General features: G+C 73.7%; 43 protein-coding genes (1 of these 43 running past the window's edge). 12 read left to right on the forward strand and 31 right to left on the reverse strand.

What is annotated here, in order from left to right; translation table 11 throughout:
- A protein-coding gene (gene arsB, locus ACH9D3_RS04650; RefSeq protein WP_396410039.1) for an ACR3 family arsenite efflux transporter crosses the window boundary here: on the reverse strand, positions 1-5 show its beginning. It extends 1,087 nt beyond the left edge of the window; 5 of the gene's 1,092 nt are visible here — the first part of the coding sequence; the start codon lies at positions 3-5; its stop codon lies beyond the left edge, outside the window.
- 84 nt (positions 6-89) lie between these two features.
- Between arsB and ACH9D3_RS04655 the strand changes: the two genes are divergently transcribed.
- From ACH9D3_RS04655 to disA, 3 genes are all read left to right on the forward strand, one after another.
- The gene (locus tag ACH9D3_RS04655; RefSeq protein WP_396410040.1) at positions 90-482 is read left to right on the forward strand and encodes a metalloregulator ArsR/SmtB family transcription factor; all 393 of its coding nucleotides are present in this window, start codon (positions 90-92) and stop codon (positions 480-482) included.
- An 88-nt stretch (positions 483-570) separates the two neighbouring features.
- Positions 571-1,998 (forward strand): DNA repair protein RadA, encoded by a 1,428-nt coding sequence (gene radA, locus ACH9D3_RS04660; RefSeq protein ID WP_396399538.1) that lies wholly within the window; start codon positions 571-573, stop codon positions 1,996-1,998.
- A 7-nt stretch (positions 1,999-2,005) separates the two neighbouring features.
- Positions 2,006-3,082 carry a DNA integrity scanning diadenylate cyclase DisA gene (gene disA / locus ACH9D3_RS04665; protein ID WP_396399539.1) on the forward strand — a complete coding sequence of 359 codons (1,077 nt, stop codon included), beginning with the start codon at positions 2,006-2,008 and terminating at the stop codon, positions 3,080-3,082.
- A gap of 16 nt (positions 3,083-3,098) precedes the next feature.
- Here the strand turns inward: disA and ACH9D3_RS04670 are convergent, their stop codons facing one another.
- Positions 3,099-3,833 carry a hypothetical protein gene (locus ACH9D3_RS04670; protein WP_396410041.1) on the reverse strand — a complete coding sequence of 245 codons (735 nt, stop codon included), beginning with the start codon at positions 3,831-3,833 and terminating at the stop codon, positions 3,099-3,101.
- Between the two features lie 24 nt (positions 3,834-3,857).
- Here ACH9D3_RS04670 and ACH9D3_RS04675 point away from each other — a divergent pair, with 24 nt between their 5' ends.
- On the forward strand, positions 3,858-4,823 hold the full coding sequence (locus ACH9D3_RS04675; protein ID WP_396410042.1) for an A/G-specific adenine glycosylase: 966 nt from the start codon (positions 3,858-3,860) through the stop codon (positions 4,821-4,823).
- Here the strand turns inward: ACH9D3_RS04675 and ACH9D3_RS04680 are convergent.
- From ACH9D3_RS04680 to dacB, 20 genes are all read right to left on the reverse strand, one after another.
- Positions 4,807-5,334 (reverse strand): amino-acid N-acetyltransferase, encoded by a 528-nt coding sequence (locus tag ACH9D3_RS04680; RefSeq protein WP_396399542.1) that lies wholly within the window; start codon positions 5,332-5,334, stop codon positions 4,807-4,809. The genes ACH9D3_RS04675 and ACH9D3_RS04680 overlap by 17 nt on opposite strands.
- Positions 5,335-5,465: 131 nt before the next feature.
- Positions 5,466-8,030, reverse strand: a complete 2,565-nt coding sequence (locus ACH9D3_RS04685) for an AAA family ATPase (protein WP_396410043.1) — start codon at positions 8,028-8,030, stop codon at positions 5,466-5,468.
- Positions 8,031-8,422: 392 nt separating this feature from the next.
- Positions 8,423-8,767 carry a histone-like nucleoid-structuring protein Lsr2 gene (locus ACH9D3_RS04690; protein WP_396399544.1) on the reverse strand — a complete coding sequence of 115 codons (345 nt, stop codon included), beginning with the start codon at positions 8,765-8,767 and terminating at the stop codon, positions 8,423-8,425.
- Between the two features lie 264 nt (positions 8,768-9,031).
- Positions 9,032-9,247 carry a hypothetical protein gene (locus ACH9D3_RS04695; protein WP_396399545.1) on the reverse strand — a complete coding sequence of 72 codons (216 nt, stop codon included), beginning with the start codon at positions 9,245-9,247 and terminating at the stop codon, positions 9,032-9,034.
- Positions 9,248-9,315: 68 nt separating this feature from the next.
- Positions 9,316-10,839 (reverse strand): lysine--tRNA ligase, encoded by a 1,524-nt coding sequence (gene lysS / locus ACH9D3_RS04700; RefSeq protein ID WP_396410044.1) that lies wholly within the window; start codon positions 10,837-10,839, stop codon positions 9,316-9,318.
- Positions 10,840-10,896: 57 nt separating this feature from the next.
- A complete protein-coding gene (gene panC, locus ACH9D3_RS04705; RefSeq protein ID WP_396410045.1) occupies positions 10,897-11,757 on the reverse strand; it encodes a pantoate--beta-alanine ligase in 861 nt (286 codons plus the stop codon).
- Positions 11,754-12,692, reverse strand: a complete 939-nt coding sequence (locus ACH9D3_RS04710) for a Rossmann-like and DUF2520 domain-containing protein (protein WP_396399549.1) — start codon at positions 12,690-12,692, stop codon at positions 11,754-11,756. The genes panC and ACH9D3_RS04710 overlap by 4 nt, the downstream gene beginning before the upstream one ends.
- A gap of 19 nt (positions 12,693-12,711) precedes the next feature.
- Positions 12,712-14,271 carry a PH domain-containing protein gene (locus ACH9D3_RS04715; RefSeq protein WP_396410046.1) on the reverse strand — a complete coding sequence of 520 codons (1,560 nt, stop codon included), beginning with the start codon at positions 14,269-14,271 and terminating at the stop codon, positions 12,712-12,714.
- Complete coding sequence (locus ACH9D3_RS04720) at positions 14,268-14,780, reverse strand: PH domain-containing protein (protein WP_396410062.1); 513 nt, start codon at positions 14,778-14,780, stop codon at positions 14,268-14,270. The genes ACH9D3_RS04715 and ACH9D3_RS04720 overlap by 4 nt, the downstream gene beginning before the upstream one ends.
- Before the next feature lie 10 nt (positions 14,781-14,790).
- Positions 14,791-15,360: a DUF3180 domain-containing protein gene (locus ACH9D3_RS04725; protein WP_396399552.1), complete on the reverse strand. Its 570-nt coding sequence runs from the start codon at positions 15,358-15,360 to the stop codon at positions 14,791-14,793.
- Positions 15,361-15,371: 11 nt separating this feature from the next.
- Entirely contained in the window at positions 15,372-15,902 is a 531-nt protein-coding gene (gene folK, locus ACH9D3_RS04730) for a 2-amino-4-hydroxy-6-hydroxymethyldihydropteridine diphosphokinase (RefSeq protein WP_396410047.1), read from the reverse strand.
- 1 nt (position 15,903) lies between these two features.
- Positions 15,904-16,365, reverse strand: a complete 462-nt coding sequence (folB, locus tag ACH9D3_RS04735; protein ID WP_396399554.1) for a dihydroneopterin aldolase — start codon at positions 16,363-16,365, stop codon at positions 15,904-15,906.
- Positions 16,362-17,309: a dihydropteroate synthase gene (folP, locus tag ACH9D3_RS04740; protein ID WP_396410048.1), complete on the reverse strand. Its 948-nt coding sequence runs from the start codon at positions 17,307-17,309 to the stop codon at positions 16,362-16,364. The genes folB and folP overlap by 4 nt, the downstream gene beginning before the upstream one ends.
- 4 nt (positions 17,310-17,313) lie before the next feature.
- Complete coding sequence (folE, locus tag ACH9D3_RS04745; RefSeq protein WP_396410063.1) at positions 17,314-17,895, reverse strand: GTP cyclohydrolase I FolE; 582 nt, start codon at positions 17,893-17,895, stop codon at positions 17,314-17,316.
- 177 nt (positions 17,896-18,072) lie between these two features.
- Positions 18,073-20,181: an ATP-dependent zinc metalloprotease FtsH gene (ftsH, locus tag ACH9D3_RS04750; RefSeq protein WP_396399556.1), complete on the reverse strand. Its 2,109-nt coding sequence runs from the start codon at positions 20,179-20,181 to the stop codon at positions 18,073-18,075.
- A 226-nt stretch (positions 20,182-20,407) separates the two neighbouring features.
- Positions 20,408-20,959 carry a hypoxanthine phosphoribosyltransferase gene (gene hpt / locus ACH9D3_RS04755; protein ID WP_396399557.1) on the reverse strand — a complete coding sequence of 184 codons (552 nt, stop codon included), beginning with the start codon at positions 20,957-20,959 and terminating at the stop codon, positions 20,408-20,410.
- Between the two features lie 22 nt (positions 20,960-20,981).
- Positions 20,982-22,073 carry a tRNA lysidine(34) synthetase TilS gene (gene tilS / locus ACH9D3_RS04760; RefSeq protein ID WP_396410049.1) on the reverse strand — a complete coding sequence of 364 codons (1,092 nt, stop codon included), beginning with the start codon at positions 22,071-22,073 and terminating at the stop codon, positions 20,982-20,984.
- Entirely contained in the window at positions 22,070-22,549 is a 480-nt protein-coding gene (locus ACH9D3_RS04765) for a DNA-binding protein (RefSeq protein WP_396399559.1), read from the reverse strand. Before ACH9D3_RS04765 ends, tilS begins: the two co-directional genes overlap by 4 nt.
- A gap of 161 nt (positions 22,550-22,710) precedes the next feature.
- Positions 22,711-23,856 (reverse strand): zinc-dependent metalloprotease, encoded by a 1,146-nt coding sequence (locus ACH9D3_RS04770; protein WP_396399560.1) that lies wholly within the window; start codon positions 23,854-23,856, stop codon positions 22,711-22,713.
- A gap of 45 nt (positions 23,857-23,901) precedes the next feature.
- Positions 23,902-25,365 (reverse strand): D-alanyl-D-alanine carboxypeptidase/D-alanyl-D-alanine endopeptidase, encoded by a 1,464-nt coding sequence (dacB, locus tag ACH9D3_RS04775; RefSeq protein ID WP_396410050.1) that lies wholly within the window; start codon positions 25,363-25,365, stop codon positions 23,902-23,904.
- 169 nt (positions 25,366-25,534) lie between these two features.
- Here dacB and ACH9D3_RS04780 point away from each other — a divergent pair, with 169 nt between their 5' ends.
- From ACH9D3_RS04780 to ACH9D3_RS04795, 4 genes are all read left to right on the forward strand, one after another.
- Positions 25,535-26,062 carry an inorganic diphosphatase gene (locus tag ACH9D3_RS04780; protein WP_396410051.1) on the forward strand — a complete coding sequence of 176 codons (528 nt, stop codon included), beginning with the start codon at positions 25,535-25,537 and terminating at the stop codon, positions 26,060-26,062.
- A 215-nt stretch (positions 26,063-26,277) separates the two neighbouring features.
- The gene (locus ACH9D3_RS04785) at positions 26,278-29,907 is read left to right on the forward strand and encodes a TM0106 family RecB-like putative nuclease (protein WP_396410052.1); all 3,630 of its coding nucleotides are present in this window, start codon (positions 26,278-26,280) and stop codon (positions 29,905-29,907) included.
- On the forward strand, positions 29,904-30,566 hold the full coding sequence (locus ACH9D3_RS04790; protein WP_396410053.1) for a hypothetical protein: 663 nt from the start codon (positions 29,904-29,906) through the stop codon (positions 30,564-30,566). Before ACH9D3_RS04785 ends, ACH9D3_RS04790 begins: the two co-directional genes overlap by 4 nt.
- Positions 30,567-30,618: 52 nt before the next feature.
- Entirely contained in the window at positions 30,619-31,290 is a 672-nt protein-coding gene (locus ACH9D3_RS04795) for a hypothetical protein (RefSeq protein ID WP_396410054.1), read from the forward strand.
- Here ACH9D3_RS04795 and ACH9D3_RS04800 read toward each other — a convergent pair.
- From ACH9D3_RS04800 to serS, 6 genes are all read right to left on the reverse strand, one after another.
- Positions 31,248-32,228: a glycine betaine ABC transporter substrate-binding protein gene (locus tag ACH9D3_RS04800; RefSeq protein WP_396399567.1), complete on the reverse strand. Its 981-nt coding sequence runs from the start codon at positions 32,226-32,228 to the stop codon at positions 31,248-31,250. The genes ACH9D3_RS04795 and ACH9D3_RS04800 overlap by 43 nt on opposite strands.
- Positions 32,225-33,055 (reverse strand): ABC transporter permease, encoded by an 831-nt coding sequence (locus ACH9D3_RS04805; protein ID WP_396399568.1) that lies wholly within the window; start codon positions 33,053-33,055, stop codon positions 32,225-32,227. Before ACH9D3_RS04805 ends, ACH9D3_RS04800 begins: the two co-directional genes overlap by 4 nt.
- On the reverse strand, positions 33,052-34,281 hold the full coding sequence (locus tag ACH9D3_RS04810) for an ATP-binding cassette domain-containing protein (RefSeq protein ID WP_396410055.1): 1,230 nt from the start codon (positions 34,279-34,281) through the stop codon (positions 33,052-33,054). The genes ACH9D3_RS04805 and ACH9D3_RS04810 overlap by 4 nt, the downstream gene beginning before the upstream one ends.
- 4 nt (positions 34,282-34,285) lie before the next feature.
- Complete coding sequence (locus tag ACH9D3_RS04815) at positions 34,286-34,927, reverse strand: ABC transporter permease (RefSeq protein WP_396399570.1); 642 nt, start codon at positions 34,925-34,927, stop codon at positions 34,286-34,288.
- Positions 34,928-35,094: 167 nt separating this feature from the next.
- Positions 35,095-36,096, reverse strand: a complete 1,002-nt coding sequence (locus ACH9D3_RS04820) for an HAD family hydrolase (protein ID WP_396399571.1) — start codon at positions 36,094-36,096, stop codon at positions 35,095-35,097.
- A 74-nt stretch (positions 36,097-36,170) separates the two neighbouring features.
- Positions 36,171-37,475, reverse strand: coding sequence for a serine--tRNA ligase (serS, locus tag ACH9D3_RS04825; protein ID WP_396410056.1), 1,305 nt, complete (start codon positions 37,473-37,475; stop codon positions 36,171-36,173).
- A gap of 161 nt (positions 37,476-37,636) precedes the next feature.
- On the opposite strand from serS, the gene ACH9D3_RS04830 reads away from it, so the two are divergent.
- Positions 37,637-38,578, forward strand: coding sequence for a diacylglycerol kinase family protein (locus tag ACH9D3_RS04830; RefSeq protein WP_396410057.1), 942 nt, complete (start codon positions 37,637-37,639; stop codon positions 38,576-38,578).
- A gap of 35 nt (positions 38,579-38,613) precedes the next feature.
- On the opposite strand, the gene ACH9D3_RS04835 is transcribed toward ACH9D3_RS04830, so the two are convergent.
- From ACH9D3_RS04835 to ACH9D3_RS04845, 3 genes are all read right to left on the reverse strand, one after another.
- Complete coding sequence (locus tag ACH9D3_RS04835; RefSeq protein WP_396399574.1) at positions 38,614-38,937, reverse strand: hypothetical protein; 324 nt, start codon at positions 38,935-38,937, stop codon at positions 38,614-38,616.
- A 143-nt stretch (positions 38,938-39,080) separates the two neighbouring features.
- The gene (pheA, locus tag ACH9D3_RS04840) at positions 39,081-40,082 is read right to left on the reverse strand and encodes a prephenate dehydratase (RefSeq protein ID WP_396410058.1); all 1,002 of its coding nucleotides are present in this window, start codon (positions 40,080-40,082) and stop codon (positions 39,081-39,083) included.
- Positions 40,079-40,414, reverse strand: coding sequence for a rhodanese-like domain-containing protein (locus ACH9D3_RS04845; protein WP_396361654.1), 336 nt, complete (start codon positions 40,412-40,414; stop codon positions 40,079-40,081). The genes pheA and ACH9D3_RS04845 overlap by 4 nt, the downstream gene beginning before the upstream one ends.
- A gap of 205 nt (positions 40,415-40,619) precedes the next feature.
- On the opposite strand from ACH9D3_RS04845, the gene ACH9D3_RS04850 reads away from it, so the two are divergent.
- The 3 genes from ACH9D3_RS04850 (at position 40,620) to ACH9D3_RS04860 (ending at position 45,570) form a co-directional block, all read left to right on the forward strand.
- Positions 40,620-42,095: an APC family permease gene (locus ACH9D3_RS04850; protein ID WP_396399577.1), complete on the forward strand. Its 1,476-nt coding sequence runs from the start codon at positions 40,620-40,622 to the stop codon at positions 42,093-42,095.
- A gap of 69 nt (positions 42,096-42,164) precedes the next feature.
- A complete protein-coding gene (locus ACH9D3_RS04855; protein WP_396410059.1) occupies positions 42,165-43,706 on the forward strand; it encodes a PucR family transcriptional regulator ligand-binding domain-containing protein in 1,542 nt (513 codons plus the stop codon).
- 325 nt (positions 43,707-44,031) lie between these two features.
- Positions 44,032-45,570: an NAD-dependent succinate-semialdehyde dehydrogenase gene (locus ACH9D3_RS04860; protein ID WP_396410060.1), complete on the forward strand. Its 1,539-nt coding sequence runs from the start codon at positions 44,032-44,034 to the stop codon at positions 45,568-45,570.
- The last annotated feature ends 72 nt before the right edge of the window (positions 45,571-45,642 follow it).

The raw sequence follows: 45,642 nt of genomic DNA on the forward strand, positions 1-45,642 counted from the left end.
CTCATGGGCGGAGGGACCCTTCGTATCGACGGACATCTATTCCGCACAGTACGTGTCACATCGACGGGCGTCAATGTAGGATGGGGGGCATGACTCCCGCACCCGGACCGCAGGCCACCGCCGTCGACGAGTGCGCACCGGACGCCGCGGGCGGACCGGGCACACCGGCCACGGAGTGCTGCTCGCTCTCCGGCGGCCCCATGGGTCCCGACGACGCCCAACGCGTGGCGGCGCTGCTCAAGGCCCTCTCCGACCCGACCCGTCTGCGCCTGCTCTCCCACGTCGCCGCGCAGGGCTGCGAGGCCGTGTGCGCGTGCGACCTCACCGAGGAGCTGGGCATCAGCCAGCCCACGGTGAGCCACCACATGAAGAAGCTCGTCGACGCCGGACTGCTCACCCGCGAGCAGCGCGGCAAGTGGGCGCACTACTCCGTGGTGCCCTCCGCCTTCGTGGAGCTGCGGTCCTTCCTCGAGCTGGGCTGAGCCCCCGACCGGGGCCTGACCCGGAGGCGGGACCCCGGGCCCCCACCGGGTGCTTGGGCCGTCCGACCCGGCGGCTAGCCTGGACGCCATGAGCACCCGCACCCGCCGCAACTCCCCCGCCTACCGCTGCACCGAGTGCGGCTGGAGCACGGCCAAGTGGGTGGGCCGCTGCGGGGAGTGCCAGGCGTGGGGCACGGTCGAGGAGATCGGCGAGCACAGGGCACGCACCACGGCCGCCCGGTCGATCGCCGAGCCCGCCCGCCCGATCGCCCAGGTGGACGCCACCGTGGCGGCCTCCGCACCCACCGGAGTGCCCGAGCTGGACCGGGTCCTCGGCGGCGGGCTCGTCCCCGGTGCGGTCGTCCTGATGGCGGGCGAGCCCGGGGTCGGGAAGTCGACGCTGCTGCTCGACGTCGCCGCCCGCTTCGCGGAGGGCACCGGCACGGACACCCGCGACGTCCTCTACGTGACGGGTGAGGAGTCCGCGGCGCAGGTCAGGCTGCGCGCGGACCGGATCGACGCCGTGGCGCCCACCCTGTACCTCACCGCGGAGACCGACCTCGCCACCGCGCTGGGGCACATCGAGAAGATCTCCCCGCGCCTGCTCGTGGTCGACTCCGTGCAGACGATGGCCAGCGCCGAGGTCGAGGGCTCCGCGGGCGGGGTCACGCAGGTCCGCGAGGTCGCCGCCTCGCTGATCGCCGTGGCCAAGAAGCGCAACATGACCACGCTGCTCGTGGGCCACGTGACCAAGGACGGCTCCATCGCGGGGCCCCGGCTGCTCGAGCACCTCGTGGACGTCGTGTGCCAGTTCGAGGGCGAGAAGCACTCCCGGATCCGGCTGCTGCGTGCGGTGAAGAACCGCTACGGACCCACGGACGAGGTCGGCTGCTTCGACCTGACCGAGACCGGGATCACGAGCGTCGAGGACCCCTCGGGCCTGTTCGTCTCCCGCACGGCCATGCCGGTCTCCGGCACGTGCCTCACGGTCACCCTGGAGGGCCGCAGGCCGCTCCTGGCGGAGGTGCAGGCGCTGCTGGACCGCTCCTCGACCGCCCAGCCCCGGCGGGCCACCGCCGGCCTGGAGTCCTCGCGCGTGGCCATGCTGCTCGCCGTCCTGCAGCGGCGGGCCGGTGTGAACCTGGCCGGGCTGGACTGCTACGTCTCCACCGTCGGTGGCGTGAAGCTCACCGAGCCGTCCACCGACCTCGCCGTGGCCATGGCGCTGGCCTCCGCCGCGCAGGACCGGCCCCTGCCGCAGCGCCTGGTGTGCTTCGGGGAGGTGGGTCTCGCCGGGGAGGTGCGGCCCGTCCCGGGCATCGGGCGCCGCATCCAGGAGGTCGCCCGGCTGGGCTTCACGCACGCGGTGGTGCCCGCGAGCTCCACCGGGCCCGGCCCAGTCCCGGCGGGCTTCACCGTCCGGGAGGTGACCACCATCAACGACGCCATGGAGCTGCTCTTCCCCCGGTCCGCCGCCGCTCCGGGGCAGAGGCGGGCGACCGCCGCGGCCGTATGATGTGACCGTGGCGAAGACCCCTGAGAACGCACTGCGCAAGACGCTGGCCCGGATCGCGCCCGGCACCGAGCTGCGCACCGGTCTCGAGCGGATCCTGCGCGGGCGCACCGGCGGCCTGCTGGTCCTCGGCTTCGACCGCTCCGTGGAGGCCATCTGCTCCGGGGGCTTCGACATCGACACCGACTTCTCCGCGCCCAAGCTGCGGGAGCTCGCCAAGATGGACGGCGCCATCATCTGCGACCGGGACGCCACCCGCATCCTCAAGGCCGGGGTCCAGCTGGTGCCCGACGCCTCGATCGACACCACGGAGTCCGGCACGCGGCACCGGTCCGCGGAGCGCACCGCCAAGGAGACCGGGGTGCCGGTGATCTCCGTGAGCCAGTCGATGAGCGTCATCACGATCTACGTCGGCGAGACCCGCTACGCGATCGAGGGCTCCCAGTCGATCATGGCCCGCGCCAACCAGGCGCTGCAGACGCTGGAGCACTACAGCCACCGCATGGAACAGGTCCTGGGCAGCCTCTCCTCGCTGGAGATCGAGGCGTCGGTGACCGTGCGCGACGTCGCCCTGACCCTCCAGCGCATGGAGATGGTGCGGCGGATCTCCTCCGAGATCGGCTGGTACGTCCTCGAGCTGGGCGTGGACGGCCGGCTCATCGCCCTGCAGCTCGAGGAGCTGACCGCGGGCACGGGGCCCGGGCCCGACGTGGTGCTGCGCGACTACCTGCCCGACGGCACCCCCGTGGAGCACATCGGGGAGGGTCTCGAGCGCCTCGCCGAGCTCACCCCCGCGGAACTCATCGACCTGCAGCGGATCGCCGTGTCGGTGGGCCTGGTCGAGGGCCAGGGGAGCCTCGAGACGGACCTGCACCCGCACGGCTACCGGCTGCTGGAGGGCATCAAGTCGATGCCGCGGGCGGTCGCCAACCGGCTCGTGCGCCGGTTCGACGGCCTGCAGTCCCTCATGGCCGCCAACCTCGAGGACCTCAAGGCGGTCGAGGGCATCGGCGAGCAGCGGGCCCGGACGGTGCGCGAGTCGCTCTCGCGCATGGCCGAGACCAGTCTGCTCGAGCGCTTCATGTGAGTCCCGTCCGGGCCGCTCACTCCAGGACGAACGGGGTGGGCTCCGCGGTGCGCTCCCCGAGGGACGTCTCGAGGCGGTAGTAGCCGGGCTGGGCCTCGCCCCCCGCCTCCGTGCATCCCTCCGCGGTGCGCAGACGGTTCCACGTCAGCCGTGCGGTCTCCTCCTGCCCGGGCTCGAGGGTCACCTCCGCGTCCTCGGAGACCGCCTGGCAGTGCCTGCTGTCGAAGACGGTGTCCGACCCGGAGGTCACCTCGTAGACCATCTGGGAGGTGCCCGCGTTGACGCGGCAGGGCTCCTCCCCCGTGTTCTCGAGGGTCAGCACCAGGACGGGTTCCACGCCCTCGGCGTAGCTCTCCTGGTCCGTGGACGCCCGCACGGCGAGGGCCGGGCCGCAGTCCTCGACGGGCCCGGCCGTGCCGGCCGCGGGCACGGAGGCGGACGCGTTCTCGTCCGGACGCGCCGTGAAGTCCGCGAAGGGCTCCTGCGAGGCCGCGGCGGCGGAAGCCGTGGCCACGTCCGGGGCGGGCGCCTCGTCGGCCTCGCCGGAGCCCAGCATGCCCGCGACGGCGGCGACCAGTCCCACCGCCACGAGCACGAGCAGCACGCCCGCCGCGAGGGCGGCCACGATCCGGCGTCGCCGGTACACCTCGGGGCTCTCGCGCCGGGGGCCGGAGCCGCGGGACGGTCGTCCGTCGTCGCGACCGCTGCCCGGCCGTCCGTGGGGGGTGCTCCCGGAGCCCTTCTGCGCCATGACCCCAAGGCTACAATGCAGGCGATGAGCTCCTTGCACACCGCCCCGGACCCCGATCTCCCGCGCCTCCACGAGGCCGTGACCGCGTGGTTCGACGACGCCGCCCGGGACCTCCCGTGGCGGGATCCCGGCTGCTCCCCGTGGGGGGTCGTGGTCAGCGAGTTCATGCTCCAGCAGACACCCGTGGGGCGCGTGCTGCCCGTGTGGCGGTCGTGGATGCAGCGCTGGCCGCGTCCCGCCGATCTCGCGGCCGCGAGCACCGGGGAGGCCGTGCGCGCGTGGGGCCGGCTGGGCTACCCCCGCAGGGCCCTGCGGCTGCACGCGACCGCCGTCGAGATCACCCGGACCCACGGGGGCCGGGTGCCCGCGGCGCACGACCAGCTGCTGGCCCTGCCCGGCGTGGGCGCCTACACGGCCGCGGCGATCGCGGTGTTCGCCTTCGGGGACCGGCAGACCGTGGTCGACACGAACATCCGGCGCGTGCACGCCCGGGTGGTCGCGGGGCGGGCCCTGCCGTCCCGGTCGCTGACGGCCGCGGAGACGCGGCTGGCCGAGGAGCTGATGCCCGCCGACGACGACCTGGCCGTGCGGTGGAACAAGGCGGTGATGGAGCTCGGCGCGCTGGTCTGCACGGCCCGCTCCCCGCGGTGCGGGCAGTGCCCGGTGCAGGACGCGTGCGCGTGGGTCGCGGCGGGCCGCCCCGAGCCCGCCGAGGCCCCCAGGGGACAGAGCTGGCACGGCACGGACCGTCAGGTCCGCGGCGCGATCATGGCGGTGCTCCGGTCCGGTGCCGCACCGGTGCCGGCCCGGCACCTGACGGGTCCCGTGGACGTCGCGACGGGCGCCGGACTGCCGCCGGAGGTCCTGCGGGACCTCGACGCCCTGCACGGACTCGGCGCGCCGGAGGACCAGCGCCTGCGGGCCCTCGACGGGCTGCTGCGGGACGGGCTGGCCGTGGCCGGGCCCGCCGGGGTCAGTCTTCCGGGGTGAGTTCGAGCAGCATCCGGGTGTTGCCGAGGGTGTTGGGCTTCACCCGGGCCAGGTCGAGGTACTCGGCCACGCCCTCGTCGTGCGAGCGCAGCAGCTCGGCGAAGACGTCCGGGTCGAGCTGGCTCTGGTTGGGCATGACCTCGAAGCCGTGCCGGCTGAAGAACTCGACCTCGAAGGTCAGGCAGAAGACGCGGGAGACCCCCACCGCGCGGGCCCGCTCGACCAGACCGGCCAGCAGCGTGCGCCCCACCCCGCGGCCCCGCCACGCGTCCGAGGTGGCCAGGGTCCGGACCTCGCCCAGGTCCTCCCACATGACGTGCAGGGCGCCGCACCCGATCAGGCCCGACGACTCCTCGCCGACCGCCTCCACCACGAGGAACTCCTGGATGCCCTCGTAGTAGGCGACCGTGTCCTTGTTGATCAGCACCCCGGCCCGGGCCAGCGGGGCCACGAGGTCCTTGATGCCGGGGACGTCGGAGGTACGGGCGGGTCGCAGGCGCAGGTCGGTCACGCCGCAAGTGTACGCTTGCGAACTCGCTCGCCCGGCCGCGATCACCCCCCAGGTCCGTCCCCACTTGGGTGGACGCCGAAGGGCCCGCCGCGCAGGTGCGCGGCGGGCCCTTCGGCGTGCGTCGGGAGGAGTCAGTCCTCGCCGCGGCTCTCCCCGTCCCCGCGGGAGACGTCGACGTCCTCGAAGCCGCTCATGGGGTCGACCATGCCGTCACCGGTGAGGTCGGACATCGGGGTGGAGGAGAAGACGAGGCGCTCCTCGTCCCCCTCCCCGTCGCTGTCCACGAAGATCTTCTCGCCGGTGCCGATCTCCCCGAACAGGATCTTCTCGGAGAGCTGGTCCTCGATCTCGCGCTGGATGGTGCGGCGCAGCGGCCGGGCACCCATGGACGGGTCGTAGCCCTTGCGGCTGACCCACCGCTTCGCGGAGTCGGTGAGCTCGATCGACATCCCCTGGTCGCGCAGCCGCTCCTGCAGCCGGGCCACGAACAGGTCCACGATCTGCACGATCTCGGTCTCGGTGAGCTGCGGGAACACGATGATCTCGTCCACGCGGTTGAGGAACTCGGGCCGGAAGTGCTCCTTGAGCTCGTCCTGGACCTTCGCCTGCATCCGCTCGTAGTTGGACGCGGGGTCCACGCCGGTCTGGAAGCCGACGGGCACGGCGCGGGAGATGTCCTTGGTGCCCAGGTTCGTGGTCATGATGATCACGGTGTTCTTGAAGTCCACCACCCGGCCCTGCGAGTCGGTCAGGCGACCGTCCTCCAGGATCTGCAGCAGCGAGTTGAACAGGTCCGAGTGCGCCTTCTCGACCTCGTCGAAGAGCACCACCGAGAACGGCTTGCGGCGCACCTTCTCGGTGAGCTGGCCGCCCTCCTCGTAGCCCACGTAGCCGGGAGGGGCACCGAAGAGCCGGGAGACGGTGTGCTTCTCCTGGTACTCGGACATGTCCAGGGTGATGAGGGCGTCCTCGTCCCCGAACAGGAACTCCGCCAGTGCCTTCGCGAGCTCGGTCTTGCCCACGCCCGTGGGGCCGGCGAAGATGAACGACCCGCCCGGGCGCTTGGGGTCCTTCAGGCCCGCACGCGTGCGCCGCATCGACCGGGAGAGCGCCTTGATGGCGTCGTCCTGCCCGATGATCCGCTTGTGCAGCTCGTCCTCCATGTGCAGGAGACGACCCGTCTCCTCCTCGGTGAGCTTGTAGACGGGCACTCCGGTGGAGGCGGAGAGCACGTCGGAGATCACCTCGGGGGTCACCTCGGCCAGCTCGTCGCCGCCGTCGCGCCAGGCGCGGTCCTTCTCGTCGCGCTCGACGATCAGCTTCTGCTCCGTGTCGCGCAGCGAGGCGGCCTTCTCGTAGTCCTGCCCGTCGATCGCCGCCTCCTTGAGCCGCTTGACCTCGGTGATGCGGTCGTCGAGCTCCTTGATCTCCGGCGGGGCGGTCATCCGCTTGATGCGCAGGCGCGCGCCGGCCTCGTCGATCAGGTCGATCGCCTTGTCCGGCAGGAAGCGGTCGGAGATGTACCGGGCGGCGAGGTGCACCGACGCCTCGAGCGCCTCGTCCGAGATGGAGACGCGGTGGTGCGCCTCGTACTTGTCGCGCAACCCCTTGAGGATCTCCACGGCGTGGGCCTCGGAGGGCTCGTCCACCTGGATCGGCTGGAAGCGGCGCTCGAGGGCCGCGTCCTTCTCGATGTGCTTGCGGTACTCGTCGAGGGTCGTGGCGCCGATGGTCTGCAGCTCGCCCCGAGCCAGCATGGGCTTCAGGATGGAGGCGGCGTCGATCGCGCCCTCGGCCGCACCGGCGCCCACGAGGGTGTGGATCTCGTCGATGAACAGGATGATGTCCCCGCGGGTGCGGATCTCCTTGAGCACCTTCTTCAGGCGCTCCTCGAAGTCGCCGCGGTAGCGGGAGCCCGCCACGAGCGAGCCGAGGTCAAGGGTGTAGAGGTGCTTGTCCTTGAGGGTCTCGGGGACGTCCCCGCGCACGATCTGCTGCGCGAGGCCCTCGACGACGGCGGTCTTGCCGACGCCCGGCTCGCCGATCAGCACCGGGTTGTTCTTGGTGCGCCGGGAGAGGATCTGCATCACGCGCTCCATCTCGCGGAAGCGCCCGATGACCGGGTCCAGCTTGCCCTCGCGGGCGGCCGCCGTGAGGTTGCGGCCGAACTGGTCCAGCACGGCCGAGCCCGCGGGCGTGCCCTCGGACTGACCGGCCGAGCGCACGCCGGCGCCCTCCTTCTCCGGGGTGCCCCCGCCCTGGTAGCCGGAGATCAGCTCCAGCACGGTGGAGCGCACCTTCTGGGGCTCGGCCCCGAGCTTGGTCAGCACCTGCGCCGCCACGCCCTCGCCGGCACGGATGATGCCCAGCAGGATGTGCTCGGTGCCGATGTAGTTGTGGCCGAGCTGCAGGGCTTCGCGCAGGGAGAGCTCGAGGACCTTCTTGGCCCGGGGGGTGAAGGGGATGTGCCCGGACGGGGCCTGCTGGCCCGGTCCGATGATGTCCTGGACCTGCTCGCGGGCGCCGGTGAGGGTGATGCCCATCGAGTCGAGGGCCTTCGCGGCCACTCCCTCGCCCTCGTGGATCAGCCCGAGCAGCAGGTGCTCCGTGCCGATGTAGTTGTGGTTGAGCATCCTGGCCTCTTCCTGGGCCAGCACCACGACCCGGCGGGCGCGGTCGGTGAAGCGTTCGAACATGGATACTCCTCAGTCGGTGTCTGCACTCGATGCTACGCACCCGGGAGGGCGATCGGGCGGCTGTTCGCCACCGGCGAGACCACCGGACCGGCCGGTGCCGGCCGCCTCCGGGACGACGGGCGGAATGCGCCGGGCCGGTGCCACCATTCGCACCGGCGCCGGCAAAAGCGCAGACCACCCGTGGATCGGACGGAATTCCGCGCCGGAGCCTTCTCCGGCCCGCAGACGCCCACCGGGATCGATAGTGTGCCGTGCGGACGGAATACGGGCCGTGCGCGGTCAATACCGCGGCACCCGCGACGGCCGGTTCCCTCCCCGGCCGGGTAAACGGAAAAGGAAGGACCGGCGAACCGGTCCCTCCTTTTGTTCTCCCGTGCGCAGGGCGCGAATTCTCACTGGTGCGCGTCGTAGTACGCCTTCTGCACGTCCTGGTGGATGCGGCCGCGGTCGGAGACCGGGTGGCCGTTCTCCCGGGCCCACTGCCGGATGGCGGCGGTGTCCGGGTTGGACTTCCCGGTGGGGCGGGCTCCGCCGGACTTGCCCGGCTTCGGCGTCTGCTTCCCCTGGGCGCGCCGCGCCTTGGCGATGAAGGGCCGCACGGCGTCGCGCAGCTTCCCGGCGTTCTCCTCGGAGAGATCGATCTCGTACTGCGCGCCGTCGAGGCCGAAGCGCACGGTCTCCTCGGCGGGTCCGCCGTCGAGGTCGTCCTCGAGAATGATCTTCACGGTCTGTGCCATAGCTGGAACTCTCCTCCGCCTCTCGGCGCTCGTCTTTCCCCGGACACGCCGAGAAGGCTCGTCCGGAGGTGGTGCTTTTCCCCGTGCCGGACCGGCTGATCGAAATCGTGAATTCCGACCGTCCCCGGGAACTCCTGATCCCGGCGTCGACGAGTTTATCCTACAATTCCGGAACGGAATTCAACAGCTCGGGAAAACGGCGAAACCGGGCGCCAATTCGAATTCATCGGAAAGCGTGACACGCGGTGAGCGGAAAGAACGGTCTCAGCGTTTCGGCCCGCGGTCCCGGCGCCCGGGGTGGCCGAACGGGAGGTCCTCGCCGTCGCGCCGCTTGAGCTCCTCGTACCAGCGCTCGGCGTCCTCCTGCGAGCGGGACTCGACGGCGCGCTCCGTGCGGTCGCCACGGAAGATCCAGCGGAGGATGAAGTAGAAGATGATGCCGATGCTGATCGAGGGCAGCAGGACGGCGATGTATTCCATGGGTGCGATCCTTCCCGGGAGATCTGGACGGAGGCTGGGACGGTGGCGGGCCGCGGCGCGGCCCGGGTTCAGTCCTGCTCCGGCTTCATGAGGGGGAACAGGATGGTCTCCCGGATCCCCAGGTCGGTGAAGAGCATGATGAGCCGGTCCAGGCCCAGGCCCAGGCCGCCCATGGGCGGGGCGCCGTGCTCGAGGGCGCGCAGGAAGTCCTCGTCCAGCCGCATGGCCTCGCGGTCCCCGGCCGCGGCCCGGTGCGACTGCTCGGTGAGGCGCTCGCGCTGGACCACGGGGTCGATCAGCTCGGAGAACGCCGTGCCGCGCTCCATGCCCCCGATGATCAGGTCCCACGCCTCGATCAGACCGTGCTCGGAGCGGTGCTGACGGGCGAGGGGCTGGGCGGAGGGCGGGTAGTCGCACACGAAGGTCGGCTGGACCAGGGTGGGCTCGACGATCTCGCCGAACAGTTCGAGCACGTACTTCTCCGCGTCCCACGACGGGCCCACGGGCACCTCGTGCTCCTCGGCGATCCGGTGCAGGGTCTCCACCGGCGTGTCCGGGGTGATCCGCTGCCCCACGGCATCGGAGAGGGCGGGGTAGACGGACAGCCAGCGCCACTCCCCGCGCAGGTCGATGGTGCCCTTCTCGGTCTCGATCGTGTCGACGCCCAGGGCGTCGGCGCACGCGAGGATGATCTCCTGGATCCGCTCGGCCATCGTGAACTGGTCGGCGTAGGCCTCGTAGGCCTCGAGGGTGGTGAACTCGGGGCTGTGCGAGGAGTCGACGCCCTCGTTGCGGAAGACCCGGCCGATCTCGAAGACCCGTTCGATGCCGCCGACCACGGCGCGCTTGAGGTAGAGCTCCGTGGCGATGCGCAGGGTCATGTCCTGGTCGAAGGCGTTGAGGTGGGTCTCGAAGGGCCTGGCCGTCGCCCCGCCGTGCACGAGCTGCAGGATGGGCGTCTCGATCTCCACGTAGCCGCGCTCGACGAGGACGTTGCGCACCGTCTGGATGATCCGCGCCCGCCGCACGACGACGTCCCGGGCCTCGGGCCGGACGATGAGGTCGAGGTAGCGCCGGCGCACCCGGGTCTCCTCGTTGAGCTCGTTGTGCAGCGTGGGCAGCGGGCGGATCGCCTTCGACGCCATGGACCAGGCGTCGGCCATCACCGACAGCTCGCCGCGGCGGGAGGCGATCACCTCGCCGTGCACGGCCACGAAGTCGCCGAGGTCCACGAGGGACTTCCACTCGCCCAGGGACTCCTCCCCCACCTCGGAGCGGGAGAGCATGACCTGCAGCCGGGTGCCGTCCCCCTCCTGGAGGGTCGCGAAGCACAGCTTGCCGGTGTTGCGCACGAAGACCACGCGCCCGGCCACGCCGACGAACCGACCGGTCTCCGCACCGGGCTCCAGGTGGCCGTGGGCCTCCCGCACCGCGGCGAGGCTGTGCGTGCGCTCCACGCCCACCGGGTAGGCCTCCCGGCCCGACTCGAGGAGCCGGGCGCGCTTGGCGAGCCGGAACTGCATCTGGTCCGAGAGCTCGGCCTGCTCGGCCTGGTCCTGGGCGGTCGGAGAGGGGTTCTGCGCGTTGGTCACAGTTGTCCAGGATAACGGGAGGGGTCAAATCACCGCCGGGGTGCCGGCGCACCCGTGTCAGAGCACGAGGTTGTCGATCAGCCGGGTGCCGCCCACGCGCGCGGCCACGAGGGCCAGCGCCCCGGCCGCCGGCTCGACCGGCACCAGGGTGCGGGGGTCGACGACGACGAGGTAGTCCAGCCGGACCCCGTCCTCGGCGTCGACCCGCTCCCGGGCCGCGTCGAGGTCCAGCTCCCCCGCGGCGAGCGCCCGGAGGGTGCGGGGGAGCACGAGCGCGGCGCGGCGCTGGGCGGTGTCGAGGTAGCGGTTGCGGGAGGACAGGGCCAGCCCGTCGTCGTCGCGCACGATGGGCACGCCCCGGACGGTGACGGGCAGGTCGAAGTCGGCGACCATCCGGCGCACGAGGAGCAGCTGCTGGGCGTCCTTCTCCCCGAAGTACGCCCGGAACGCGGACGGGGTGGGCGGCGCGGTGATGTTGAGCAGCTTGTTGACCACCGTCAGGGCGCCGTCGAAGTGACCGGGACGGCTCGCGCCGTCGAGCACGGAGCCGAGCCGGCCCGCGGTGACGCGCACGAGGGGCTCCCCGTCGGGGTACATCTCCTCCACCGGCGGGGCGAACACGAGGTCGGCCCCGCACCGGGCGAGCAGCTCGACGTCCGCCGCGAGGGTGCGCGGATAGCGATCGAGGTCCTCGTCCGGGCCGAACTGCAGGGGATTGACGAAGACCGAGACCGCGACCACCGTGTTCTCCTGCCGGGCGAGGCGCACCAGGTGGCCGTGCCCCTCGTGCAGGGCGCCCATGGTCGGCACGAGCCCCAGCGACGCCGGTTCCGGTGCCGCGCCGAGCCGGTCCGCGAGGGCCGCCCGGAACTCGCCGATGCCCCGGCAGACACGGAGGCCGGTGGTGGGGGTGCTCACGGGGTGTCCTCGATCCCGGTGGCGTCGGTTCCGTCGGTGAGCTCGAGGGCGGCGAGCACGGCGGCGTAGCGCGCACGGTCGAGCAGGCCCCGGTCCAGGGCTCGGCGGGCGGTGACGCGGGCGAGGTCGAGGTAGGCCAGGAGGACGTCGTCGCCGCCGTGGCCGTGCGCGTACTCGTCGAGGGCCTCCCGGTGCGCGGCCACGGTCCCCGCGTCCCCCCGGGCCACGGGGCCGGTCAGCGCCGACTCCCCCGCCGCCAGCGCGTTGTCCAGGCTCGCCCGCAGCAGGGGGCCGACCATGCGGTCGGGGTGCTCCACCCCGATGGCGCGCAGCACCTGCATGGACTGCCCCGCGACGGTCATCAGGTGGTTGGCGCCGTGCGCGAGGGCCGCGTGGTAGAGCGGGCGGTCCGCCTCGGCGACCACCACGGGCTCGGCGCCCATCTCGACCACCAGCGCCTGGGCGATGGGCAGCACCGGGCCGGGCGCCGTGATCCCGAACGAACAGTCGCTCAGTCGGGCCAGGTCCAGGCTCATCCCGGTGAACGTCATCGCCGGGTGGACCGCCAGCGGGATCGCCCCGAGCCGGCGGGCGGGGTCCAGCACGCCGGTGCCCCACCGGCCCGCGGTGTGCACCACGAGCTGGCCGGCCTGCCACAGCCCGGCGTCGGCGAGGCCCTGCACGAGTCCGGGCAGCTCGTCGTCGGGCACGGCCAGCAGCACGAGCTCCGCCCGCTCGAGCACGGACGGGACCTCGAGGACGGGCACCCCGGGCAGGAGGGCCTCGGCACGGTCCCGGCTGGACGCGGAGACGGCGTTGACGCCGACGACGGCGTGGCCCGCGGCGCGCAGCGCGGCGCCCAGGACGGCACCCACCCTCCCGGCGCTGACGACCCCGACCCCGAGGCGCCCCGGGCGGTCGGACGGGTGGGTCATGCTCTCTCCTGCCGGGGGGTCATGGGAAGGTCACGGAGGACGTCGTGGAGGACGTCGCGGCGGACGTCACGGGGGACGCCGGGCCGTCGGACAGTCTACGGGCGCCGGCGGCGTGCGCCGCCTGGGCGGCGGCGAGGGCCCGGGCGTCCCCGGCGTCGAGGTGCGGGACCGCCACGGTCACCGGGCCCGGGGTGGAGTGCAGATGGACGTCGGCCAGCCCCAGGGCCCGCTCGAGCGGTCCCTGGCTCACGGCCACGGACTGGGTCTTCTCGTGGGGCAGCACGGCGGTGCTCCGGCTCAGTCGACCGGACCGCACCGCGAGGACGTCTCCGGTCGCGGCGAAGCCGGTCCGGCGGTGCACCAGGGGGTCGAGCCACCGGGCCCGGCGCGGGGAGGTGGTGTACCGGCCCTGGGCGCCGAGGCCGTGCAGCCCTTCCCGCAGCAGGGCCGGGAGGTCGCCGCCCCCCGCACCGGACAGCGCCAGGTGCAGGACCCGGTGCACCTGGGGCAGGGTGCCCACGGGCAGCAGGGTGGAGCGCATGACGTCGCCCTCCCCCTCGGCGGCACCGTAGCCGGCCACGTTCACCCGGACCCGGTACCAGCCGAAGGGCCGCCAGAGCAGGGGCTGGTCGACGCCCACGGCCTGGATCCGCCCCGCGGGAACGGTCTGGGACCGGACGCCGAACAGTCCGTAGCGCACGCGCAGGCCCTCGGGCACCCGGAGCAGCCGGAAGTGGTAGCCCTGCTCGACCCGGCGGTAGGTGATGGCGCCGAAGCTGACCAGTCCGGGCAGCCAGGCCGCCAGCATGGCCGGCCCGGCCCGGGAGTCGACCAGGAGCGAGACCGGAGCGGCCACCAGCAGCACCGCCAGGACCACGGCGGAGCCCGAGGCCAGCACCGAGCCGATCAGCCGCGGCACCGGCACCCCGAGCACCGGACGCTCCTCGTCCCCCGTGACCGCCCACGGCGCCGGGCGCCGCGCCGGACCGGTGGAGACCCCGCGTGCGCCACCGGCGGCCGGAGCGGAGGAGCCCCGACCCGGCGCGGCCAGGCCGAGCCGGCCCAGCAGCTCACCGCGCAGCTCGCGGGCCTGGGGGTGCGTGAGGTAGGACAGGGACACCGCCGACTGCCCGGCGTCGGCCACCTCGAACTTCAGCTCGGCCAGTCCCAGCAGCCGGGGCAGGAAGGGGCGGTGGATGTCGATGGCCTGCACCCGGTCCAGCCGGGCCTGGCGCTCCTGCCGGAAGAGCACCCCGGAGCGGATCCGCACGTGCTCCGGCGTCACCTGGTAGCGGGTGAACCACCACGAGACCAGAACCGCCGCCGCAAACACGAGCAGCACGAGGACCAGGACACCGGCGAACACCCACCAGAAGAGGGCGCCCATCTGCGCGGGGTCGAAGTCCTGGGACGGCACGGCGTCCCCGCGGCCCAGGAAGGCGTTCACGACGTCGTCGAGGACGATGTTGACGATGGCGCCCGCGATCACGAGCATCGCGAGCCACCCCTTGACCACCGGCGTCAGCGGGTGGACACGGTGCCACTGCGGAGCCGCCGCGGGGGCGGGCACAGCGCTCACAGGCCCGCCAGGAGGGCCTCGCCGCGCGCGGTGAGCCGTTCGCGCAGCCGGGAGGCCTCGGCGTGCTCCACCCCGGGGATCTCGGCGTGGCTGCCCACGGCCGCGGTGTGCAGCTTCACGGTGGCCAGGCCGAAGCTGCGCTGGAGCGGGGACACCGACACGTCCACGTACTGCATCCGCCCGTAGGGGATGACCGTGACCCGCTGGTACAGCAGGCCGCGCCGCACGAGCAGGTCCTCCCCGCGCTCGGCGTAGCCGATCGCCCGGACCCGCCTCGGCGCCAGCAGCACGGAGACCAGACCCGCGGCCAGGGCGGCGGCGGGCAGGAGCAGCAGCAGGCCCAGGGGTGCGTCGGACCAGACGCCCGTGGCGGCCAGCACCGCCGGCCAGCCGAGGGCGACGAGCCAGAACAGGGTGCCGAGGAGGGTGGAGAGGACCACCACGGAGATGTGCTGGGGCGAGACCCGGGTCCAGGCCAGGCCCTCGGGGTCGATCGCGGGATTCGTCAGGGGCACCCGGTCACCGGGCGTTCCGGCCATGGGGCCTCCGCCGGCCTCGCGGGCGGATCTCACGGGCATAACCACCTTCTCCTTCGGGGAGCTCCTTCTCCCGTCCCCTACGGTACTCGGCGCCCTCCTCGGCGTCGGGATCCTCCGGCGGCAGCTTGCAGAAGCCCTCCACGATCCAGCCCACGACGACGAGGACGAGTCCGGCCGCGGCGTGGGCCAGGCCGGCCCACAGCGGCCCCTGGTCGGACCGGACGGACACCAGGGCGAGCTGCTCGACCGCGACGGCGGCGTGCCAGCCGGTCAGCATCGCCCCCGCCCAGGCCGCCGCCTGCGCGGCGGCGGCGGTGCGGGCCGCGACGAGCGGGTCGAAGCGCTGCGGGTGCGCTCCGTCCTGGTGCCGCTTGACCCGCACGCCGAGCACCAGCAGACCGACGGACACGGCGGCGACGGCCGCGAGCGAGACCCACGGCAGGATCAGCAGCGGTCCTCCCGCCCCGGTCGACAGGCGGTTGGCGGTCCAGCCGACGGCACCGGCGGCGGCGGCGCACATCAGCAGCGCCCGGACGGTGAGCACGTGCACGGCGGCTCCCCTCAGTCCCGGTCCCCGCCGGCGGCGGGCCCGTCGGGCAGCAGGGGGACCGTGTCGGGCCCGAGCCCGCCGAGGTCGGGCGCCCGGCGGGCGAGCTCCGCGACGCTGCGCCCGCCGAGGGTCGCGCCGGGGTCCATCAGGGCCCAGGGGACGAGCACGAACGCACGGGTGGAGGCGCGCAGGTGGGGCACGGTGAGGTCCGGCTCGTCGAGGTGCAGGTCCCCGTAGACGATGACGTCGACGTCCAGGGTGCGGGGGCCCCAGCGCTGGGTGCGGGTGCGGTGGTGGAGCTCCTCCACCTCCTGGCACGCCCGGAGCAGCGCGAACGGGCTCAGGTCGGTCTCCACCTCGACGACGGCGTTGAGGTAGTCCGCCTGCCCGTCCGGTCCGCCGACCGGCTTGGAGCGGACGATCGGCGAGGCCCGGGTGAGCGTGATCCGCGGGTGGGCGGCGAGGTCGCGGGCGGCGCGGCGCAGGGTGGCCTCCCGGTCGCCGAGGTTGGCGCCGAGGGCGAGGACGGCCAGAGTGCTCACGTCAGTGCTCCCGGTAGATGGTGACGGACACGTCGGAGAACGTCACCTCGATGGGCGCCTTGGGCTTGTGCACGGTGACCTCCACCGCCTCGAGCGGGAAGCGCTCGAGCAGCCGCCGGGCGATCCGGTCGGCGAGGGTCTCGAGCAGGTTCACGCTGGGACCGATCACGATGTCCCGGACCTCCTCGGCGACCTCGCCGTAGTGGGCGGTCAGGGCGACGTCGTCCGAGGCCCCCGCCGCGGCCAGGTCCAGGTACATGGCGAGGTCCACGAAGAACGGCTGGCCGCTGCGCTTCTCCTGGTCGAAGACCCCGTGGTAGCCCACCGCTCCGATGCCCAGGAGGTTGATGCGGTCGCGGCGGTCGGGGGACCGGGTGGCGGAAGCCTGGACCTGCGTCCGGCCCGCCCGCTCCCCGGCCCGGACGCGGCCGGCGTCCGGTTCCTCGCGCGGCACCCGGGTCACCGGTCCGCTCCGGAGGCTGCCGCCGGCGGCACGCCGGCGTCCGCGCCGGGACGCAGCACGGCCGGTTCCACGCCGAGCCAGGCGTGCGCGGCCGCCACGGCGTCGGCGCTGGGGCGGACGTCGTGGACGCGGACGCACCACGCGCCCGCGTGGGCGGACAGTGCGCTGACCGCGGCGGTCGCGGTGTCCCGGCCGGTCGCGGGGCGGGGGGTCCCGTCCTGCTCGAGCAGGGCGCCGAGGAAACGCTTCCGGGACGCGCCCACGAGCACCCGGTGGCCCGTGGCGGTGAGCCGGTGCAGACCCCGCAGCAGCTCCCAGTTCTGCGCGCCGCGCTTGGCGAAGCCCAGTCCCGGATCCAGGACGATCCGCTCGGGAGCCAGTCCCGCGTCGACGAGCCGGTCGCGGAGCCCCTCGAGCTCCCCCAGGACGTCGCCGACGACGTCGTCGTAGCCCGCGAGGCCGTCCATGGTGTCCGGGGTGCCCCGCGCGTGCATGAGGACGTAGGGGGCCTGCCGCCGCGCGACGAGGTCGATCATGTCCTGGCCGACGGACAGCCCCGAGACGTCGTTGACGACGTGCGCCCCCGCGTCCAGGGCGGCCTCCGCGGTCCCGGCGTGCAGCGTGTCGACGCTGAGCACCGCGCCGGCCGCGGCGAGGGCCTCGACCACGGGCAGGATCCGGCGCCGCTCCTCGGCCGGGGGGATCCGCTCCGAGCCGGGCCGCGTGGACTCACCCCCGACGTCCACGATGTCGGCGCCGTCCGCCATCATCCGCAGCCCGTGCGCGACCGCGGCCTCGGGCCCGGAGTGCGCGCCGCCGTCGCTGAAGGAGTCGGGGGTGACGTTGAGGACGCCCATGACCAGCGTCCGTCCGGTGGGCAGGTTCTCGAACGAGCCCCAGCCGGCGGGCCGGTGCTCGGAGTCGGGGCGGGGCGCTGTGCTCACGTGCTCAGCGCCCCAGGATGAGGCTCATCGCCTCGGCGCGGGTGGCGGACTCCCGCAGCTGGCCGCGCACGGCCGAGGTCACGGTCCTCGCACCGGGCTTGCGCACCCCGCGCATGGACATGCACAGGTGCTCGCACTCGACCACCACGATCACGCCGGCCGGCTGCAGGTGCTCCACGATCGCGTCCACGATCTGCGTGGTGAGCCGCTCCTGGACCTGGGGCCGGCGCGCGTAGAGGTCCACGAGGCGGGCGAGCTTGCTCAGGCCGGTGACCATGCCGTCGTGACCGGGGATGTAGCCCACGTGGGCGTGGCCGTGGAACGGCACGAGGTGGTGCTCGCAGGTCGAGTAGAAGGGGATGTCCTTCACCAGGACCATCTCGGAGTGGCCGATGTCGAAGGTCGTCCCGAGGATCTCGGCGGGGTCCTGGTGCAGACCGGCGAACATCTCCGCGTACGCCCGCGCCACCCGCCCCGGGGTGCCCCGCAGGCCGTCCCGGTCGGGATCCTCGCCGATGGCCAGGAGGAGCTCCCGCACGGCCGCGGCCACCCGGGCCTGGTCGACCGCCCCGGCACCCGCCTCCAGTGCCGGGGCGGGGTCCGGGTACGGCGGGTCGAAGGCGTCCGCGTCCGGGTCGTGCGCGTTCGTGTGCTGGGTGCTGGCCTGCTGGCGCAACGCGCCCTCCTTCGGGATCTACCGGGGCTGCCGGCCGGAACGGGAGTCGGTGGCCGCGACCGGTCGTCGCTCCATCCTAGGCCCGGCTCAGTCCGTGCCGGTCTCCGTGCTGGTCTCCGTGGTGCTCGAGGAGCCCGCACCCTCCGCCGCCGGCGTCGAGTGCCCGCGCTCCGGCACCTCGAGGGGGTGCTCCGGCTTGGCGGCCGCCGCCTGGTCCTGCGGCGCCAGGGTCGCCGGGTCCTGGGCGTGGATCCGCCGGGCCTCCTCGCGCTCGGCCTGGGTGACCACGGGCGGGTCCTCCGAGAGCGGGCGGGTGTCCTTGGACAGCCACACCGGTCGCAGGTCCCGCTGCCGGATGTCGTGGAAGAGGTCCGCGATCTGCGCCTCGTTGAGCGTCTCCTTCTCGAGCAGCTCGAGGGCGAGCCGGTCGAGGACGGGACGGTTCTCCATCAGGATCTGGTGCGCCTCGTCGTGCGCCTGGTCGAGCAGCGCCCGCACCTCCTCGTCCACGATCGCGGCGGTGCGCTCGGAGTACTCCCGGCCCGAGCCGGCCGCGTCCCGGCCGAGGAACGGCTCGGAGCTGTCCCCGCCCAGCTTGATCGAGCCCACGCGGGCGCTCATGCCGTACTGGGTGACCATCTTGCGGGCCGTGTCCGTGGCCTTCTGGATGTCGTTGGACGCACCGGTGGACGGGTCCCGGAACACGATCTCCTCCGCCGCGCGCCCGCCCATGGCGTAGGCCATCTGGTCGAGCAGCTCGTTGCGGGTGGTCGAGTACTTGTCGTCCATGGGCATGACCATGGTGTAGCCCAGGGCCCGACCGCGGGGCAGGATCGTGATCTTCGTGACGGGGTCCGTGTTGCGCAGCGCCGCGGCCACGAGCGCGTGCCCGCCCTCGTGGTAGGCGGTGACCTTGCGCTCGAGCTCCTTCATGATCCGGCTGCGCTTCTGCGGGCCGGCGATGACGCGGTCGATCGCCTCGTCCACGGCCCGGTCGTCGATGAGCTGGGCGTGGGAGCGGGCGGTCAGCAGCGCCGCCTCGTTCATCACGTTGGCGAGCTCGGCGCCCGTGAAGCCCGGGGTGCGCTTGGCCACGGCCGCGAGGTCCACGTTGTCGGCGAGCGGCTTGCCCTGGGAGTGCACCCGGAGGATCTGCAGGCGGCCCTTCATGTCGGGGGCCTCCACGCCGATCTGGCGGTCGAAGCGTCCCGGGCGCAGGAGCGCGGGGTCGAGGACGTCCGGCCGGTTGGTCGCGGCGATGAGGATGACGTTGGTCGTGGCGTCGAAGCCGTCCATCTCGACGAGGAGCTGGTTGAGGGTCTGCTCGCGCTCGTCGTTGCCGCCGCCCATGCCGGCGCCGCGCTGGCGGCCCACGGCGTCGATCTCGTCGACGAAGATGATGGCGGGGGCGTTCTCCTTGGCCTGCTGGAACAGGTCCCGCACGCGCGAGGCGCCCACGCCCACGAACATCTCGACGAAGTCCGAGCCGGAGATCGAGAAGAAGGGGACGCCGGCCTCGCCGGCCACGGCCCGCGCGAGCAGGGTCTTGCCGGTGCCGGGAGGGCCGTAGAGCAGCACGCCCTTGGGCACCTTCGCGCCGAGGGCGGTGAAGCGCTCGCGCTCCACGAGGAACTGCTTGATCTCGTCCAGCTCCTGCACGGCCTCGTCCGCGCCGGCGACGTCGGCGAAGGTCACCGTGGGGTTGTCCTTGTCGAACATCTTCGCCCGCGAGCGGCCGAAGCGCATGACCTGCGACCCGCCGCCCTGCATCCGGGCGAACACGAACCAGAAGATGGCCAGGATGATCAGGAACGGCAGCATGAAGCCGAGGAGGCTCGTGAACCAGTTGGACTCGACGGGCTGGTCCGTGAAGCCTTCGAGGTCGGCGGCGTTCATCGCGTCGATGACCTCTTCGCCGCGCGGGGTGACGTAGTAGAACTCGACGCTGGTCCCGAGGTCCTGGCCGTCGAGGGTCAGCTCCTCCTCGAGCTGGAGCTCGACCTTCTGCTGGCCGTCGTAGATCTTGGCCTCGGAGACCTCCCCGTCCCGCAGCAGCTGCAGACCCACGTTGGTGTCCACGCGCCCGGAGGAGCCCGTGGTGAGCGTGCCCACGAGGGGGAAGAGGATCAGGACGGCCAGCAGGACCCAGAACCAGGGTCCTCTGAAGAAGTTGTTGGGTTTTTTCGCCGTGGCCAAGCCGCTGATCCTCCCGTGGATGGTTGTCCGCTCCCCCGCGGACCGGGCCCGCCCAGGGCCGGGGGTCCAGGGGACGCAGACCTACAATGTACAGCCCGGCCTCCGGGACTCACCCCGAACGGCCCGGGAGTTCCCTGTCAGCGGACAGCGGTTCCCGGCCGGCCCGGCGGGCGGTGCACGGCGTCCGGCCCGGAGGGGCACCCGCCGAGCCCCGGGCCGCCCGTGCTCACTCGTAGACGTGGGGCGCGAGCGTCGCGATGCAGTCGAGGTTGCGGTACCTCTCGGCGTAGTCGAGCCCGTAGCCCACCACGAACTCGTTGGGGATGTCCCAGCCCACGTACCTGACGTCGATGGAGGTCTTCGCCGCCTCCGGCTTGCGCAGCAGGGCGCAGATCTCCACCGAGGCGGCGTCGCGGGACTCCAGGTTGGCGCGCAGCCAGGAGAGGGTCAGGCCGGAGTCGATGATGTCCTCGACGATCAGCACGTCCCGGCCCGAGAGGTCGGTGTCGAGGTCCTTGAGGATGCGGACCACGCCCGAGGACTTGGTCCCGGAGCCGTAGGAGGACACGGCCATCCAGTCCATGGGGTACTGCCCCTGGAGCGCCCGGCACAGGTCGGCCATGACCATCACCGCGCCCTTGAGCACGCCCACCAGCAGGACGTCCCGGCCCTGGTAGTCGGCGTCGACGGCGGCCGCCAGCTCGGCGATCCTCGCCTCGATCTCTTCCTTGCTGAACAGGACCTCGGTGAGATCCCCCTGGACGTCCTCAGCCTTCACGGCGCTCCTCGTGTGGTGCGTTTCAAGCGGATGCGGTGCGGTCGGCGCCCGCGGGCAGCGGGCGGACGAGCTCCAGGTGCCCGGGGCCCCGGGTGCCCGCCGGCGGGCGGCGGCGCCACACCGACACCTTACCCGCCATCTGCACGGGGCCCGCGGCGCCGTGCCCCGCGGCGAACTCGTCCAGCGCGCCCAGCCGCTCGTACGCCGGGGTCTCGCCGCCGGCGGCGACCACGGCCGCCGACAGGGCGCGGCGGCGCAGCGCGGGGTGCGAGGCCCGCAGCGTGGCGAGGTCGAGCAGCAGGGATCCGGCACTCCGCGGCGCGGCGGCGCGGGCGTGCCCGAGCAGCTCCCGCGCGGCCTCCTCGAGGTAGTCGGCGTCCGGGCCGAGGATCGCCGCCGAGCGGGCCAGCGCGCGGGCCAGCCCCGGGCCGAGCTCCTCCTCCAGGAGCGGGAGCACGCGGTGGCGGACCCGCGAGCGCATCAGCGAGGTGTCCCGGTTCGTGGGGTCGTGCCAGGGCTCGAGCTGCTCGGCGGCGCAGATGCGCAGGGTCTGCTCGCGGGAGAGGCCGAGGAACGGACGGAGGTAGGTGACGCCGTCGAGCACCCGCACCGGCGGCATCCCGGCGAGCGACCGGGTGCCGGAGCCACGGGCCAGGCCCAGCAGCACGGACTCCGCCTGGTCGTCCAGGGTGTGGCCGAGCAGGACGGCGTCGGCCCCCGTGCGCCCCACGACGTCCGCGATGCCGGCGTACCGGGCGGTGCGCGCCGCCATCTCGGGCCCGCCCGCGTCCCGGCGCACGGTCACGGCGACGACGACGACGGGCGTCAGCCCCGTCTCCTCGAGGGTGCGGGCGGTGCGGGCCGCGACCGCCGCGGAGTCCTGCTGCAGGCCGTGGTCGACCACCACGGCGCCCACGCGCAGCGTGCCGCGCCGGGCGAAGTGGGCGGCGGCGGCGGCCAGCGCGAGGGAGTCGGGCCCGCCGCTGCAGGCCACCAGGACGAGCGGGGGCTCCGCCGACGCCCGGGGGACGTGCTGCCGGACGGAGTCGAGCACACGCCGCCGCCCCGCGGCGACGTCCGGGGACAGTCTGCCGCGGCGGGCGAGCTGGGTCACCGCCGGGCGTCCTCGCGGTCGCTCGCGGCCTGCTGGTTGTGCGCCTCGCGCACGGCCAGTCGCACGACCTTGGCCAGGGTCGGGGCGGTCTCCCCCAAGAGGTCCAGGGCGGCCTCGAGCTCCTGGCGCGGGACCACGTGGGCCAGGGCGGCCACGGCGTTGGTCTCGCTGTGGATGCCGGCCTGGATCTGCGTGGTGGACAGCACGGGCTGCGAGGCCTCGACCGCGGAGAGGACCTCCTCGATGTCGGGCGTGCCGATGCGCTGCTCCAGCATGACCAGGCGTTCGTAGACCGCCGGGTTGCCGATCTTGATCCGGCGGCCACTGTTGAGCTGCGACAGCATGGGGGCGGAGAGGCCCAGGACCTCGGCCAGCCGCCGCTGGGTGATGCCGTAGGCCTGGACCACCGTGCCGAAGCGCTCCGACAGGGGCTGGCCGTACAGCTTGACCTGCTGATCGATATTCTCTGTGCTCACGTAAAAATCTTGTCACACAAAAGTGATCCGTCCTACCGCGTGTCGCGCTGTGACCGCGGTGCGCGGATCGAGCGGGCCCCGCCGGGTCTCCATGAATCTGCATGTCAAAGGCGGGTTGGTGTGTCCTACCACACTTCCGGGCGCGCCGGGGCGGGCGCCGCTCAGCGGGACGGCGCCACGGGGCCCAGCACGCGCTCGATCCAGCGGTCGGGGTCGTGGATCTCCGCCTCCGTGGGCAGGTGCTCCGGGGCCTCCCAGATCCGGTTGAACCGGTCCAGGCCGACGGCCTCCACCACGGTCGAGACGAACCGCTGGCCGTCCTTGTACTGGCGCATCTTCGCGTCCATCCCGAGCAGGCGCCGGACGAACCGGTCGAGGCTGCCCTGCAGCTCGGAGCGCCGCTCGAAGCGCCGCCGGATCGTCTTCACGGACGGGACCACGGAGGCGTCCACCCCGTCCATCACGAAGTTGGCGTGCCCCTCGAGCAGGCTCATCACGGCGGTGAGATGGGAGAGCACCTCCCGCTCCCGCCGTCCCATGAGCAGGCCCACCACACCGAGGGAGGCCTTGGGCTCGTCGGCGCCGGAGGCGCGCCCCGGCAGCGAGCGGACCGCCTCGGTGAGCCGCGCCCCGAGGGTCTCCGCGTGGCCCATGAGGGAGTCGGCGAGCTCGTTGATCTGTTCGATCATGTGCTCGCGCAGCCACGGAGCCGCGGCGAACTGGACGCGGTGGGTCTGCTCGTGCAGGCAGACCCACAGCCGGAAGTCCTCGGGCTCGACGTTGAGCTCCCGCTCGACGGTGAGGATGTTGGGGGCGACGAGCATCAGCCGGCCGCCGGGGTGGCGCTGCGCGGCCACGGCGGAGACGAGTCCGGCGTACGGGTCGTACTGGCCGAGGACCTTCGACGAGAGGAAGCCGAGCACGGCGGCCATCTCCATGGCGGTGGCCGTCCCGCCGAGCGCGGTGGCGGCGGCGCCGAACTGCTCCGGGCGGCGCCGGCGCAGCGCCTCGACCGCCGGTTCCATCAGCACCTGGAAGGCCTGGGCGTTGGCCTTCGACCACCCGGCCCGGTCCACCACCAGCACGGTGGAGTCACGCAGGTCCCGCGCGGCCTCGAGACCGGTGATCCGGTGGACGTGGTCCACGGACGCCTCGGCGTGGCGGCGCATGGAGGCCACGGCCGCCCGCATGGCGCGCGCGGACATCCTGGGCCCCGGCGGGGTCAGCCGGGCGGCGGCGGAGGCCGCGAGGTCCCAGCGGACGATCCCGGGGACCTCCGTCTCCGGAGGTCGTTGTGCTGTGCTCATGGACTCATGCAACCACACGCCCCTGAGAGCCCCCGGCGCGCGCCGTCACAGTCGGGTCAGGGCCGCCACCGCGCGGTCCACGGCGTCCCGGGCGGCGGCCGGGTCGGTGACGTCGTTGAGGACCACGGAGAACGTCAGCAGCCGCCCTCCGTCCGTGGTGACGTGGCCGCTGAGGGCGACCACGGAGTTGAGCGTCCCCGTCTTCGCCCGGGCCAGGCCCCGCCCGGGGCGCTCGGCGTCGTCGTCGAACCGGTCGGCGAGGGTCCCGCTGCCGCCGGCCACCGGCAGGGCCCGGGCGCCCGGGGTCAGTGCACCCGTCGGGTCGGTCGCCATGGCCCGCACGACGTGCTCGAGCGCGCGGGCGGGGAGGCGGTTGCGCAGGGACATCCCGGACGCGTCGGAGAGCTCGACGCCGGCTGTGCCGACCCCCTGGGCCGCGAGCGCCCCGGCGGCGGCGGCGCGGGCGCCGTCGATGCTCGCGGGACGGTCCGCGGCCCGGGCCGCGAGCCGGGCGAGGACCTCGGCCAGGTGGTTGTCGGACTCCTGGAGCATGAGCTCGGCCTGCTCGGCGAGGGTCGCCGACTCCACGGCGGCCAGTTCCGCGGCCCCCGAGGGCGCCCGGCCGGGGGCGACCGCGGGAACGGGCGCCACCGTCCCGTCCGCGGCGAGCCGCGCGGCGAGCTCGGCGGCGAAGACCTCGGCGACGTCCTCCGCGGCGTCCACGGGCCGTTCGGCCGACGGCTCCTCCCCCGCGGGCACCCGGTGGGACCAGAAGGCCATGGGGGCGACGGGCCCGATCTGTCCCGCCGCGACGTCCCCCGCGGCCCAGTCCTCGTTGACGGCCGGGCCGGAGAACAGGCTCGCGTCCCAGTGCACGGTGGTGGGTCCGGCCGCCCCCCGCTCGGCGAGCGCCCGTGCCGTGGACTCCGCCAGGGTCCGGATGCCGGCGCGGCCCATGACGGCCTCGGGGTCGGAGCCGCCCGGGGCCAGCAGGGTGTCCCCGCCGGCGACCAGCACGACGGTGCCCGGCTCCCCGCCCCGGACGACCGTGGTGCGGAGCCGTTCGCGGGGGTCCGCGTGGGTGAGCAGGGACAGGGCCGTGACCAGCTTCTGGTTGGAGGCGGGGACCAGCGTCGCGTCCGCGTCCCGCTCGAGCAGCGGTGCCCCGGTGACGGCGTCGGCCACGAGGACGGACCGCCGCCCGGCGGGGACGTCCGCCAGGGCCGGGTCCACGGCCGCGGCCACCGCCGCGGCGCCGGGCACGGGCGCGGCCGGGTCGGGGAGCAGGGCCCCGGCCGGGGCGGGCGCCTCCTCCGGGAGGAGGCGGGCCGCCGGGAGCTCGGCCCCGCCCGGGCCGGGGGCGGGGTACCAGTGGGGGTGCAGCCAGCCCGCCAGTCCCAGGCAGCCGGCGGCCAGCAGGGCCGTCAGGGCGCGGCGACGGCGGGGGCGGGGGCGGGACCGCGACCGCGGCTGCCCGGCGGGGGGACCGGGGCGTCGGGAACTGCTCATGCTCCCATGATGGCCTCTGCGCGGGCTCCGCCGCGGCGTGCGCGCGGCCCCGGCGGTTACCACCGTCGTGGGGCCGCCGCTATCGTGGGGGTCGGATCTGCCCCACCCCGCAGGGTGGAGCGGCCGAGTTCGGCCGCTGTCAGCCCTTTCCAGCACGAGGAGAAGAACCATGGAGTTGGACGTCACCATCGAGATCCCCCGCGGATCGCGCGTCAAGTACGAGATCGACCACGAGACCGGCCGGCTCCGTCTGGACCGCGTGCTGTTCACGTCGATGCAGTACCCCGCGCACTACGGCTACTTCGAGGACAGCCTGGGCGAGGACGGCGACCCGCTGGACGCCCTCGTGCTCCTGGACTTCGAGATCGTCCCGGGCGTGCTCGTGGAGTCGCGTCCCATCGCCGTGTTCAACATGAGCGACGAGGCCGGCGGGGACGCGAAGATCCTGTGCGTGTCCACGGACAAGCGCTACGACCACATCCAGGGCCTGGACGACATCGACGAGTTCAAGCTCAAGGAGATCCAGCACTTCTTCGAGCGCTACAAGGACCTCGAGCCCAACAAGTGGGTCAAGGGCGAGGGGTGGGAGGGCCGGGAGACCGCGGAGCGTCTCGTCGCGGAGGCCCGCGAGCGCTTCGAGCAGTCCCACTACGAGTCGGCCGCGGAGGCCGAGGAGAAGGCCGCGTCCACCGACTGAGCGGCGCGGCACGACGGCGGGGGCCGGGGACCACGGGGTCCCCGGCCCCCGTTCGTGCCCGGGACGGGGACGGACGGGGGACGCGCCCGGGGCCGTCCCGCCCGGCCCGCAGGCCCTGCCGGCCGGCCCGCGGCCCTCCCGGCTTGTGACGTCCGGTCCCTGTGGTTCGATGGAGCCGGACCCGGGACGGACCCGGCGCCGTCGGAAGGAAGCGCATGTTCCTGCTGGGCCCCGAGGCGGACCTCGTCTTCTCGGCGAGCGACCTGGTGCGCGCGGCCGAGTGCCCCTACGCGAGCCTGTGCGTCCTGGACGAGAAGCTGGGGCGGGCGCCCCGCCACGCCGAGGAGCGGGACGCGATGCTCGCCCGCACGGCCGAGCTGGGCGACGCCCACGAGCACCGGGTCCTGGCCGCCCACCTGGAGGCGTTCGGGCCCTGGGACGCGGTGACGGGGCGGGGCGTCCACGAGGTCGCACCGGCCGCGCGCATGGACCGGGCCGAGCTCACGGCCAAGCACGACGAGTCCCTGGGCGCCCTGCGCGCCGGTGCGGACGTCGTCTTCCAGGCCTCCTTCTTCGACGGCGGCTTCCACGGCCGCGCCGACTTCCTCGTCCGCCGCCCGGGCGGCGCGTACGCGGTGCACGACACGAAGCTCGCCCGGCACGCCAAGGTCACCGCCCTGCTCCAGCTCGCCGCCTACGCCGACCAGCTCGAGCGGGCCGGCGTGGACGTGGCCCCCGAGGTGACCCTCGTCCTCGGCGACCAGCGGGAGGCCGTCTTCCCCGTCTCCGAGCACCTGGCGGTCTACCGCGAGCGCCGCGAACGGTTCGTCGCCGCCGCGGCCGCGCACCGGGCACGGACCGGCCCGGTGGACTGGCGGGACGACGACGTCGCCCGCTGCGGCCGCTGCGAGCGCTGCGCCCGGGCGGTCGCGGCGCACCGGGACGTGCTGCTGACCGCGGGGATGTCCGTGCGGACGCGCCGCACGCTGCGCGACCGGCACGGGGTGCGCACGATCGACGAGCTCGCGGTGCTCGAGGGCGGGAGGCTCCCGGCCGCCGTGCGGCGGCTGCGGGACCAGGCCGCGATGCAGACCGGCCGGGGCGGGGAGGACGGCGCCGTCGAGTACCCGGCGGACGGGAGGACGCGCCGGGTCGCCTACCGGGTCGAAACCACGGAGCCGGTGCGGCGGCTGCCCGCCCCCGACCCGGGGGACGTGTTCTTCGACTTCGAGGGCGACCCGCTGTGGCAGGACCCCGACGACCCCACGTCCTGGGGGCTCGAGTACCTCTTCGGCGTCGTCGAGCAGCCGCCGTCGCCGGGTGCCGCCCCCGTCTTCCGGCCGTTCTGGGCGCACTCGCGCGCCCAGGAGCGGGACGCCCTGCGGGCGTTCCTGGACTACGTGGCCCAGCGGCGCGAACGCTTCCCGGGGATGCACGTCTACCACTACGCCGACTACGAGAAGGCCGCCCTGCGCCGGCTCTCGCTCGTGCACGCGGTGGGCGAGGACGCCGTGGACGAGCTGCTGCGCGAGAACGTCCTGGTCGATCTCTACGACACCGTGCGGGGAAGCCTGCGGCTGTCGGAGAGCTCGTACTCCATCAAGAAGCTCGAGCCGCTCTACATGGGCGAGCACCTGCGCACCGGGGACGTCGTGGACGCCGGCGCCTCGGTGGTCGCCTACGCCGACTGGTGCACGGCCCGGGACGCCGGCCGGGACGAGGCGGCGCAGCGGCTGCTGGGCGGGATCGCCGACTACAACGAGTACGACTGCCTCTCGACCCTGCGGCTGCGGGACTGGCTGCTCGGCCTCGCCGGGATCTCCCCGGACCCGGCCGACCACCCGCGGCGCCCCGTCCAGGACCGGCTCGGGCTGCCCGAGCAGCTGCCGGACGCCGGGATGACCGGCGCCGAGCAGCGCCTGCACGAGTACCTGGAGGATCCCGCGGCACGGGAGGGCCTGACCGAGGTGGAGCGCACCGCCGTCGCGATGGTCGCCTCCGCCACCGGCTACCACCGCCGCGAGCGCAAGCAGTACTGGTGGTCCCACTTCGACCGCCTCGAGGGACCCGCCGAGGACTGGGAGGACACCCGCGACGTGTTCGTGGCCCAGCGGGCGGAGGTGGTCGAGGACTGGGCGAGGGACCCGGCCAAGCGCGGCAGCGCTGCGCCCACCCGGCTCCTGCGCCTCACGGGCCGGTTCGGCGAGGGCTCGACCGTGAAGCCCGGAGCCACCGGGCTGTTCCTGATGTACGGGCCCCCCGCCCCGGCCCATCTGACCGAGGAGGCCGCGCAGCGGGGCAGCGGCCGCGCCGGGGACTGGACCGCCGCGCTCGAGGCCCTCGAGGAGCACGAGGACGGGACGGCGGTGCTCACCGTGCGGGAGCGGCTGCGGAAGCCGAAGGACGCCCCGGCACCCGAGCCCTGGACGGACCTGCCGCTCGCCCTCGGCCCGGGGCGCCCGCTCGCCACCCGCTCCCTCGAGGAGTCGCTGCAGTCCCTCGCCGCCCGCACGGCCGACGCCCTGCCGGGGCTGCCCGGGCAGCCGGGCGTCGAGCTCCTCCTGCGCCGGGCGCCCCGGCCCGCGGACGGGGGCGGGCTGCCCCGGCCGCACGAGGGACCCGACGGCACGATCGACGCCGTGGTGCGGGCCCTGCAGTCCCTCGACCAGGGTTTCCTGGCGGTCCAGGGCCCTCCCGGCAGCGGGAAGACGTTCCTCGGCTCCCACGTGATCGGGCGGCTCGTGGAGGCCGGCTGGCGGATCGGGGTGGTGGCGCAGTCCCACGCCGTCGTCGAGAACCTGCTCACCGGAGTGCTGCAGAAGGGCCGCGTCGCGCCCGAGCGCGTCGGCAAGAAGCCGCCCGCCGGCCGGCCCGCGGACCGGACGGCCCCGTGGCAGGAGGTCCCGGGCAAGGACTTCGCCGGGTTCCTCGCGGAGGGCGGCGCCGTGGTGGGCGGCACCGCGTGGGACTTCTCCAACGCCGGGAACCTCGACGACGAGGCCCTGGACCTGCTCGTCGTGGACGAGGCGGGGCAGTACTCGCTCGCCAACACCCTGGCCGTGTCCCGCGCGGCCCGGCGCCTGCTGCTGCTCGGGGACCCGCAGCAGCTGCCGCAGGTCTCGCAGGGCACCCACCCCCTGCCCGTGGACGAGTCGGCACTGGGCTGGCTCTCCCGCGGCGCGCCCACGCTGCCCGCCGAGTTCGGCTACTTCCTGGACCGCACCTGGCGGATGCACCCCGCCCTGTGCGAGCCCGTCTCCGAGCTCTCCTACGCCGGGCGGCTCGGCTCCGCCCCGGCCGCCGGCCGCCGCGAGCTCGCCGGCGTGCCCCCCGGCCTGCGCACCTGCTACGTCGAGCACACCGGCAACCGCACGGCCTCGCCCGAGGAGGCCCGGCGCGTCGTGGAGCTGGCCCGCGAGTTCGCCGGGACGCCGTGGCGCCCCGGTCCGGACGCCGCGTTCACGCCGCTGGACCCCGAGGACGTGCTCGTGGTGGCCGCGTACAACGCCCAGGTCGAGCTGATCACCCGCGAGCTCGTCGCCGCCGGGCTGCGGGACGACGAGGGCGGCGGGGTCCGCGTGGGCACCGTCGACCGGTTCCAGGGCCAGGAGGCCCCCGTCGTGATCGTGTCCATGGCCGCCTCGGCCGCGGACGGTCCCCGCGGCATGGAGTTCCTGCTCTCGCCCAACCGGCTCAACGTGGCGGTCTCCCGGGGGCAGTGGTGCGCCGTGGTGGTGCGCTCCCCCGCCCTGACCGACTACCTGCCCGCCACCCCGGAGGCGCTGCAGGTGCTCGGCCGCTTCACCCGACTGTGCCGCCGCGGACTGCCCGCAGGGCTGCCGTGAGCCCCGGCCGCGTGCCCTACGTCCTGCACTTCGAGTCCCGGACGGTGGTGCTCGGCGAGCCCGCCCACCTCGAGGAGCTGGACGCGCTGCTGCGGCGCGCCGAGGTCGTGACCCGCCCCACCTACTGGCACGGCATGCGGCAGGACGAGCCGGGGGCGGCGCTCAACAGCGTGGGCACCGATCTGACGGCGGACCGCTTCTGGGACCGCGTGGACGCCGGGGCGTTCGCCGCCGCACGGTGGCCCGTGGACCTCGACGGCCCGCTCTACCTGCCGGTGCCGCCCGAGTGGCTGCAACGCGCCCGGGCGTGGGAGTACGACCCCGTGGCGCCCGCCCTGGGCGCGGCGGCACCCGGGGGGTGGCTGCGCGTCCCGGGCTGGGCCGGCACCGAGAACAACGACGCCGGGGCGTCCGTGGGACTGCTCCAGCTGACCGATCCGGACTCCTTCTGGGTCCTCGGCTCCGACGCCGACCTGGCGGAGGCCGCCGGCACGGCCAAGGAGCTGGCACGGTTCCGGCAGGGCTTCGACCGGCTCACCGCCTACTTCGGCCCCGACGACCGCATCGGCTGCCTGCGCCTGCCCCTGGTGTGCCGCGAGCCCCTGGAGGACGAGCTCCTCGCCCGCGGCGCCGACATCGAACCGCGTTTCTGGGAGTGAGTCCCGGCCGCGCCCCCGCGCCCCGGCGGCCCCCGTGCCCGATACTGGGACCGTGTACGTCGTGACCCTGGACCAGCGCCGCCGCGAGACCGGCGACCTCGTGCCGGGTCTCCTGCGCCGCCTCGCGGACCTCGAGACCGTGGTGCCGTTCCAGCGCGCCCGGGAGCACGCGGTGCAGGGCATCACCGTCGACCCCGCGGCCGCGGTCTCCGCGGCGCTCGCGGGACTGCGCGGCGGGACGTGGAGCGTGGGGATCGGGGTGGGACCGGTCCGGCTCGAGACCGCGACCGATCCCGAGGGGAGGACGGGCCTGCGCGCCGACGGCCCCGGGACGGTGCACGCGCGCCGCGCCGCCGAGGCCGCCGCCCCCGCCGGCCGGGTGCCGGTGTGCGTGCGCGCGGACGACGAACCGGCCGCGGCGCAGGCGCAGTCCGTGCTGCGCCTGCTGGGCCGGATCGTGGCGCTGCGCACCGACGCGGAGTGGCGCGTGGTCGACCTCCTCGTCCCGGGGGCCCGCGGTCAGCAGAAGGTCGTGGCCGCGGAGCTGGGCATCAGCCCGCAGGCGGTCTCCAAGGCGGTGGCGCGCGCCCTGTGGCAGGAGGAGTGGGACGCCCGGCCCGCGGCGGCCCGGCTGCTGGACCTGTGCGACCCGGCCCGGCACGGGCCGGCGGGCGGCGGGACTCAGGGCTCGACGATGAACCCTTCGGAGATCATCCACTCGTAGGCGACGTCGGCCGGGTCGCGCCCTTCGACGTCCACCTGCCGGTTGAGCTCCTGCATGACGTCGTCCGTGAGGGCCTCGGAGACGGGCTCCAGGACCTGCTCGAGCTCGGGGAACTCGTCCAGCAGCTCGGTGTTGAAGACCGGGGCCGCGTTGTAGGCGGGGAAGAACTGCCGGTCGTCCTCGAGCACGGTCAGGTCCAGGGCCGGGATGCGACCGTCCGTGGAGAAGACCTCGCCGATGTTGCATTCCCCGTCGTCGGTCGCCGAGTAGATGGCGCCGGTGTCGTAGATGCCGATGTTGTCCTCCGGCACCTCGCTGCCGCGGTCCAGGTCGTAGTGGGCGAGCATCGGGGTCAGCCCGTCGCTGCGGGAGTTGAACTCCGCCTCGACGCAGAAGGTCCGCTCCTCCACCGGCAGGTTCGCGATGTCCGAGACCGTCTCCAGCCCGTTCGCCTCGGCGTACTCGGAGCGCACGGCCATGGCGTAGGTGTTGTTCAGCGCGGCGGGCTCGCCCCACGTGAGCCCGTTGTCGAGGTCCGCCTCGTACACGGCCTCCCACTGCTCCTGCTGGTCCGGGATGCCCGTCTCGTTGCCCATGTACGTCAGCCAGGCCGTGCCGGTGTACTCGAAGGTGAGGTCGGCGTCGCCGGTGAGCATGAGCTCCCGGACGGGCTGGGACCCGGGGACGTTGGTGATGTCCTCCGTCTCGAACCCCGCTGCCTGCACGGCCAGCACCGCGATCTTGCCGAGGATGAGCTGCTCGGTGAAGTTCTTCGACGTCACCCGCACCTCGGCGTCCTCCGCGCCCGCGACGGGCTGGATGGAGCCGGGCTCGGCGTCGGGCACGTAGGCCGTGGAGGGCTCGAGCCCGCAACCGGTCAGCAGCAGGCCGGCGCAGGAGAGCAGCAGGACGCCGCCCGCGGCACGGGGAGTTCTCATCGCAGTCCCTTCGGACGCGCGACGTGCTCCACGACGCGGCCGATCCAGTCGATGGCGAGCGCCAGCAGTGCCACCAGGATCGACCCGGCGATCAGCACCCGCACGAGGTTGAGGTTGACCCCGGTGGTGATCAGCAGACCGAGCCCGCCGCCGTTGACGAACGTGGCGAGGGTCGCGGTGCCGACCACCAGGATCAGGGCGGTGCGCACACCGGCCAGCATGACCGGCACGGCCAGGGGCAGCTCGACCCGGAGCAGGACCGAGGCGGCGCTCATCCCCATGCCCCGGCCGGCCTCGACCAGGCTGCGGTCCACGCCGTCGAGCCCGACCATGGTGTTCTTCAGGACGGGCAGGATCGCGTAGACGATCAGCGCGACGACGGCGGCCTGGAAGCCGAACCCGAACCAGAACGCGAAGAGGACGATGAGGCCCACTGCGGGGGCGGCCTGACCGATGTTCGCCAGCGCGATCACCGGACCGGTCAGGAAGCGCAGCGGTCCGCGGGTCAGCAGGATGCCCACGGGGATCGCGATGAGCAGGACCACCACCGTGGCCACGACGGTCAGCTGCAGGTGCTCCAGGGTGTAGCTCCACAGCGAGGCCGGGCTCAGGGTCACGGCCTCCGTCTCCGTCAGCTCGGCCGTGGACAGCCACAGGGCGAGCAGGCCCAGCGCCACCAGGATGGCCAGGGGCTGGAGCAGGAGGCCCTTCCAGCTGCGCCGGTCGGCGTCGGCCGGCGCCGCCTGGGGCTCCGCCCCGGCTCCGGGCTCCTGCTCGGCGTCCGGGTCGGGGGCGGTGGCGTCGGGCACGTCCGTCCGGGTGCTCATCGCCCGTCCCCTCCCCCGCCGGCGGGCACCGTGGGCATCTCGCCGGTGTTGTGCCCCAGGGGTGCGTCCGCGGCGGCCACGGACCGCCGGGCCTCGGTGATGGCGGCCATGACGGTCTCGACGTAGATCACGCCCTCGAAGCGGTCCCTGGCGCCCACCACGAGTGCCGCCCCCGTGCTCGAGACGAGCATCGTGTCCAGGGCGTCGTTGAGGGTGGCGCCCGTGCCGACCAGCGGCAGCCGGTCGTTCCGGGTCCCGGGGACCGTGTCGAAGCGCTCCAGCTGGCGGCGGGACGGCCAGGACAGCGGGCGGTCGCGGTCGTCGACGACGACCACGTCCCCGGTGCCCGCCCGGTCCCCCCGCTCGAGCACCGCCCGGACGTCCTCGCCGGGCCGTGCGGTCACCGCGGGGACGAGGTCGACCTCATGGACCCGGGTCAGCGTGAGCTGCTTCAGGCCGGCGCCCGAGCCGATGAAGTCCTCCACGAACTCGTCCGCCGGCTCCGCCAGGATGCGCTCCGGCGCGTCGTACTGCACCACCCGGGCGCCCTCGTCGAAGACGGCGATCCAGTCGCCGAGCTTGACCGCCTCGTCGAAGTCGTGGGTCACGCACACGATGGTCTTCTGCAGCTCGTGCTGGATGTTGATGAGCTCGTCCTGGAGCCGCTGGCGGGTGATGGGGTCCACCGCACCGAACGGCTCGTCCATGAGCAGCACGGGCGGGTCCGCGGCCAGGGCCCGGGCCACCCCGATGCGCTGCTGCTGGCCGCCGGAGAGCTCCCGCGGGTAGCGGTCGCGGTACACGGCCGGATCGAGGGAGACGAGCTCGAGGAGCTCGTCGACGCGGGCGGCGATCCGCTGCTTGTCCCAGCCGAGCATCTTCGGGACCATGCCGATGTTGGTGGCCACGCTCATGTGCGGGAACAGCCCGCCGGCCTGGATCACGTATCCGATGCCGCGGCGCAGCTCGTCCCCGTTCATCGAGGTCACGTCCTGGTCGCCGATGACGATCCGGCCGTCGGTCGGCTCGATGAGCCGGTTGATCATCTTCAGGGTGGTCGTCTTCCCGCACCCGGAGGGGCCCACGAGCATCACGATGCTGCCCGCGGGGATCTCGAGCGTCAGTCCGTCCACAGCGGCCCGGCCCTGCCCGGGGTACCGCTTGGAGACGTTCTCCAGCAGGATCCGGGCGCCCGAGGCGGCGGAATCGGCAGGGGGTGTGCGCACGGAGTCAGACACGGATACCTCGCGATGTGGTGAGTCGGCCGAGCAGCACGAGCAGCCCGTCCAGGATGAGTGCGACGACGATGACGGCGACGACGCCGGTGACGACCGATGCGAAGGAGTTGGCGCCCCCCAGCCGGGACAGGCCGGAGAAGATGAAGCCGCCCAGTCCCGGGCCGAGCACGTAGGCGGCGATGGCCGCCACGCCCATCACCATCTGTGCCGACACGCGCATGCCGGCCTGGATGACGGGCCAGGCCATCGGCAGCTCGACCCGCAGGAAGGTCGCGGCGCGGCCCATGCCGAGCCCGCGCGCGGCCTCGACCGTGGCCTGCGGGACCCCGGCGAGCCCCACGACCGCGTTGCGCAGCACGGGCAGGACCGCGAAGAAGGTGACGACGACGACCGCGGGGGTCACCCCGAAGCCGAGCGGTGCGATGAGCAGGCCGATGAGGGCGAAGGAGGGGATGGTCAGCCCCACGGCCGAGAGGTTGTTGGCGACCGCGGTCAGCCGGGGCGAGCGGTAGCACAGGGCCGCGATGCCCACGGCCAGCAGCGTGGCGAGGACCAGGCACTGGACGACCAGCGAGAAGTGCTGCCAGCTGGCGAAGAGGATCTGCTCCCAACGGTCGGACACGTACGCGATCACGGCACACCTCTCGGTCGTCGTCGACGACGTCGTCACCCGGTCCGGGCCACCTTATCACTCGGTGGCATGGAGGTGACCCGGATCACAACGGGGCGTCGTCCGGCGGCAGGAGCGGGGCACGGACCGGCCCCGGCACGCGCACGACGTCGTGGTCGCCGCCCCGGGCCCTACAGGAGCGAGCGCAGGATGCGGGCGACCCCGTCCTCGTAGACCGTGTGGGTCACCTCGTGGCAGGCGGCCGCGACCTCGTCCGGGGACTGGCCCATGGCGACACCGCGGGCGGCCCAGTCGAGCATCTCGATGTCGTTGCGGCCGTCGCCGACGGCCACCGTGTGGGACGGGTCCACGCCGAGCCGGCGGCGGATCTGCTCGAGGGCGCTGGCCTTGGAGACGCCGTTGGCGGCGATGTCGAGCCAGGCGCTCCAGCCCACGGAGTAGGTGACGCCGTGCAGTCCGGCCTCGTCGATCGCCAGGGCGAACTCCTCCGGGGTGTGCTCGGTGCTGTACACGACCATCCGCACGGCCTTCATCCGCGCGAGCTCCCGCAGATCCACGCCGAGCGCCTCGATGCCGAAGGACGCGTCCTGGAAGCGCTCCGTGGAGTAGAAGGACCCGTCCTCCGTCTCGAGGGCGAACTTCGCGGTGGGCAGGCGCTCCTCGAGGGCCTCGAGGGCCTGGCCGGGGTCGAAGGAGACGCACTCGAGCACCCGGTGGTAGTCGGGCAGCTCCGGGTCGAGCTCGAGCGTCATGCCCCCGTTGGAGCACACCGCGTAGCCGCGCTCCTGGCCGATGAGCTCCACGACGGGCAGGGTGGCGCCCTTGGAGCGGCCGGTGGAGATGACGACGTGGTGGCCGGCCCCGATCACGGCCCGGGCGGCATCGCGCACGGTCGGGGACATGTGGCCGTCGTGGTCGACGAGGGTTCCGTCGACGTCGAGGGCCACCAGGTAGCGGACGCCCGCCTCCTTCTTCCACCCGTTCGAGCGGGGCGGCTGGACCTTGAGCGGGACCCGGACGTCGGCGGCGGAGCGCGCGGGCGCCGTCGTGCCGCCGGCCGTGTCGCTGAGGTCCTCCGAGTGCTCGACCTTCAGCGGGACGGTGGAGTTGATGCCGACGAGTTCGTGCTGGTCCTCGGTGCCAGCGGTCTTTTCTTTTGTCATGCGGGTCATGGTGCCACATCACACCGACAGGGTGGCCGAGATTTCGATGTGAGATGAACGGGAGCCCAACGCCGTCCGGCGGCTCAGCGACGGACGGGGATGACCTCCTGGCCGCGCAGGTAGGGCCGCAGCGCCTCGGGGACGCGCACCGAGCCGTCGGCCAGCTGGTGGGTCTCGAGGATCGCGGCCAGCCACCGCGTGGTCGCCAGCGTCCCGTTGAGGGTGGCCACCGTGCGGGTGCCGCCCTTGCGGGCCCTGCCGGCCGCGTCCGTGCTCCCGGGCAGCCGCTCCCGGATGTTGAGCCGGCGCGCCTGGTAGGTGGTGCAGTTCGAGGTCGAGGTCAGCTCCCGGTACCTGCCCTGCGTGGGCACCCACGCCTCGCAGTCGAACTTGCGGGCGGCGGAGGTGCCGAGGTCCCCGGCGGCGGTGTCGATCACGCGGTAGGCGAGCTCGCACTTGGCGAGCATCTCCTCCTCCCACGCGAGCATCCGGGCGTGCTCCGCCTCGGCGTCGTCCGGGGAGCAGTAGACGAACATCTCGAGCTTGTTGAACTGGTGCACGCGGATGATGCCCCGGGTGTCCTTGCCGCCGGAGCCGGCCTCGCGGCGGTAGCAGGAGGACCACCCCGCGTAGCGCAGCGGCCCGTCGGCGAGGTCGAGGATCTCGTCGGCGTGGAACCCGGCGAGGGGCACCTCGGAGGTGCCCACCAGGTACAGCTCGTCCTTGCCCACGTGGTAGATCTCGTCCGAGTGCGCGACGTCGAAGCCCGTGCCGCTCATGATCTCGGGACGCACGAGGTTCGGCGTGGTCATGGGGACGAACCCGTTGTCCACGGCCTGGTCCTGGCCCATGAGCAGCAGGGCGGTCTCGAGCCGGGCGACGTCCCGCTTGAGGAAGTAGAACCGGGCGCCGGAGACCTTGGCCCCGCGCTCCATGTCGATGCCGTCCACGAGCTCGCCGATCTCGAGGTGGTCCCGCGGGTCGAGACCCTCGGCGGCGAAGTCCCGGGGCTCCCCGACGGTCCTGAGCAGCACGTAGTCGTCCTCGCCCCCCGCGGGGACGCCCTCGAGGACGAGGTTGTCCACGACGGCGACGAGCTCGTCCTGCCGGGCCCGGGCGGCCTCCGAGGCCGCCTGCGCCTCCTTCACCCGGCCGGCCAGCTCCTTCACCTCCGCGAGCAGCGCCTGCTTATCGTCGCCCTGGGCTCGGGCCACCTGCTTGCCGAACGCGTTCTGCTCGGCCCGCAGGGACTCGTACTCGGTGATCAGGTTGCGGCGCTCGACGTCCGCCTCCAGGATCCGGTCGATCAGGGAGACGTCCGCCCCGCGGGCACGCTGCGAGGCACGGAAGAGGTCGGGGTTCTCACGGAGCTCGTTGATGTCGATCACCCTGACAGGGTACCCAAGTCCCCCGGGCCCGGCCGGGTTAGGGTGGAGGCCCGCCGCGGTCCGCCCGGCGCTCCGGGTCCGCGGCGCCGTGCCGTGGGACCGCCGTCCCCACCGCACGGTGCCGCCGGTCCCCCGGCGCCGCCCAACCGAGGAGTCCGCTCGTGACCGCCACCGCCGTGGCCCCCAAACGGGTCGCCGTCGTCATCAATCCCATCAAGGCCGACTCGGACGTCGCCCGCGACGCCGTCATCATCGGGTGCCGCAAGGGCGGGCTCCCGGACCCCGTGTTCTTCGAGACGGCGGCGGACGACCCGGGCACCGCCATGACCCTGCAGGCCCTCGAGCAGGAATTCGACCTGATCATCGCCGCCGGCGGCGACGGCACCGTGCGCGCCGTGGCGGAGACCCTCGTCGGCCACGACACCCCGCTGGGCCTCATCCCCCTGGGCACCGGCAACCTCCTGGCCCGCAACCTGGGCGCCGACCTCGGCGATCCGCACCGCAACGTGGACATCGCGCTCTTCGGGGCGGAACGGGCCATCGACATGGCCACGTTCCAGGTGGAGCTCCAGGACGGCACCGTGCGGGAGCACGCGTTCTGCGTGATGGGCGGGGCCGGCTTCGACGCCCAGATCATGACGGACACGAGGGACGAGCTCAAGAAGCTGGTCGGGTGGGCCGCCTACGGCGAGGCCGGCGTCCGCCACCTGATCGCGCCCCCGCGGTGGGCCCGGTTCCGGATCGACGACGGCGAGTGGCAGAGCCGCCGCGTCCGCTCCGTGATGGCCGCCAACTGCGGGATCCTGACCGCGGGTCTGATCCTGGTGCCGCAGGCGAAGATCAACGACGGCGTGCTGGACCTCGTGGTGATGTCCCCGCGCAGCACGCTCGAATGGGCGCTGATGGCCGCCAAGGTCGTGTTCCGGCAGCGGCGCGACCTGCCCGTGATCGAGTTCTTCGCCGCGCAGAAGGTGCGCGTGGAGTTCCACGAACCCATCGAGTCCCAGATGGACGGGGACGGCACCGGGCTGATCAGCGGCTTCGAGTCCGAGATCCTGCCCGGCGTGCTCTCCGTGCGGGTGCCACCGTCGCAGGGCGACTGAGCCCGGGCACGGGGACCGGTGCCCGGACCCGGCGCTCAGTCCACAGGCTCGGGGCGGCGGCTCAGTCCCGCCACGAAGGCGCCCACGAGGGCGAGCAGGGCCAGCCCCACGGCCACGAGCGGGCCCTGCCCGCCGTCCACGGACGAGGATCCCGGCACCGGGAGGATCCGGGAGGCGGGCACGAGGTCGTGCTCGTCGACGGTCTGCGGGCCCCCGACGACGGGGGCCGGGCCCAGCTCGGCACGCACGACCGGGACGGGCTCGGGCGGCGCGGCCGCCGCCGGCGCGGCGGCGAGCGAGCAGGCCAGGACGGCGGACGCGGCGGACAGGGCGAGTCGGCGGACGGCGGGAGCGGGCATGGTGGCACCTCCGGTCGGGCTCGGTCCCGACCCGGGGGGTCGATCGACACCGGCTGAAGATCGCGGGCACGGACGCGCCCGCACTCCCCATGGTGCATGTATTCGCAATTGCTAACAAGCGGGGGGCGGTGCGCGTCCCCGCGTTACGCGGACCCGGCGACCTCCGGTGCCGGCGGGGTCCGCGGACCGTGGTCGGCGCCGCGCTGCAGGGCCGCGACCCAGGCCTCCGCCTCCCGGAAGGCGCCGTCGGAGTGGTGCCGGGCGACCGTCGCCACCTTGTGGTCGGCCCGCGGGTAGGAGCCGAGGAAACGGGTGCTCGGGCAGACCCGGCGCAGCCCCTCGAGGGCGTCCGCCACCCGGGCGTCCAGGATGTGCCCGTCCACGTCCACGCTGAAGAAGTACTCCCCGAGGAAGTTGCCCGTGGGGCGGGACTCGATCCGGGAGAGGTTGACCCCCCGTGTCGCGAACTGTTCGAGGATCTCCATCAGGGCACCGGCACGGTCCTCCCACAGCGGGACGACGAGCGTGGTCCGGTCGGCCCCCGTGCGCCGCGGCAGGGGCGTCTCCGGCCGGGCCACGAGGACGAACCGGGTGACGGCCGCGCCGTTGTCGCCGATGTCCTCCGCCAGCACCTCGAGCTCGGGGTGCTGCTCGACGACCACGGGCGAGCAGACCGCGGCGTCGAAGCCGGCGCTCCGTCCCGGCTCCTCGCGCCCCGGCCCGCCGGGGAGCAGCGCGAGGGCCGCCGCCGCCGTGGAGGACGCGGGGACGTAGTCCACGCCCGGCAGGTGCTCGTCCGCCCAGCCCCGCACCTGCGCCCAGGCGTGGGAGTGCGTGGAGACGGCGCGGACGTCGGCGAGCGCCGTGCCCGGCGGGGCCACGAGGACGAAGCTGATGGGCACGAGCGCCTCCCGGACGATGCGCAGCTCGCTGCCCGTGGCCACCGCGTCGAGGGTCGCGGTCACACCGCCCTCGACCGAGTTCTCGATGGGCACCATGGCGGCGTCGACCTCGCCGGAGCGCACGGCCGCCAGCGCGACGGGCACGGAGGACACGGGCAGACGCTCGGCCTCGCGGGCGCCCTCCACGCCCAGCAGCGCGGCCTCGGTGAAGGTCCCGGCGGGCCCCAGGTAGGCGTATCTCACCGGACGGTCGGGGTCTCGCCCGTCTCGGACACCATGGGCTTCTCGGCGTCCATCCACGCCCCCATGCCGCCCAGGACGTTGACGGGGTCGAAACCGTACTGCTGGAGGTAGGCCGTCGCCTTGAGGGAGCGGCCGCCGGAACGGCAGATCACGTACACGTCCTCGTCCACGGGCACCTCGCCGTAGCGCTCCGGGAGCTGCCGCAGCGGGATGTGCTGGGCGCCGTCGATGTGCCCGGCCTCCCACTCCTCGTCCTCGCGCACGTCCAGGACGCGCGCGCCCTCCGGGATCTCCTCCACCGAGGCACTGGGCAGGTTGTCCAGGTTGTCCATCGTCCGGGTCCTCTCGTCGGGAACGGTTCTTCCGGGAACAGCCTAGTCCGCGCCGCTCCGCCCCGAGCCTCCGCCCGGCCCTTCCAGGCGGCACACAGAAACGAAACAATCCCTGTATAGATTGTGCCCTCGCCGCCGGGAGTGCCGCGCGGCGGGTCCGGCCGGGCACCGCACCCCGGTGTCCTCGACAGAAGGAAGAACGCCCATGAGCACCACCGATCCCCGGAGTGCCACGCCGGCCGCCCCGGACCGTGCGGACCACGGCTTCAAGAAGGTCCTGGGCCGCCTCGACGCGATCGCCCTCGGCTTCGGCGCGATGATCGGCTTCGGCTGGGTCATCCTCACCGGCGACTGGCTCGCCGAGGCCGGGACCATGGGCGCCGTGCTGGCCCTCGTCGCCGGCGGGCTCATCATGGCCGTCGTGGGCCTGGTCTACGGCGAGCTGGTCGCCGCCATGCCGTACGCGGGCGGGGAGCACAACTACCTCCTGCGCGGGATGGGCGCGCGCTGGGCCTTCGTGGGCTCCTGGGCCATCACGGGCGGCTACATCACCATCGTCGCCTTCGAGGCCGTCGCGGTGCCCCGCACCGCCCAGTACATCTTTCCGGGCCTGAGCCAGATCCCGCTGTGGACGGTGGCCGGCTTCGAGGTGAACCTGACCTGGGCACTGGTCGGGTCGCTGGCGGCCGTCCTCATCACCGGGATCAACATCCGCGGCGTCAAGCACGCCTCCGTGGTCCAGATGTTCGTCATCCTGTTCCTGCTGATCGTGGGGCTCATGATGCTCTTCGGCGCCTTCACCGAGGGTTCCGCGGCCACCATGGAGCCGTTCTTCACCCCCGGCGCGGCCGGCTTCTTCCTCGTGCTCGTGACCGTCCCGTTCCTGTTCGTCGGCTTCGACGTCATCCCCCAGGTCTCGGAGGAGATGCACCTCCCGCCGAAGAAGCTCGGCGGGACCATCATCGTCTCGGTGCTGCTCGCGGCGGCCTGGTACGTGATGGTCGTGCTCACCACCTCCGCGTCCATGTCCGCCGAGGACCTCTCCGGCGCGGACATCGCCGTGGCCGACGCCATGGGCTCCGCCTTCGACAGCACGATCGTGGCCAACCTGCTGATCGCCGGGGGCCTCGCGGGCATCCTGACCTCCTGGAACTCCCTGCTCATGGGCGCTTCCCGCCTGCTGTGGGCGCTCGGCAACTCCCGGATGGTGCCGCTGTGGTTCGGCCGGCTGCACCCGAAGTACGGCACCCCGGCCAACGCCCTGCTCTTCATCGGCGCCGTGTCCTTCGTCGCGCCGTTCTTCGGCGCGGAGATGCTCGGCTGGCTCGTGGACTCCGGCTCCCCCTCGATCGTGATCGCCTACGCCCTGGTCTCGGTGGTGTTCGTGATCCTGCGCCGGCGGGAGCCGGACATGGAGCGGCCCTTCCGGATCGGCGGCGGCGGCCACGGCGGCACGGCGATCGGTGTGCTCTCGGTGGTCCTGTGCCTCGCCCTGATCAGCCTGTACGTGCCCGGGATGCCCGCCTTCCTGAGCGCGCCCGCCTGGACGATCTTCGGGCTGTGGTGGCTGCTGGGGCTCGTGTTCCTGCTGCGGATCCCCACCGGGATCCGGCCCGGCCCCGACGCCGAGCACCGGCTCGTGGCCGAGGTCGAGCGCCGGCGCGGCGGGGACCGGTCCTGACACGGCCACCGCTCCGGGAACGGCCGGCCTAGGCTGTCCCCGGCGCGCCGAGGAGGAGGAGGTCTACCCATGGTCACGGTCGGCCAGGTGCTCGGCCTGCCCGGGCTCGGCCTGGAGCCCGTCGTCGAGGTGGGGTCCGACCTGCCGGTGAGCTGGGTGGTGACCAGCGAGCTCGCCGACCCCACCCCGTACCTCGAGGGCGGTGAGGTGCTCCTGCTGACCGGCATCCACGCGTCCGCCCGCGCGCACTCCTGGGACGAGTACGTCCGCCGGCTCACCGACCGGGGCGTGGTGGCGCTGGGGCTGGGCACGGGGGAACGGCTGTCCTACCGCGGGGTGCCGGACCCGCTCGTCTCCGCGTGCCGGGAATCCGGGCTGACCCTGTTCAAGGTGCCCGAGCGCACACCCTTCCTGGGCATCATCCGCGCCACGGCCGAGATGCAGGCGGCGGAGGAGCGCACCGCCCTCGAGACGATGCTGTCGGAGCAGCGGCGCCTGACACGGGCGGCGGTGGGCCGTGACGGCCCGGCCCGGGTGGTCCGCGCCCTGGTGGCGGTGCTCGGGGGCGGCTGGGCCGGCGTCTGCGCGGCGGACGCCCAGGTCCTGGAGCGCTCCGGACCGGAGCCCCCCGAGCTGCCCTCGGGCCGGACGCTGACCGAGCTCGTCGAGCGGCTGCGTCCCGCGGGGCTGCGCGGGTCGCTGAGCGAGTCCGGGCCGGCGGGCGCGGTGGTGGTCCATCCCCTCGGAGTGGACGGCGTCCCGCAGAGCTACCTCGTGGTGGCCCTGCCCGGCCCGGTCGACCCGGTCCGCACGGGCGTGGTCGCCACCGCCGTGGCCCTGCTCTCGCTGCACGCCGGGCGCACCGCGGAGCACGCGCTGTTCCGGCGCCGGGTCCGTGCGGGCGCCCTGGCCCTGCTGCTCAACGGCGAGGTGCGGTCGGCCGACGCCGTGCTGGCCGTCGCGGACGACGTGCCGTGGTCGACGGCGTCCCGGGTGCGGGTGGCGCGCCTGCGCGGCGGTCCCGAGCAGCTGCGGGACGGCCTGCGCCGCCTCGAGACGCCCACCGGCCACGGCGTCAGGCCGGTCCTCGTCGGGGAACCCGCCACCGATCCCACCGGAGAGCAGACGGCCGCGGTGCTGCTCGAGGACGTCCCGCACCGGCTGGCCGAGGTCCGGGCCGCCGCCGAGTCCTCGGGGCTGCGGGCCGGCATCGGCGGCCCGTCGACGGTCCACGAGACGGACGGGAGCGCCCGTGAGGCCCTGGAGGCCCTGGAGCGGACCACGGACCGGCAGCGCGTCGGCACGTGGGACGACCTCGTGGACGGCGGCCTCGCAGGCCTCCTCCCGCCCGAGACCGCACGGGCCTGGGCGCGGGACCTGCTGCGCCCTCTGCTCCGGAGCGGGCGGCTGCCCCTGCTGCGCACGTTCCTGGCGCACAACGGCAACCGGAGCGGAACCGCCGAGGCCCTGGGGATCCACCGCAACACCCTGCAGCAGCGACTGCAGGAGATCGAGGAGTCGCTCGGCCGGTCCGTGGACGACCCGCAGCTGCGCGCGGAGCTCTGGATCGCCCTGCGTCTCGCCGACCGGACGGATCGCCGCACTCCGTAGCCCGCCGCCCGCACCTGTGCAGACTGCCCAAGGACCCGGGAGAACTACAGCACCCTGCTGTGTCTCCCCGGCGCTAGCCTGGAAGGGCCGAGGGAGTCGAGGGAACGGGGAATCCCGGCCCCCGCTCGCCGGCACACGGTGCCGGCGCCCCGGCCGGGTCCGGGTCCGCGTCCGGAGCCGTACGCCGGAGCCATCCGTACGCCGGAGCCATACGATGGACGGACGGGCCCGGAGCTGTCGCCCGGCCGCCCGACCATCCCCTTGACGCACTGAACGGGGCACCGGTGCCCGGTGACCTGCCGCGTCGACTCAGAGAGGCTGATACATGAGCATCACGGACAAGGCCCCCGCGGGCCCCGGCATGACGGAGCGCATCGCCGCGGTCCTGGCCAAGACCCCCACGGGGCTGCTGATCAACGGGCAGTGGCGCGACGCCTCGGACGGGTCCACCTTCGAGGTGGAGAACCCCGCCACGGGGGAGGTCATCGCGACCATGGCCTCGGCCACCCGGGAGGACGCCGCCGCGGCGATGGACGCCGCCGCCGACGCCCAGGAGTCCTGGGCCCGCACCCCGGCGAGGGTCCGCTCGGAGATCCTGCGACGGGCCTTCGACCTGGTGCAGGAGCGCGCCGAGGACCTGGGGCTGCTGATGACCCTGGAGATGGGCAAGCCCCTGGCCGAGGCGGCCGGTGAGGTGAAGTACGGGGGTGAGTTCCTGCGCTGGTTCGCCGAGGAGGCCGTGCGCGACTACGGCCGCTACCTGGACACCCCCGAGGGCAACCTGCGGATGCTGGTGACGCACAAGCCGGTGGGCCCGTGCCTGCTGATCACCCCGTGGAACTTCCCGCTGGCGATGGCCACCCGCAAGGTCGCCCCGGCCGTGGCCGCCGGGTGCACCATGGTGCTCAAGCCCGCCCGCCTCACCCCGCTGACCTCCCAGTACTTCGCGCAGATCATGCTGGACGCGGGTCTGCCGGCCGGGGTCCTCAACGTGGTCTCCTCCGCCTCGGCCTCCTCCGTCTCGGAGCCGATCATGGCCGACCCGCGCCTGCGCAAGGTCTCCTTCACCGGCTCCACCCCGGTGGGCAAGCAGCTGATGAAGGCCGCCACCGACAACGTGCTGCGCACCTCCATGGAGCTGGGCGGCAACGGGCCGCTGATCGTCTTCGAGGACGCCGACATCGACAAGGCCGTGGCCGGGGCGATGGCCGCGAAGATGCGCAACATGGGCGAGGCCTGCACCGCCGCCAACCGGCTGCTGGTGCACGAGGACGTGGTGGACGAGTTCGTCGAGAAGCTCGCCGCGAAGATGGGCGCCCTGACCGTGGGCAACGGCGTGGACGACGGCGTGTCCGTGGGCCCGATGGTCGAGGCCAAGGCGCGGGACTCCGTCGAGGAGTTCGTCACCGACGCCGTCGAGCGCGGGGCGAAGGTCGTGGTGGGGGGCAAGCGCGTGGACGGGCCCGGCTACTTCTTCGAGCCCACCCTGCTGCGCGACGTCCCCACCGACGCCCGCGCGGTGACCGAGGAGATCTTCGGCCCCGTCGCCCCCGTGGTGACGTTCCGGGACGAGGACGAGGCCGTGGAGCTGGCCAACGCCACCGAGTACGGGCTGGCCTCCTACGTGTTCACCGAGAACATCTCCCGCGGCCTGCGCATCGGCGACCGCATCGAGTTCGGCCTGATGGGCCTCAACGTCGGGGTGATCTCCAACGCGGCCGCCCCGTTCGGCGGCGTCAAGCAGTCCGGCCTGGGCCGCGAGGGCGGGGCCGAGGGCCTCCACGAGTACACCACCACCCAGTACATCGGCGTGGAGAACCCCTGGGCCGACATCCCCGACCCCGGCACCGGCACCCCCGCCTGAGGCCCCGGTCCGCGTCTCCACGGATCCCTGCGGATCTGCACGGGTCGGCGCAGGTCGGCACGGGGAGGGCGG

It is taken from the genome of Kocuria kalidii (assembly GCF_044462225.1).
GTDB classification, from domain to species: Bacteria; Actinomycetota; Actinomycetes; order Actinomycetales; family Micrococcaceae; genus Kocuria; species Kocuria kalidii.

Coding starts and splice junctions, on each gene's coding strand:
- ACH9D3_RS04690 (WP_396399544.1), bottom strand. CDS start 8,767: ATGGCACAGACCGTGAAGATCATTCTCGAGGACGACCTCGACGGCGGA.
- ACH9D3_RS04675 (WP_396410042.1), top strand. CDS start 3,858: ATGAGCTCCTTGCACACCGCCCCGGACCCCGATCTCCCGCGCCTCCAC.
- ACH9D3_RS04770 (WP_396399560.1), bottom strand. CDS start 23,856: ATGAGCACAGCACAACGACCTCCGGAGACGGAGGTCCCCGGGATCGTC.
- ACH9D3_RS04820 (WP_396399571.1), bottom strand. CDS start 36,096: ATGACCCGCATGACAAAAGAAAAGACCGCTGGCACCGAGGACCAGCAC.
- ACH9D3_RS04835 (WP_396399574.1), bottom strand. CDS start 38,937: ATGCCCGCTCCCGCCGTCCGCCGACTCGCCCTGTCCGCCGCGTCCGCC.
- dacB (WP_396410050.1), bottom strand. CDS start 25,365: ATGAGCAGTTCCCGACGCCCCGGTCCCCCCGCCGGGCAGCCGCGGTCG.
- ACH9D3_RS04785 (WP_396410052.1), top strand. CDS start 26,278: ATGTTCCTGCTGGGCCCCGAGGCGGACCTCGTCTTCTCGGCGAGCGAC.
- ACH9D3_RS04780 (WP_396410051.1), top strand. CDS start 25,535: ATGGAGTTGGACGTCACCATCGAGATCCCCCGCGGATCGCGCGTCAAG.
- ACH9D3_RS04655 (WP_396410040.1), top strand. CDS start 90: ATGACTCCCGCACCCGGACCGCAGGCCACCGCCGTCGACGAGTGCGCA.
- ACH9D3_RS04855 (WP_396410059.1), top strand. CDS start 42,165: ATGGTCACGGTCGGCCAGGTGCTCGGCCTGCCCGGGCTCGGCCTGGAG.
- ACH9D3_RS04685 (WP_396410043.1), bottom strand. CDS start 8,030: ATGTTCGAACGCTTCACCGACCGCGCCCGCCGGGTCGTGGTGCTGGCC.
- ACH9D3_RS04860 (WP_396410060.1), top strand. CDS start 44,032: ATGAGCATCACGGACAAGGCCCCCGCGGGCCCCGGCATGACGGAGCGC.
- ACH9D3_RS04710 (WP_396399549.1), bottom strand. CDS start 12,692: ATGACCCACCCGTCCGACCGCCCGGGGCGCCTCGGGGTCGGGGTCGTC.
- radA (WP_396399538.1), top strand. CDS start 571: ATGAGCACCCGCACCCGCCGCAACTCCCCCGCCTACCGCTGCACCGAG.
- ACH9D3_RS04850 (WP_396399577.1), top strand. CDS start 40,620: ATGAGCACCACCGATCCCCGGAGTGCCACGCCGGCCGCCCCGGACCGT.
- ACH9D3_RS04670 (WP_396410041.1), bottom strand. CDS start 3,833: ATGGCGCAGAAGGGCTCCGGGAGCACCCCCCACGGACGGCCGGGCAGC.
- ACH9D3_RS04800 (WP_396399567.1), bottom strand. CDS start 32,228: ATGAGAACTCCCCGTGCCGCGGGCGGCGTCCTGCTGCTCTCCTGCGCC.
- ACH9D3_RS04845 (WP_396361654.1), bottom strand. CDS start 40,414: ATGGACAACCTGGACAACCTGCCCAGTGCCTCGGTGGAGGAGATCCCG.
- ACH9D3_RS04805 (WP_396399568.1), bottom strand. CDS start 33,055: ATGAGCACCCGGACGGACGTGCCCGACGCCACCGCCCCCGACCCGGAC.
- ACH9D3_RS04695 (WP_396399545.1), bottom strand. CDS start 9,247: ATGGAATACATCGCCGTCCTGCTGCCCTCGATCAGCATCGGCATCATC.